Raw genomic sequence first — 57,671 nt, forward strand, 5'->3', positions numbered from 1 at the left:
TTTCCCAAAATGGCAGTTGAGATTGGGATTGGATTCTAAAAAGAGCGAAAAACCTCGCTATCAGAGCGTGAGAAACCGAGGCAGAGCTATGTCGCACAGAGAGCTACTATTTGTCGTGCGGAATGTGGGTTGTGACGCTGAATCGCCAAGATTTTATTCGATTGCACCGGGCAAACTCCGAGCATTGCGGTATTATTGTCTGTACTAACGATACCGATCGCCTGCGTATGGCAACTCGAATCGACGAAGCGATCGCAGCAGCATCTCTACAAGGTAAATTGATTCGGGTCGTGCGTCCTGCCAATTGAACGCGATCGCAAATCCCGATCTCTCGCCCAATGCACGCTTTAGGGATTTTGTCAACATCTATAAAACATCCCCGCAAATCAAGCTAAAGCCTTGATGTAGCGCTTGAAATCGGGAGTTTTTGGAGATATTAATTGAGGGGTAGGGTGCGTTAGCGTTCTTCGTAACGCACCAAATCGGACTCAATACCGCCCCAACTTCGTAGTTTTCAAGCTACAACGTCAGCGAATGCACGTCAGTTTCAATTAACTTCGCCAAATCTTGCAAGAATGAAGCCGCATCAGCCCCATAAATAATACGATGATCGGCGGTTAAATTGACCTGCATTTGTCGCTGTACCTTCATCATGCCATCCGGCGTTGCCACCACTTGCGGGCGCGAAGCTCCGATCGCGAGAATTCCGCCCTGTCCCGGCGGTAAAATAGCATCGAAACGGTCTACCCCAAACATCCCCAAATTAGACAGAGTGAAGGTTCCGCTATTGTACTCCTCCGGTTGCAACTGTTTGCTGCGGGCGCGATCGACCAACCCCTTCCAATTGCGCGAGAGCGAGTAAATATCGATTTGGTCGGCATTTTGCAGTACCGGCGTAATCAAACCGCCATCCGGCATCGCCACCGCCACGGAGATATTCACATTACTGCGATATTGAATATTGCCATCCACATAAGACGCATTCACAATCCGATGCTTCGCCAGCACCATCGCTACCGCTTTCGCCAGCAGCGCCGTCATGGTCACGCCCTTCGACTTAATTTTGCCGTACAGTTTATCCAACTCATCCGTCGCAATCGTGTAGCCGACGCGGAACACCGGAACCGTTAAACTAGCTTCCATATTCCGCGCCACTGCTTTTTGCAGCGTATTCATGGCTACCGCTTCCCCACTCGGGGCGGCAACAGCAGCAGGGGCGGGAGCCGGTTTAGCCGCCGGAGCCGGAGCAGCCGCAGCAGGGGCGGCAACAGCAACAGAAGGAGTAGGAGCTTTACCAACGGATTTTTCCACATCCGCTGCTACAATGCGTCCGTGAGGGCCGCTGCCTTGTAGCGTTTGCAGATCGACTTTTAATTCTTTAGCAAGTTTGCGCGCGCGCGGAGAAGCAACAATGCGTCCGTTGCTGTTACTCGTTGCAGGAGCGGCTGCCGGTTGTTCCGGTGCGGCGGGGGCAGTAGCTTGAGGTTTCTCTTCCGCTTTCGGCGCGGCTTGTCCGCCTTGCATCGAACCAGCTTGCTGCTTCGCTGCTTCGATTTCAGCTTCCGTCTCCGCAAGTAGGGCAATCGTCGAACCGACTGCCGCTTCATCGCCCGCCGGGACGATAATGGAGGCGAGATAGCCTTCGTAGAAGGATTCGACATCCATATCTGCCTTATCGGACTCAACCACAACCACCGTTTCGCCCTTTTCCACCTTATCTCCCGGCGACTTCACCCAGGAGACGATTTTTCCTTCGGTCATGGTGGAACTGAGAGCGGGCATGAAAATATCGTGAATCATGGGCAGTCTACCGATGTTTAGAAGCAGTGTTGAGCTATAGCATTTTAATTCAGCACGGTCGTGCCGAACAAGACCGTATTGAGTCAATCGAACCAGAACCTTCGATTTTCCGGTTACTTTTTCAACAGATTCGCGCACAAAATTCCTGAAGCTGCCACCGCCGGAACGCCAATTCCCGGAAGCGTGCTATCGCCGACGCGATACAATCCGGTAATAGGAGTGTGGCAGTTGGGAAACATCCCTTCCCCCGCTGCAATTCCAGGGCCGTAAGTCCCTTGGTAGCGTCGTAAGTAGCGGGCATGGGTGAGGGGAGTGCCGATTAACTCTAGCACGGCGCGATCGCGGATATCGGGAATGACGCGCTCTAAAGCTTGATAAAGGGGCTGGGCGCGCTCCATTTTGCGCGTTTCGTACTCCCCATCGCGCTGCCACCCAGCAAAGGGTTCTAGGGTGTAAGCATGAACGACGTGATGCCCGGACGGGGCAAGGTTGGCATCCCACACAGAGGGAATGGAAATCATGCAAGTATTGCCCGGTTCGGCGATGTCGCGCTTTGAGTCGCGCACGACAACATGATGTCCCGTCAACCCTTCCAATCCTTCCGCCCGAAAACCGAGATGGAGGTGCATGAAACTTTCAATCGCGGGGGTGGCGAGGGCTTGTTGGCGGAAAGTTTGGGGTAAGTCTTTGGGTTGCAGTAAGTGTTGGTAGGTATCCCAGAGGGTAGCGTTAGAGATAACGACAGGGGCTTTAAGGATTTCGCCTTGACGCAGCCTTACGCCCGTCACGCGCCGGGATTCAACCAAAATTTGCTCGACGTGCGCCTGCAAGCGCAACTGCCCGCCCCAACGCTGCAAACCGCGTACTAAGGCTTGAATAATTGCCTCGCTTCCTCCGAGGGGATATTCTACCCCCGCCCGCATCCGTTCGCCCAACATGAAGGCAACTTCTGGGGCGATAGTGCCTTCAGCTTTTAAACCCGATAGTAGAAAGCATTCTAAGTCGATCGCGCGCCGCAGCCAAGGATCTCTTACTGTTTGATTCAGGACATCGCCCACGGAGGCATTAACGAGGGGCAGTTGGGGGAGGAGTTTAAGCAGGGCGGGGAAATAGTTCCCTAGGAGATGGGGAATAACGCGCCAATCTGCCGACAGCGCGATCGCGGGAATTTCTTTGAGCGCGTCGTAGAGTGGTAACATCCGCTGGCAAAAAGCTTCCCATTCTCGCGCGCCTTGGGGGGTGATTTTAGCGACTTCAGCGGCGTAGCGCTGCAAATCGCAGTAAACCGGAAATACGCCTTCAGGAAAATGATAATGTCCGAGGGGGTCATACGCGATCGCCTCCACCGTTTCGCCCAATTCATCCAGCACTTGTTTGAGGGGATTCAAACTCGGTCGCTGTTGGCTCAAACCGCAGTAAAATGACGGGCCGGAGTCAAAATGAAACCCCTGCCGCGAAAAACCGTGGGCTGCACCGCCTGCAATGCTGTGACTCTCGCAAACCAGCACCCGCCAGCCCGCCTTCGCCAGCAATCCCGCCGCCGTCAAGCCACCGATACCGCTCCCGATAACAATCGCGTCGAATTGAGAATTCAAAGTTTCAAGTCCGAGAATTTTTCTGAAACCTCAATATCTTAATCCTCCTCGAAACCTAAAAATAGCGTCTAAGATTCGCCTTCCTCGTCTTCGTAAACCAACAAATCTCCCGGCTGACAGTCTAAAGCCTTACACAACGTACTTAGCGTCGCTTCATCAATGCGAGTCAGGCGGCGGCGAGTCTTGAGTCGAGAAATAGAGCGCGGGTTCATTCCCGTGAGACGAGCGAGTTCCTTGTTGCGAATATCTCGTTCTGCCATAACAACAGCTAATCTCCAGCGAATACCCATGCCCTTGCTATATAACCCTGCAACGCGATGCGTTCTCTCTTTCGCACTAAGATTCGCTCTCGTCCTCTTCGTAAACTAACAAATCTCCCGGCTGACAGTTTAAAGCCTTACACAACGCATCAAGCGTAGGTATGTCTAGTTTAAGCAGAGGGCGCTTTCTCAGCCGCGAAACCGAAGTCGGATGCAAGTCTACGAGCCGAGCTAGCTCTTTATTAGACATTTCTCGATCTGCCATGATAACGGCCAGTTTCCATCGAATTGCCACTCGACTGCTTCGTTCGTTTTGAGGGGGTTTGCATTGCCCATGCTACCACTGCTTGTTTTTTATCCTTACTAAAATAGCATCCAAAGCTAATTAATTAGCAAAAACTGTATTATCGTTATTCCCAACGCCGTTCGCACAGAACTGCTCGCTGAAGACATTTTGTAGGGTGGGCAGCGCCCACCAGCTAAGACTTTCAGTGTTTAGAAACGTACTTTCACAAGCCAGTAGCGCTATACCAGCAAGAATGAGGTTAATTGTTACATGGAATGAATTAATTAAAGTTAGTTTAAACTATTTTAAAACGAAATAACGGCAACAATTCATAGAAAAATATGAAAGTTTATTTGATTCTTTACACAAAGATCGAGCGTCGATGTATAATGGATTGCACGGACGCTTTTGGATTTTGTCAATGAAGACTCTGAACATCGAGAACTTGCCTGACGAACTCTATCGCAATCTTCAAAATCTTGCGGCTGCGCGCAAGTTAACGCTCAATGAAACCGCACTTTATCTTTTACAACAGGCATTTCAATTTCACGAGCTTCAAGATCAGCCGATGTCCGCAATTTTAGGAAAGATTCGCAGTCGCCCTAGAGTTAATCCGAACAGTTTGGGCTTGCTCGATAGTACGATGCTGATTCGTGAGGATCGCGATCGATGACAGCTTCCTTGCGATGCGTTTTAGATACCAATATTTGTATAAAGCTTTTTATTGACGATCCATTAACTCCCAAAGTCGATTTGCTTTTCGACCATTTAAACAATCCTTCGACTGAGTTTTTTGTACCCGACTTGTTCTATATTGAATGCGCCAACACCCTTTGGAAGTATGTTCGAGCGAATCTTTATACTGCCGCGCGAGTGCGAGAAGATTTAAATGATTTGAAAGCACTGCGCTTGCAAGTCACTCCTACAAAGCATTTAATGACTGAAGCCGTTCAAATTGGTTTAGACTACGGCATTACCGCTTATGATGGCTGCTATGTTGCTTTATCTGAGAGGGTTAATGCACCGCTATTGACACTAGATGAGCGGTTAGTAAATTCTCTAAAATCCAGCCGGTTTAATGTCGTTTCATTTACAACTTTTCTAGTCCCTCCATTGCCATCCTAAACTTCGTCAGAGATGCAAGCAAGAAGTTGTTGAAGTAATTTTGACCCAAGAAAGGGGGGCGATTGCTCTTCTTCTACATCATAGCAAGTAGGGTGGGCAGAGCATTTGTAAGATTGAGCGCGATGGGGATAACTTTCGAGTTGCCCTGCCCACCATTAATATTGGTGGGCATTGCTGATTCAGTAATAAGTTAGTCTGTCATAGGTAAATGTTCGGCAATGCACACCCTACTACATTGACTAGAAATATTCAGTCTATCCTCGGAAAATGTACGGAAAGTTTCTGGATAATATTCTCTGTAAGGAGATTATCCAGAAACTTTCTGTTTTTTGCACTTTGGGAATTGACTATCCAGAAAATGTCGGTACAATAAATAGTTATGTCGCTTGAGTCATGGGTATGAGTGTCACTTGATTTTTGTTTAGTGGGTGCTTCTTGTAAACAGTTCAGTGTGGACTTTTTGATGCTATGCAATTTCTAAACTATTCAGAATGTAGTTATTAATTGAAAAAATAGATTGTAGTAGAGCATTTTTAGATCAGCAGTACCGGAGGATATTGTCCATGTTGTCCCAGCATTTTCAACAAGCCCATGCAGAGATTGTCACAGTCGGCGAAAACTTACTTCAGTTTTTAAAAGAGTTTAGGCAACAACGACTCACAGAAGGTGATGATACTCAAAGCCTAGAAAATGTTGAAAGTGATATTGTCAAGGCAATCAAGGCACTCAAAGCTCAGAAATATGAGGTAGCTGTTGTCGCTCCCATGAAAGCAGGGAAAAGCACTTTCCTCAATGCGATTATTGGTGCTGACGTGCTGGCTAGCGAATCAGCCGCTTGCACAATATGTCGAACAGATGTCCAACATATATCACAGGGATCAACGCCAAGTTTGCTTGAGTACAAGCAAGATCGGACACATCCCAGTGTCGTTAGTGAAGGTAATGCTACTGAAATCCAGGAGAAATTTCTAGAGCGTACTCGTCAGATTCGCGATCGTAAGCGTCCTGACGAGAGAATTCCAGAACGCTTTAAACTGAAGCATCCAATTGAAGCGATCGGTGATTTGCCATCTTTGTCTGGTTTTACTTTAATAGATACACCAGGCCCTAATGAATGGGAGTCTGCTTCTTCTGAAGTATCTACTTTAAAGCAAGCGTCTCTGGAAGCATTGAGAACCTGTAAAGCGGTGCTGTTTGTTTTAAACTACCGATCTTATAAGGATAATGCGGTAGATGAATTATTCGCATCAATAACAAAAAATCGCCAAGAGCTTCTTCAGGAGAGCAAAGGGAGAATATATTTTATTCTAAATCAGGTCGATTTAAAATCGGAGAAAGATCCAGAGATTTCTGAGACAATTAGACAACTGAAGCAGGATTTAGATCGGTTTGGTTTTCCCGATCCGGTAGTTTTTCCAGTCAGTGCATTACAAGGACTCCTCGCTAAACTCATTCAACAAGATAGAGCAACTGAAAAGCAGGTTAAGGACTTCAAGAAATTCTTTAGCGCACAATACAGTGAAGAAAATGAAGATGGAGACATGATCATTCCTGCCCCGAAAAAGATTGCTTCTCAAGCGGTAAGAGATAGTGGCATTCTGGATGTACAGGAAGCTGTTTTTCAGACAATTGTTCAAACTGCGGGATGGAATCTCTTGAGTGATGTTTTGAGTCAGTTAGATAGATCGGCTAAATCGACTGAAACTACACTCAATGTTCAGATTGCTGGATGGCAATTGAAAGTTGATGAGTTGCGAGAAAAAGTTGATGAGTATAAAAAAAGGCGTGCTTCTGCAAGGGACAAAATAGACGTGGTAAGGGCAGCCGTAAGCGCTCAAAAAGATAGGCTAATGGAGGGCTTCGGCGCAGGTGTTGATACTTTTGCCGAAGCCGCTAAAGAAAAGATTCAAGAACAGATAGATTTAATCGCTGAAACCCGTTCTTCAGGGGGAGCTAAACAACTCCCTAATTCAGATACAAACCTTTTTGGAGGGGATGAAAACTTCTGGGGAAGATTATTTAGAGAAGGAGTTGGAATCGCTGGCGAGCTTTTAGAGTTGATTCCTCAAGCAGGAAGGCAGTTATCGAAAGCTTTCCGAGTTAGTGTCTCTCTATTTGAAAGAATGAACGGGGATGGCTTGATCCCTGGCTCTCCCAGAGAAAACTCCGATCCGTACATCATTGAATATTCTAATAAAGCTGATGCACAGAGGATTGCATTAACTATCAACGATTACTGCGCTCCGTATATTCAAAGTTGGTGGGTAGATGTTCAAGATCGATTAATTCGTCAAGGTGAAAAAACACGGGAAAACCTCGTAATCAAAATTCAGAACGATATTCAAGGCATTTCTGATGAGCTTTCTGAGTATTTAGGGGAATCACTCCAAGCTAAGATCAATATCAATCCTATCCAATTCCCTGAATTTGAGTTTCAAGGGCTTGACGAGATGATCTTTAAACAGCAGGAAATCATTCAAAAGGCAACTAAGAGGGAAAAGCGCACGAAATGTTGTAGTTCCAATGAAGTTTATTACGTTGACGTTCCGTTCGAGGAGAAAGATACTGTGTTTGCAGTTGACTTGAGAGAGACAGCAGAGAAAATTAAAGTAAAAATTAATGAACAAGTTGAGAGAAACAAAGGTCTGTTAGCTCGTGTTGTCCAGAAGCAAGTAGATGCAGATTTTGCAAATGCGGAAAAGCAGATTTCAGAGTACATGAGTAAATTTCAAATTGAGTTAGAAAGAATTCTTTCTGAAAGGGACAAGAAACAGGAAGAAGCGCCATTGATGATTGAATTGTTGAAAGGTTACAGTCAGAGGCTAGAAAGGCACTTACAAACTTTAAATCAAACAAGAGTTACTCTTGACGAGTGGAAACCTCGCTAACTTAGGTGAAGCCGAATCAACTTATCCACATCAAAAAACCGGGTTGGTTAACCCGGTTTCGATAATCTTACTTCACCTTCAATCCGGCGTTATTGGGGTCGTACTCTTGCAGTTCCACACTCACCGATTTCGCCTTCCAAATTTCCTTAGCATACTCGCGAATGGTGCGATCGCTAGAAAATTTATCCATGCGCAAGGCATTGAGAATGGACATCCGCGTCCAACCTTCTTTATCCTTGTAAGCTTCGCTGACGCGCTGCTGGCAATCGACGTAGGCTTGATAGTCTGCCAGTAGCATATATTGGTCGTTGTAGAGCAGCGAATCGACAATCGGCTTGAACAATTCGCGATCGCCGTGGGAGAAATCTCCCGCTGCAATGCGATCGAGAACGCCCCTTAACTCCGCATTATTCTTGTAGTAATCCATCGGATTGTAGCCGCGTACTTTCAAATCTTCGACTTGCTGGGCGGTTAAACCAAACAAGAAGAAGTTTTCCGCACCGACTTCCTCGCGGATCTCGATGTTTGCACCGTCTAACGTCCCAATCGTCAGCGCCCCATTCATCGCAAACTTCATATTTCCCGTTCCCGAAGCTTCCTTCCCTGCGGTGGAAATTTGCTCGGATAAATCGGCAGCGGGATAAATTTTCTCGCCCAAGGAAACGTTAAAGTTAGCTAAGAAAACGACTTTCAAGCGTCCGCGAACGTCGGGATCGCGGTTGACGACTTCAGCGACGGAATTGACCAGCTTAATAATCAGCTTCGCCATATAATATCCCGGAGCCGCTTTGCCACCAAAAATGAACGTCCGAGGGACAACTTCGATATTCGGCTTCTGTTTAATGCGGTTGTAGAGGGTAATAATATGCAGTACCGCCAACAACTGACGCTTATATTCGTGCAATCGCTTCACTTGCACGTCGAACATTGAATGGGGATCGATCTCGAGATCGTTATGCTTCCAGATATAGTTCGCCAGTTTGCGCTTGTTATCGAGCTTAATCTGTTGCCAACGCTGGCAAAATTCAGCATCGTCAACCCATTTCTCTAGCGTTCTCAAGCGATCGAGATGACTCGACCAATGATTATCGCCCAATTTCTCGGTATACAGGGCGGCGAGTTTGGGGTTGCACAATAAAATCCAACGACGCGGGGTTACGCCATTGGTTTTATTGTAAAAACGTTCCGGCCAAAGTTCGGCAAAGTCTTTGAGGGTGTCACTCTTAAGCAGTTCCGTGTGCAGTTCGGCAACCCCGTTAATCGCATGACTGCCGACGCAAGCTAAGTTCGCCATGCGGATCGATTTAACCGGCGTTTCTTCAATGATGGACATTCGCGCCAAGCGTTCTGCATCGTTGGGAAACCAAGTTCTCAAGTCTTCGAGAAAGCGATGATTGATTTCGTAGATGATTTCGATATGTCGCGGCAGCAAACTTTCAAACAAGCTGACCGGCCAACGTTCCAGCGCTTCCGGCATCAAGGTATGGTTGGTGTAGGCAAAGGTTTTTTGGGTAATGTACCACGCTTTATCCCACGAATAATGATGCTCGTCGAGTAGGAGACGCATTAACTCGGCGATCGCAACGGTTGGGTGCGTATCGTTGAGTTGGATGGCAATGTCGTCGTAGAGGTTATCTAAGTTGGGGTAAAAACTCAGATGTCTGCGAATGATATCCTGCAAGGAAGCCGAAGCAAAGAAGAATTGTTGCTCGAGGCGCAGTTGTCGTCCTTGGGGGGTATTATCGTTGGGATAGAGGACTTTCGAGATCGTTTCGGAACTCATCTTGGTAGCGACAGCACCGTCGTAATCGCCAGCATTGAAGGCTTGGAAGTCGAAATCTTCGCCAGCAACGGCTTCCCATAACCGCAGGGTATTGACGGTGTTGGTGTTATAGCCAGGAACGGGCGTATCGTAAGGAAGGGCAGTGACTGTGCGTTCGGGTATCCAAATCGAGCGACTATTGCCTTTTTGGTCGTGATAAATTTCGGTATGACCGCCGAATTTAATCTTTACGCTGTCTTCTTGGCGCTGAATTTCCCAAGGGTTGCCCAAGCGCAACCATTTATCGGGGATTTCTACTTGCCAACCGTCGGCGATGGTTTGGTGAAAGATGCCGAATTCGTACCGAATGCCGTAACCGACAGCCGGAATTTCTAGGGTGGCTAGAGAGTCGAGGAAACAAGCGGCAAGTCGTCCCAAACCGCCGTTTCCGAGGCCGGGATCGTGTTCTTGTTCGAGGAGGTGGTCGAAATCTAAACCGGCTTCCTGGAGGACTTCGCGAATGGTTTCGTCCATTCCAAGGTTGACGATATTATTGGCCAAGTGGCGGCCCATCAAAAATTCGGCAGAGAGATAGCAAACAACTTTTACGTCTTTTTGCGAGTAGCGATTGCGCGTCTGGAAAAAGCGGTGAAGGAGTCGATCGCGGACGGTATAAGCTAGAGCCATATAGTAGTCGCGATCGGTCGCCGAAGAAACATCTTTTCCTTGGGTATAGAAAAGATTATCGGCGAAGGCGCGCACGAGCGTCTCAAAGCTCATCCCGGTGCGATCGTCCTCAACTTTAATCTTGACGGTTTCTGTAGCGCGGATATTGGTTTGCACAGCTTGGATGTTCTCCTGCTTCAGGGTTGACCTTCTATTTTGTACCGACTCGGTGGATTGTGCGGGCTTTTTTAATACTCTTTTCGAGGAAAGCGGAGTTTAATTAACCTGCCACCACCCAAACGCTGGTCCGATGATGCGAATGGTAATCCAAATGACCACTAGAGCGCCAATCCCGATCCAAGTCAAGCGCGTCGTTAAATTGACAAATTGCTCGGATTGTGTCTTGGTGAAGGGAAACCAAGGGGCAATTTTGTCTTCTTTGCCGTAGCGATCGCCGAGAGCTTCTTTGCGTCGTTTTGCCTCACCCATAGTTAAAATTCAAAATTCAAAACTGGGAATTATCCATTATCTATCATCGATTATCAATTATCAATTCGATTCACATCCGCGCGGCGACCATCATACGCACGACATCGGACATTTTCGATCGCGCTTGCCAGCCTAATTGTTCGGCGGCTTTGTGGGGACTCCCCCGACTGATCGCGAGATCCGTGGGGCGCAATAAGTTCGGATCGGTAACAACCCAATCTTTCCAGTTCAAATCGACAGCGGCAAAGGCTTCAGCGACGAAATCTTCGAGTTTGCGGCTTTCTCCGGTCGCGATCGCGTAGTCGTCCGGTTCGGGGTGCTGTAGCATTAAGTACATCGCCTCCACGTATTCCGGGGCCCAGCCCCAATCGCGTTGAATATCGAGGTTGCCCAGATACAGCTTTTCGCGGCTACCTTGCGCGATCCGACAAGCACCCGCAACGATCTTTTGAGTCACGAAGCGCTCCGGGCGCAAGGGCGATTCGTGGTTAAATAAAATACCCGAACAGGCAAATAATCCGTAGGCTTCCCGATAGTTGGCGACTTCCCAAAAAGCAGTCGCTTTGGCGACAGCGTAAGGACTGCGAGGGCGAAAAGGAGTCATTTCGTCAGCGGCGCGATCGCCGATATCCCCAAAACATTCGCTCGACCCGGCGTTATAAAATCGAATCGGAGCGCCAGTAAAACGAATTGCCTCCAATAAATTTAACGTTCCGAGCGCGATACTCTCCAACGTTTCTACCGGCTGATCGAAAGAAAGTCCCACCGAACTTTGTCCGGCTAAGTTGTACACTTCGTCCGGTTCTGCTTTAATCAACACTTGCAAAACGCTGCGAAAATCGTTGTGAGCCATCGAGGTTAACTGAATGTCGTCGCGAAGCCCCAAACGCCCTAAATTGGCAAAGGATGACATTTGCGAGTCGCGCGACGTTCCCCAAACGCTATAGCCGCGCTCTAACAGTAATTTGGCTAAATACGCTCCATCTTGTCCCGATACGCCACAAATTAATGCTTTTTTCATAATGTTTGGATTTTCGCTCTAATGCCTCTCGATTTTCGCAATCTCAATACGCTTTGGGCCTCTATCTTCGTAGAAACGCTGCACCGTCTCGGATTGACGACAGCAATTCTTTGTCCGGGTTCGCGTTCTACGCCTTTAACGGTAGCCTTTGCCCGACATCCTAACATCGATGCGATCGCGCTGTTGGACGAGCGATCGGCGGCGTTCTTCGCCCTCGGAGTCGCCAAGCAATCCCGCCGCCCGGTTGCACTGGTTTGCACTTCTGGAACGGCGGCGGCGAACTTTTTCCCCGCTATTATTGAAGCGCGCTACAGTCGCATTCCCCTCCTCGTTTTTACGGCCGATCGCCCGCCAGAGTTGCGCGACTGCCACGCCGGACAAACCATCGACCAGACTAAGTTATACGGCCACTACCCCAATTGGCAAGGGGAGTTAGCCGCGCCGGAATTGGATTTAGGACGGCTGCGATATCTGCGGCAAACGCTCGTCCAGGCTTGGGCGCGATCGCAATTTCCCCTTCCCGGTGTCGTTCACCTCAACGTTCCTTTACGCGATCCCCTCGCCCCCACGCCCCAACCGGAAACTCAAGCGTTTGAATCCCAGGTGCAAGAAGAAGTTTTTTTTGCTGGGATTGAAGCGATCGATTTTGTGCCTTCTGCAAGCAGCATTCCCCAGGAATTATTACGGCAATGGCAACGCTGCGATCGCGGGATTATTATCGCCGGTTTAGCCCAACCGCCCGAACCCCAGGACTATTGCGACGCGATCGCGGCGCTTTCCCAACTCACCGGCTTTCCCGTCCTCGCCGAAGCCCTCTCCCCCCTGCGTCACTACGCCCACCTCAACCCCCATCTCATTACCACCTACGATCCCCTACTTCGCAATCCCCAACTTTCAGCAGAACTCGCGCCCGAACTCGTCCTACAAATCGGCGAACTCCCCACCAGCAAAACCTTGCGCGCTTGGCTCGAAACCACCCAACCCCACCGTTACATCCTCGATTCCGATCCCGATAACTTCGATCCTCTCCACGGTAACGCCGTTCATTTGCACGCCGCGCTCCCCGACCTCGTGCCGAAAAGCGCGGACGTTGCCTTGAAAAAGGGTTCTATTTATCTCAAACAGTGGCTTTATTATAACACAAAGGTAGACGAAAACATAATAAATTGTTTCAAAAATATAGATTGGAATTTTGAAGGTAAAGCGGCTTACCTTTTAGCAGAATTGCTACCCGAAAAGATCGCTGTTTTTGTGGCAAATAGTATGCCGACGCGGGATGTAGAATTTTTCTGGCAGCAGAGCGATCGGCAATTTCAAATCTTTTTTAATCGCGGAGCAAACGGAATCGACGGAACCCTATCAACAGCGATGGGTATTGCTCATTCTGGGGGGAGAGCGGTGTTGCTAACCGGAGATTTAGCCCTTTTGCACGATACCAATGGTTTGCTCGCCCGTAATAAAATGCGGGGACATTTAACCGTTATTTTGATTAATAACGAAGGGGGAGGGATATTCGAGAATTTAGCGATCGCGAATTTCGATCCGCCCTTTGAGGAATACTTCGCTACGCCGCAGAATATCGATTTCTCGCAACTGTGCAAAACTTATGGCGTTGAATATCACCGCGTTGGGGATTGGTTGCAATTGCAGGAATTTTTGAAGAGCGGGTACGAACGCGGAATTCGCATCTTAGAATTGAGGTGCGATCGCAAACGAGATGCTCGCCAGCGCCAAGAAATTTTAGAAAGCCTTGCTGCGAACTTGAAGGGAGAGACGGAACCAGCTTAGGAACTTACCCGAAGCTGAAACGCCTGAAACCCAACTCTAGCAATTCTCCGAGTTCGGATGACAAATCTTGAGGCTGAAACCCCTAATATATCTCGGTTTCTTCATTTTTAATTTTTAATTTTCAATTCTCCCTCAATTCTTATCTCGATCTGTCATGCTGGTAAACAGGATTGGGAGTGAAGGCCAGTGGTTTTATGCACGTCAAGATAGAGAACGATCCGACGTTGGGTTTGCAGGGTTTAAGTGGGGCAGAAGCATCGCAGCGACAAGCGGCGGGGCAAGGCAATAATGTCGAGCTATCAACCAGCCGTTCTTACAAGCAAATTTTCTCAGAAAACCTCTTCACCTTTATTAATGGCGTTTTTTTCGCGATTAGCGTGGTGATGGTCTTGCTCGGACGCTGGGGCGATGCTTTTCTCGTAGCGGTTGTCATTTTTGGCGGTGTTGTCGTGAATATTTACCAAGAAATTTGGGCAAAACAGCAGTTAGATCGCATCGCCCTGCTACATCGCCCGCGAGCGACGGTTTTGCGGGAGGGAACGCTGCAAAACCTCGATCCGCAAGAGATTGTTCTGGGTGATACTATCCTAGTTCAACCGGGCGATCGCATCGTCGTGGATGGCAAAATTTCTGGTAAGGGCAAAATCGAAGTGGATGAGGCGCTGTTGACGGGAGAATCCGATTTAATCCCGAAGGCGGCGGGAGATGAGGTTTTTTCGGGCAGCTTTTGCGTTAGCGGTACGGCGTGTTACGAGGCGACGAAGGTAGGGACAGAAACATTTGCTTATCGCCTCACTGCTGGCGCGCGAGAGTATCGGCGCATCTTAACGCCCTTGCAGCAGGAAATTAACCTCGTGATCCGCATTTTTGTGTTAATTGCCTGTTTCTTGTGGATTTTGGTGGGAATTAGTTTCCTGAGTCAGGATCGATCGCTGGCGGATTTGGTGCAAAAAGCGGCGGTGGTAGCGGGGTTAGTCCCGGCGGGGTTGCTGCTGGCGATTACGCTGGCTTACGGATTGGGGGCGGTGCGGATGGTGGGACAGGACGTACTGATTCAACAAGCCAATGCGGTGGAGTCGTTGAGTAATGTAGAAGTATTGTGTTTGGATAAAACCGGAACGCTAACCACGAACGAGATTGCGTTGCAGGAAGTCTATCCGTTGGGGTTGACCGAAGCGGAGTTGCGATCGCGCCTGGGGGACTTCGCCGCAAATACGCGCGCCGGTAACAAAACCAATGAAGCGATCGCCGCCCTTTGTCCCGGTAACGCCCGCTCGCTGGCCGCAGAAATTCCCTTTAATTCTACCCGCAAATGGAGCGCCCTAACTTTTAGCGACGATCCCGCACCCGGAACCTATGTCCTCGGCGCGCCGGAAATGCTCGCGCCCGCGATCGAATTAGAAGCAGAAACCCGCGCTTACCTCGATCGCTGCACCAATCAGGGATTGCGCGTGCTATTGTTTGCTTGGAGTGCCGAGCAACCGCCCTCCCCCGAACTCCCAACTACGCTAGAACCGCTCGGAGTTGTCTGTTTGAGCGATCGCCTGCGCCCGGAAGCCGCCCTTACCCTCGAAGGCTTTGCTAAAGCGGGAATTCAGGTGAAAATCATCTCTGGGGACAACCCGCAAACCGTCGCCGCGATCGCGCAACAAGTTGGATTAGGGCAGGATTTAAAAGTTATCTCCGGAACGGAACTCACTGCCCTCGAGCCGAGACAGTGGACTCCCATCGCGCGCAACCATCAAATTTTTGGGCGCATCTCTCCCGAACAAAAAGCGCAACTGGTGAAAGCAATGCGCGCGTCGGGACAGTATGTGGCGATGGTGGGGGATGGGGTGAACGACGTACTCTCCCTCAAACAAGCCAATCTCGCGATCGCGATGGAAAGCGGTAGCAAAGCAGCGCGCGGTGTTGCCGATATCGTCCTGCTTAAAGACTCTTTTGCCGCCTTACCCCATACCTTCCTCGAAGGACAGCGCATTCGCAACGGTATTCAGGATGTCATGAAACTATTTATGGTTCGCACCTTCTGCATTACGCTGCTGATTTTTGCAACTGCCATTGTCACCGATAGTTTTCCGTTGCAAAACAAACAAAGCGCGATCGTCGCCTTAATCGGCGTAGGGTTTCCGACGATGTGCATTCCCATTTGGGCAAAACCGGGGCTAGTCCCGCGCCGCAGTTTGATGCGATCGATGGTTCACTTTGTCGTCCCCGCCACGATGACGATTACCCTCGTCGCCCTCCTCGTCTATCTGCTTTATCTCGTCGTCGCCGTCCTCGACTTACCCCCCGGCGAAGAACTCGCGCGCGTCAATTATGCCGTTCCTCGCAGCGCCTTAGTCAGCATTTTAGTGATGTGCGAACTCCTGTTGATTCCCTTCCTGAAACCGCCGACGCGCGCTTGGGTGGGCGGCGAACCCCTCAGCGGCGACGTGCGCTATACCTGGGTAATGCTCTTGCTTTTGGGCTTATATATCCTTATTCTCGTCGTTCCACCTTTCCGTCGCTTTTTTGAGTTATATCCTTTGGAACCGGAGCATCATTTATTTATTGGTTTAGTCGCGATCGAATGGTGTTTTATTTTGCGGTTTGCTTGGCGAACTCGCTTTTTAGATCGCTTTTTAGGCGTGGATTTATCTTAAGCGGATATTCAATTGCTCTGATTGCAAAAATTGACCTTTGCTGCCTTAATCGACCTCAGTTTACGGTAGAGACGTTGTATATAACGTCTCTACTGCTAGTAAGAAAAAGTCAAGCGACTAAACTTTAACTTGCTTGCGCCGCAGCAGTGCCGAGAGAACAATAAGTCCCGCAATTGCTGAAGGTTCGGGCGTGGAAACTGGTTTTGGTGCCGTCGCATCAGGTTTGGAGGCGGCTCCCCAAATATAACCATTTAAGCCCGATATGTTCCTTAAAGCCGTTCCTGCTCCCGTATTTAAATCGAGGGCGAGTTGCACGCCATTATCGGTATAACCCAATAGCGTCCCGCGATCGTCAAAAGCTAAGCCATAAACATTTCTAAAACCAATACTCCCAATTCTCGTGGATGTGCCATCGCGCGCAATTGTTAAGAGAATATCGCCAATTGAACTCGAAGAAGTCGCCCAGAATAAATCGCGCGCTGCATCAAAAACAATGTCTCCACTACTTGCAAATGCAAAAATACTTGCCAAAGTTGAGGCTCTCCCGGTATTAAGATCGAGCGAATAAAACTTATTTCTACCCGTTCCGTATAAGCTTCCATCCGTGCTAAAACCCAACCCATTGAGAGAGTCGCCAAGCTCACCGACGTAGCGAGTTATTCCAGTATTTAAATCTACGGAATATAGCGAGTAAAAATCAATTCCCCATAGGTTTCCATTAGGATCCAGAGCAATATCTGTGAATCTTGGAGTCGAATACAGGCGAGTATATTGACCCGTTGTGTCATCAATCGTACCCAATTCCCCTCGAGCGGTTGAGACATAAAAGGTTCCTGCTTCAGCAGCGGCAGACCATCCCACTGTTGCTGAAAGTGCCAGCAGCAGACCAGAAAATATTTTCTTCATTGCGATTAAAAAACTTAAAAATCTATCTGTTTTTTTATAATTTTTATTTGTCTAAAGTAATAGATAAAATTTTCAACTTTACAAAAACTTTAATTTCATCTTGTTTTCAGTCCTCGTATCAAGCAACGACAACGTATCTAAAGTCAAGTTGTTTTTATAAAAATTAATAAGTTATTATCAAAAAATAATCTATTCTGAAAGAGAGATTACTGAAAAAAGTCTTTTTATACTCTTACGTGCGGACACCCAATGTTTTCCTTTGGAATCGAACACGAAGTAGCGTTCCTTAACGCTCGGGGGCAATTTGCAGATTTTACCTGCACTCAATTTCAAGAGTTCGATCGCATCATCGAACAACTCCCGACCTATACCGAGGACTACCCACAACTGCGGGTTGGCGATGCGGGGATCAAGAAAAAACGATGGTATATCGAGGGAATAGAGCGCTTTTCCGAAGCGGGAAAAATGGTCGCCTGCGTCCCGAAAGGGATCGAGATTCGCACAACCATTCATTCCACGATAGAAGGAGCGATCGCGGAACTCGAAGAAAGTTTTGCTCGACTGCGCGAAGTAGCGCTCCAGCACGGTTTTACCCCCGTTCTCATTAGTTTTAACCCTAATTACACGAGCTACGAACCGCAACCGCCCTTCAATCGCTACGAACAAGCTAGAAGAGAAAGCTCGCCGGAAAAACGAACCGAGTCAATCCCCATGCTTACTTACGGGCCGGATCTCAACCTTTCCATTGCCGGGATGCCGAAAGAGGGCGCGATCGATATCGCGCGCAAACTTACTTACTACAGTCCTTATATTGTCCCGTTTAGCTTCAGTTCGCCCTTTTACGACGGGCAGTTGTGGGAAGGACTGTCTGCGCGCACCTATTTGCGAACGGGCGCAAGACCAGCGGCGATGGTTTTTTTGGAATTTCCAGAAGATTTAATCAGTAGTGACCCTTCTTTAACCAAAATCGCGCGCCTTCCGGCAGAAGTGGGCAGAATTGAGTTTAAAGCATTCGATAGCTGCGACGATTTCCAACTTTATGCCGCCCTCCTCACGCTCTTAAAAGGAATTGCCCTCGATCGCAGCCTTCCCGGACGAGCGACAACCCCCGATCGCGAATTGCACCAAATCTCCGCCCTGCAAGGCTTTGCAGATGCAAAAATTTTCGACACGGCAACGCAAGTCTTGCAAGCCGCAGAACAGGCATTAGAGGGAGATTCCCAACTGTTGCAGCCCTTGCACGCCCTCCTCGAACGGCGAGAAACCCCCGCCCATAGACTCTTGCGCGCTTTCGAGCAATTTGGCAGCGTAGAACAAACGCTCAAACACACTTATCGGTAATTCAATTCCTTAAACTATGCAACGAGTTGCGATCGCGCCCCAACAGCGACAAGAGGACGCGATTTTCCTCACCCCCGAACAACAGCACTATTTATACCGCGTCTTGCGCTTAGCGGCGGGCGATCGCTTCCTAGCAATGGATGGATGCGGGAAAACTTGGATTGCTCAGTTAGAAGATACTACTGCGAAGATTATCGATCGGCTCGAGGTTAAAACCGAACTGCCCGTCGCCGTAACGCTGGGGATTGCGCTTCCTAAAGGCAATGCGTTTGACGATCTCGTTCGCTGCTGCACCGAACTGGGCGCTGCTGCGATCGTACCGCTGCTAAGCGATCGCGTCCTCCTCAATCCCAGTCCCCAAAAACTGGAACGCTGGCGGCGTATTATCCGGGAAGCGGGCGAACAGTCCGAACGTCAAATTTTACCGACGTTAAGCGCGCCGGTTCGCTTCAACCCCGATTGGTTGCAGTCTTGCGCCCCTGTCGCTGGGCGCTATCTCTGCGTTGCCCGGGGCGAATTTCCGCATTTGTTAACTTGTCTGCAAAGCTCGCTAAGATTGGGAGAGGTGGAGGAGATCGCGATCGCAACTGGCCCGGAAGGCGGTTGGACGGTAGCGGAAGTGGAAAGCGCGATCGCGGCTGGATTTCAACCCGTTTCCCTCGGCAAGCGCATTCTCCGCGCTGCAACTGCCCCGATTGTTGCCCTCTCTATTCTTGCCGCCGCGATTGAATAGGCGATCGCAGGTTAACCTAAAATCCCTTAAAACCGCGCGATCGAATTAATTTAAAAAATACTGCCCATCTTACTATCTATATCAATCAAAAATATGCTCGACGAAATTGCCCAAGCCCTTCAACTCGGAGACTATAAAACTGCCATTCGACTGCTCAAACCTTTAATCAAAACCGATCCAAACCATCCGAGGGTACAGTTTTACGCCGCACAAATTTACGAAGCCCAAGACAAACTCGACACCGCTCGAGGACTTTATCGCAAGTTGCTCGCCACAACCACTAATATCAAACTAATTTCCCAAGTTCGCCAAGGCTTACAACGGATTGAAACGATAGAAACCGAACGTCGCGCGCAAGCTATTTCTGATGCGAAAGCAGCGGTAGGAGGAACGGAACCGGGCGTATTAATTTTAGAGCCGATCGCCTCAGAACTCAAAAAAGAAGCCGCCCAAAAATTTGCGAAAATCGTTCAACTCGATCCTTATATCGCGCGCTTGCAATTGCCGAGTCGCGGTTGGCGTTTATATCGAACTGGCGCGCTTGGCGAACTGCACTATCTCGCGTTGGAGTTAAATAAGGCTCAAATTCCTTGCTTTAGCGAGTCGTTACCCGCTTTAGAAAAATTGGAAGTTTTAGAAGTTCATCATTTTATCTCTGCAAGCTCAGAAATTGTCGCGCGCTGCCAAAATCAAGCCGGACATCTTGGAACGATTTCCTTTCAAGCTTCAGAAATTAAACAGTGCGTTGAAGGGCGTTTACCTCTGTTTGAATCCGTGGTTACGGTGGATGCAAAACATCAACTCCAGCGCAAAACCCAAACTCAAGATTACGTTCATTTCTGCGATTTGCACTTATTGGAGCGAAACTGCGTGCTGAGAATGTGCGATCGCAACTACCAATTCCAGCAAGGGATTGTTTCGATTCCTGCTTCAGAACGCGATCGCTACGGAACGGTAAGTAATAGTTGGCAGCACCTCATGCAGTTTATCCGAGAGAAACTACCCCACGCAACCACTTACTCTGACTTTACACCCTTCGCCGAAACAGCCCTCGGTTTTCGGGAAACGCTCAATCGTATTTCTTCTTGTATTAACCTCAAGCGACGCAAAGAAACTCCCTGGGATGGAGCTTTTCAGCTTTATAGTACCCTAGCCTTTTTGCGAGCTAAAAAGGAACGGGGCGTTATACCAATTAAAAATTAAAAATGAATAGTGAATAATGAATGGGGAATGGTTAATAATAAACACTTAAACGACTGTTAGAATTTCTCTCTCACCCCGTCTCCTCGTCTCCCCCTCTTCATTATTCATTATTCACCCCCCCGTCACCCCGTCTCCTCGTCTCCCCCTCTTCATTATTCATCATTCATTATTCATTATTCACCCCCCCGTCACCCCGTCCCCTCGTCCCCTCGTCCCCTCGTCCCCCCGCCAGCCTTAACTTAGGTCATTCAACCGGATTTTATATTACCGCGCGCTAAGCCAACCTTTCTCAATTTTTTAATCATCCCCAACTCGAGTTGGTCGCTCTCACAGAAATCCCAGGCTAGAATAGCACTAGAATTCCCTAGAGATGCGGCAAAGTTTCCGATCAGCCTCGCTCATTTGATTCTAGTCGAGATCGACAGTCCAAAGATTGATTTATCTCTATTGACAAATTAATCTTATCTTCCTCAATCTGAGTGAGGGCTTGACGGCAAAGGCAAAGTTTAAGTTATCCCGACTGGGACAATTGATGGGGGAAGCGTACCTCCCTCGCCCGAGAACCGTCCTATTTTGCTAGCCTCAATCTACCATTGCCCTTATGACAGTACAATCCCCATTAGTTTGTCCTTATTTAAGCTTCCCCATTGCTTGTAAAGAATGCGTCAAAGTCGAAAAACAATGGAATGTTAAAAGACTTGTTGATGACTTAAATGAAGTCAAATGCCAATCCCTCACTAAAAGTGAAGTTTGTTGGTTGCGACTGTTGATTTATGGATTAAGCCCAGAAGAAATCGCTCAAAAACTTTCCCTGACAAACAGTCACATCAAGTCTGCTTTGTCCACCAGTATTTACCGCTATGTTGAAAGCTTGACCGAACGCGAACTCAAAAAATATAGCCAAGTTAGGCTATTTTTACAGGAGGAAGATAAGTACGAAAAAGTCGAGTTTGAATTAGTCATCAGTCGAAGTATCGAGCTATCGGAAGCGGAAACCGAACGATTAAAGTCTGTCATCCAAAAATTGGGTATTCAATTTCCCATTGAATTCAGAGTTGTAAAAATTGATGAGAACAAAAACAATGACTCCTAACGAGCTACACAATCTGGTTTTAAAATTTGAAGGCAGCAAAGAAGACTACGAACGCTTACTCGCTTGCTTCCAATCGGGCGAGCTTGAAAGTTTGCTCCAGCTTCCCGTTGAAGAAGTTCGGTTAGTTAGCGCGCCCTCAGAAACAACAGCACCCACAACCGCGATCGCACAATCATTGGAAACCGTCCCGCAAATCTTACAACGAATCTATAACTCTCTTGAATCTGGCTGGCAAAGTATTGAGGCGCTACTTGCCCCAGAATCCCCAACCTTAGCGGCAGGCTGGAGAAGCGCGCCCCCCCTACCGACTCAAGTTTTAGAACTGAAAGAAGCGCGAAGCTCGCTGACACCATCCGAAGGATTTATGCGATGGATTAATTTAGATTTACCCGAAATTAATCGACAAATTATTTTAATTGTTGCGCTGATGCCGGGAGAGTCCCCGCAAGAAATCGATGCTTTAATTGAAGTGCGTCCCACCCAAGAACAAGCATTTCTTCCGCCCGATTTACAGTTAATGGTCATTGATTACAGAGGCTCGGTTGTTTTATCCGCCCGCGCAGAAAAAGCCGATCCGAGAATTAGCTTTGCCCTTACCGGGACAGTTGGAGAACCTTTTGAGGTTAAAGTAAAATTGAATGACTTTAGCTATTTGCAAGAGTTTCCGCTCTGAGAGAATGAGTCCTTCCCGTTTCAGACTGCCCGGAGAAAAGACGCGATCGTGACGACAGATAAACTGGTTGAATTAACCTTATTGCACGCTCTCGATGGCGGTTTTGGAGCAACTGTAAAAATTCGAGAAGAGAACGGAACCGACTTAGGTGGAGCGGAAGGAAGGTTGTCCCCGCCTTCCTCAGAATTACTGCTTCAGTACGAACGCTGGCAGTCAATGTTACATCGTTTAGCTCTCCCCGGAACGCTGATTAAAGGGAAAGTGATTAGCAAAGGAAATGCTAGCATCGAGCAACAATTTGGCGATCGCCAGCGACAGCGATCGCGGTGGTGTAAGGATTGCGATCGCGCCGCGATCGAACTCGGAAAATTAATGAATTCCTGGCTCGAACAATCGGAATTCCGCCCGATCGCAAGTAAATTAAGCGAAACCGTTTCTCTTAGCGATCGCGTTCGGGTATTAATTTGTTCCTCTCACCCTCAAGTTAAAAAGCTCCCTTGGCATCTTTGGGAATGGCTCGAGCGCGAAGGTCGTCAAGCCGAAGCAATTTTGAGTACCACCGACAATCAACCGCAAGAAAGCGCGCGCCGCCAAAAAGTTAGAATCCTGATTATTTTAGGAAAATCGCCGGATATCTCGCCGGAAAACGACCTTAAGATTTTAACCGAGACTTTGGGCGATCGCGCCGAAATTCTGCCGCCCTTAGTCAGTCCCAATCGACAAGAAGTGAATCGTCATTTATGGGATACAAATACTGATATTCTTTTCTTCGCCGGTCATTCTCAAACTGATGAAGAAAGCGGCAAATTTTATCTCAGTGAAACCGAGTTTATTCGAGTTGAAGACTTGAAATATGCCCTGCAAGAAGCGCGTAAGAATGGCTTGAAGTTAGCGATTTTTAACTCTTGCGATGGGTTAGGCTTAGCGCGCGAACTCGAAAGCTTATATATTCCTAACTTGATTGTCATGCGCGATATCGTCCACGAACGAATCGCCCATCAATTTTTAAGCGATTTTTTAAAAGCTTTCGCGATCGAGCAAAAGCCGCTGCATTTAGCGGTATTGAAAGCGCGGCGACGGTTGCAAGGGTTAGAAGCTGAATTTCCGTGCGCGAGTTGGATGCCGGTTATTTGCCAAAATTCCTCGGCAGAAGCGCAATATTGGCAAAATTGGGCGCTTGCACCACCCCGCGCCCGTCCTCGCCCGCTTCGCTATCCCGTCCTTGTGGCTAGCGCGATTGCGACCTTTTCCATCGTGTTAGCGCGATCGCTCGGAATCCTCGAACCCCTAGAACTGAAAGCCTACGACCATCTAATGGCGATGCGCCCGCCCGAACCTCTCGACGAGCGCATTTTGGTTGTCGCCGCCGATGAAACCGATTTAAAGCGGTACGGAACGCCTTTATTGAGTGATGCAACCCTCACGCAAGCGTTGCTTCAATTAAAGCAACATCAACCCCGCGCGATCGGTTTAGATATTTTTCGTAGCGACAATTCGCCAACTCAATCGGATCTCGCCAAATTTATTACGACTGTTCAAAAAAATAAAAATTTTATTCACGTTTGCTCCCAAATAATTCCCCCCTTATCAAAATTTTCAGAGCAACAATTACAAGAACAAGTCGGTTTTGCCGACTTTTACCCCGACGAACGCGATAATATTGTCCGTCGCCAACCTCTGTGGCTTACTCCCCCTTCGACCTCCGACTGTCCTAATTCCTATTATGCCTTCAGCCTTCTCTTAGCACAGCGCTATCTAGAAGCCGAAGGAAAATTGATTAGCTTTAAAACCGGCAACTTACAATTTGGTACGACTATTTTTAACAAGTTAGCTTCTCGTACTGGCGGCTACCAGCAACTTAACGGAGAAAGTGGCGAAATACTCCTGAATTTTCGCGCGCCCGATCGCAACGGTCAAATTGCGAAAACCGTTTCCCTCCGAGACATTTTAGACGATCGCGTAGACCCCAAATTCATCAAAAATAAAGTCGTTCTGGTTGGCGTAACCGACCCAAAACTTCAAGACGATCGCGACACTCCCTACGGCGTAAAACGCGGACTTTGGATTCACGCGCAAATGGTCAGCGCCCTGCTTAGTGCGGTGGAAAATAACCGCAAACCGATCTGGGGTTTACCTCAACTTCCCCCTCAATGGGGTAGCCTTCAATGGGGCGATGCGCTGTGGATTTTCGCTTGGTCTTTCCTCTCCGGACTACTTGCCATCAAAGTGCGATCGCATTGGGTTCGTCTCTTATCCGGCTTCATTCTCCTTGGCGTTTTATATAAAATATCGCTGGTAATCTTAACAGCAGGCGGTTGGATGCCGCTAGTTCCATCGCTTCTCTCGATTATAATAACCGGATTAATCGTCAACTACACGCTCCTTCAATTAAAACAAAAATAAACTTGATAACAATGAAAAAATTATTAACAATATCTCTGGCTTTAACTCTCCCGAATTTTACAATCCTACCCGCTTTTACCCAATCTTTACCCACACCGCCTCCTGCACCGCAACCCTCTGGCAATCCCGTTCCAGGAGGAACTCATCTCAGAGAGACCGCAATCCCAATTTTGAGAGAAATTGGTTCGGATGCTGCCGTAGAAATCCTTCAGACAATATCTGGAACCCGTTCTCCTGTCAAAAAAGTTGCATTTTCTGATGGCGAATGGATAATTTCAATTACCGAGAATAAAGATGACCTTATTTACTCTGAGGTTAATCTTAAAACGCGCAGTAGCCTGACACTGAGGGGGGCAAGCATTTCAACCGACGGCTTGCACCAGCTTTATCATTGGAATAATGGCGATTATCGCTATCAAGTTACATGGCAACCGAGCGAACCACAAGTTATTCGCCTTCAAGTGTTTGATGGTAGTGGAAAAGAACTTCTTAATCGTCTTCTTAATAAAGTTATATCGGATTAATATACTGATAACCGATCGCCGCTTACGGTTCGATGCTCTAGGAGTTGCTGTTACGAACAGTACGTTTAAAATAGGACTAAATAACCCTAACATTAACTCCGCTTTTTGATAAACACACTTTCAAAAATAAAGCAATAACCATGAAAACAAAATTAACGATTGCTCTCACCTTAGCGATCGCTAACTTCACCCTCCTTCCCGCTTTTGCTCAACTCTCAGACAAGCCACCATCCGCACCTCCGCCGCGCGGCAATCCCACCCCCGGAGGAACATTTAGCGGTATATCCTGTAGCAAACCCCCTAAACCGATTAATGCCTTAATCCCTCAAAAAGACCTCGAACCGTTCCTCGTCGGTCAAGGATTAACCACCTCAGAACATCCCACTTTCTGGGTTTACAGTCCCTACTCCTCCGAAGAAACAATTACTGCAAAATTCTCGCTGCACGACCGCAGGGGACGCGCGCTTTATCGCACGACCTTTAACCTACCGAAAACCGCCGGAATTATCCGCCTTCAAGCCCCCACTGAAGCAAAATATGCTCTCGAACAAGAGCAGTTTTATCATTGGTATTTCTCCATTCAATGTACTGCTTCTGACGCTACGCTTCACGATTTAATTGTCGATGGCTGGGTGAAACGAGTTGCGGTAACGCCAGAAACCGAAGCAGAAGTTAACGCCGCCCAACCCGAACTTTGGTACGATTCCCTCACCCGACTCGCAAACCTCCGTCTCGCTTCCCCCCAAGACGAAGCCCTCAAACAGGATTGGAGTAAATTGTTAACCTCAGCGGGGTTAGAAACCCTCATAGAAGAACCATTGCTCGAACCCGTCGCCAGAAACGATTAGAACGTATCTCGGTTTTTATAGATTGGCTGAGGTTAGAGAGCGATCGCGTAACATTAACCATACCTCCCGTAGGGGCATTGCACTGCAATGCCCTCACTGCCGCTCATTTTTCTCCTCTGTAGGGACGTTGTATACAACGTCCCTACAAATCGTTATGCCAACCAGCAGCCCCAATCCCCAACGCGAGTTGGGTGACTTCCCCCCTTGCCCTCTGTTGTAATAACCATTGAAAGCAGTAAAGCAGAGGAAAAGTTAAATGAAATTCACTCGTTGTTTGTCTGTTATTGCAGTTGTTTCTTGCTTGAGTGCGAACTCAGTCGCCGCGATCGCCAAAACTCCAGAATCAGAAAATTCTTCAACTTCAGCAGCAAAAACCGAACCGATTTTCGTCGCAGGTTTTTTCGATTCTCTGCAACAGACAATTCAAACGATACAGCAAGTTGGTGGAATTATTCAACAACACAACCAGCAGCAAGAATTGGAAGAAGCCCGACGTAGAGCGAGCGAACAAGAGCGCTTAGAAGCCGAACGCCGCCAACGATATTTTGAAAGTCTTTCTCCTCAAGAACAAAAAGCTTATATGGAAGAACAACGGGCATTGCAAGCCCAACGCGATACCGCTGCATTACTCTTTATGATGACACTTTTCTCAGCAGTAAGCTCCGACGAACCCGCCCCAGCAAGTTCGCAATACGACTACGATGTTGAGTGTAAGACGGTGGACGGTTTGACTCGTTGTGATTAATACCATTTCCTACAAGTTTTGCACTAAATTTGTCGCCGTAGGGGCATAACACCGTTATGCCCTCTTAGGGATTCGTGCAAAATCAATAAGAATTGGTATAAGAAGGATTTCGCTTCTATCCTTGTTATCTGTTCTATTTGTTCCGATCGAGAATATTAATCATGAAAAAAATTCTTTGTACCGCCTCTCTCGCGATCGCGCTGAGTGTAAACCCAGGTGCTGCTTATGCTCAATCTAGCATAAGTCGATTTCTTCAAGAAATTGCAGTGCAAGTTCTGTCAGAAATGGCTACAGAAGCTGCGAAGCAAACTCTTATTAATATTACCCGACCTATCCCTCAAATTTCTACTTTTACAGATCGCGAATGGCTAGTAACCATTAAACAGAGCGGAGATGACTTAATCTACACGGGAGTCAATATAAAATCGCGTGATAGTATCATGCTAAGAGGAGTCAGAGTTTCGTCCAGTAGCGATCGTCGGGTTTTTACCTGGAATAATGGCGCTTACCGCTATCAAGTTGCTCAGCGACCTAGCGATCCGCAATTTGTTCGTCTCCAAGTGTTTGATGGGAGGGGTAAAGAATTACTAAATCGTAAGCTCGAAAAAGTTAATCGATAAGACAATGCAGTTTGATACAAAGCACGTGATACGGTGCGTTACGCTTCGCTAACGCACCCTACTAATGACTACTAAGAACTAACTCATTACGGAGATTTATCAATGTTAAATCGCACATTTTTTCAACCGCGCCTATCTAAAACTTTGTCGAGTGTTGCTGCGATTTCTGCCCTTGGGTTAACTGTCGCCACTGGGGTTCCTGCTAAGGCGAGTTCCATGACTTCAGTCAATGTTGAATTATCCTTGCTCGTCGATATTTCTCCCAGTATTAACAGTCAAGAATATGCCTTGCAGATGAGGGGCTATCAGGATGCTTTTACCAAGTTATCACCTTTGTTTGGTTCGGGTAAATTCGGTAGCGTTGCGGTTAATCTCATTCAGTGGGCTGGGGGAAATAGCCAAGAAGAATCAATCCCCTGGATGCTGATTGATAGTCAAGATAGTGCCGTTCGATTTGCTGACGCGATCGGAAGCTTGGTTAGACCTAATTGGTTCAGTACAGCACCCGGATCTGCGATTCAATTTGCGACCCCTTTATTTAGCAGTAATGAATATGAAGGGAAGCGTTGGGTGATTGATGTATCCGGTGACGGAGTAGAAAATTCTGGTGTTTCGACTAGCCAAGCGAGAGATGCTGCTTTAGCCGCAGGAGTATCAGCGATTAATGGATTGCCGATTAACCCAAATTACTTAAAGGATCGGGGTAAATCTAGTCTTGATATTTGGTATGAAAACAATGTTCAGGGTGGAGATGGTTCGTTTACCCTTCCTGCTTACGGATTTGAAGATGTTGGTCGGGCGCTCGAGCAAAAGCTACGCCGGGAGTTAACCGTTCCTCCCACCGAACCTCCAACATCAGTACCAGAACCAACCACAATTCTCGGACTTGTTTTAATGGGCGGTGGATTTGTTGGGCTTAAGCGTCGTCGCTCGGTTTAACCCGCTCGATTGTTGCTATTAAATTGAATCGCGACTCCAAGGATTGTAGGGGGCATAGCAATGCTATGCCCCCTAATTTTATTTAGAAAAATATCCCAACCTAGGTTGGTCGATCTTAACTTTTTAATTTGCTCTAATAAAAGAGTAAAAGCAAATCCAGCAATAACTATGGAACCTGTCTCTTTACTCGCAATTGGAATTCTTTCAACGATGTTTTTTACCCACAAGGAAAAGAAACCTGCTCCCCCTAAAAAAGACGAAAGCTTTGAAATCACGGGAATTTCTTTAATTGTGAAGAAGAAGGACTGAGTTTAGCTCGACGTTCTCAATGCTACGAACTCTTCTATGAATGACATATAGCAGTTTTTGATTGGATGAGATACATCGGACGGGCGCGAGTATTGCGCCCCTACTCATTTAAAGATTGAATTTGTACTTCACGACCCTGAAAACTTCTATAGAGTGAGGATTGGTTAGATGGCTGAATATAATGAACTCAAAAAACCATCGAGTTGGTTAGGATTTCATCGAGATGGATTAATCATGGTGCTTTTTCTCGATCTCCTCTGGACGATTATCGAGATAGGAACCACTGCAACTGTTGTGGGGATTCCCGCAATTCCCTTTATCGCTTTTGTCATGTTTGGGTTAACTTACTGGCTTGTTTATAAAAAGCAGCGTAAGTTGGGAAATAGCATGAAAATGGCAATGGTTAGAGCCTTCTTTTTAGGTGTTGTTGCCGGACTGCCTTTTTCAGTCACTTACTGGCTTATGGTTTTTGTGTTCGCAATACTCAACCAAGTTTTACCCAAAAGTCAAGGTGTATCTGTAAAGCTCCCTTCTAACGAACAGTTTAACTTAGGAAAGTTTGCAATTGAGTTTAAGGAAGTCGAACATTTATTGAAATTAGCGATCGAACAAGCCGGTAAAATCCCCTCTTCTAAAGTTGTTGACAACATTGAATTTTTGAGAGCGCGCCGAGAAATCCCCGTCGAACTGGCGAATTCTCTCGACCAACTCCGAGAAGTGAGAAACCACGTTACTCATGAGGTTGGGATAAATCCGAATGCTGAAAATCTACGATTGCTCAAAAAACTTCAAGATGAGTTAAGAGCGATTGTCAAGGAATAACAAGGTAAATAAAGGTGGGAATTACGCACCAATTAGGGCAGAGCAATGCTCAGCCCCTACAGCAAAAAATTTAGTGCATAAGGATTGGGAATTGGTATGAGGCGATGCACTTCAACTTTAATCGCCGCTTTTTTTTTACCCGACTCATCCCTGAATTTTGTATCAATTAATCGCCTTAAATAGCTCGATCTCCCAACTGAAGTTGGGTGACGCGAAGTTGGAAGATTTGCTTTAATTTAATTAGATCAAACACAATCTTGTTTTAACCTGTTGTAAAAACTTAAAGTTTGAGGGTTAGAGTGAGGAGGTAATATGAATAAGTTAGGTTTAGCGATCGCAACGACAACAGCGCTAGTATTTTGGTTCTTATTTTTTTCGAGACCGCCCGAAATCACGACAGTGAAATCTTCTCTAGGCGATTCAAGCGTAAGTTTTCCTGCCGCTCTCGCATCGAATGCCTATCGGGGAACGATCGCTAATACTTCTGTTCCTTAACTAAAGTTAATTTTCGCTGTAGCCAACGATTTCATCAGGAGAGCGAGGATCGAGAACGGGTAAACTTCTAATTCGATCGCAAATTCGCTCGACGTTGCCTAAGTTAACCGTCGTTTTCTGTGTTGGAGAACTTTGAGGTTCTTGCTGTAATAATTCAACTAATACTAATTTAAGATTGCGTTGCCTAGAATCAACTCTCCTAAATTATCAGGATAACGGTGCGTTACGCTTCGCTAACACACCCTACTTTTCATTCTATTTACCCAAGATTAACTTAACTTTAAAGCCAATTTCCGACTAAGGTATACGATGCCCAATTATAGAGCGAGTCGAAGTAAGTTTCAAACAGGGATTGTTGAGCGAGATGTAGCGCTCTGGCAGCACTAATATTATTATTTTTTAAGGCTTGATAGAACTGAATGACTAATTTGTTGGTGGGGTCAACTGGAGCAGTCCACAAGGTCGAAATCGTGCTGCCTGCGCCGGATTGGACGGCAAACCCTGCCAGTCCTAAAATGGCTCGATTATCGCCTTGCGCGGTTTCGCAAGCGCTCAAAACTAATAATTCGATCGCGTTACTGCTACTCTGGATTAATTCTTGCAAGTCGTTGGCTTTAATGAGTTCGTTGTAACCAGCGATATAGGTTTCTTCGGGGTTGGAACTGAATTTGCCGTGAGTCGCGAGATGAACGACGGAGAAGCTATCCTGTTGCAGGTGAGTTTGTAGGTTCTTTTTGGTAAAGTCGGTGTTTAAAATAATGTTGCTCGTTTCAACTTCTTTTTGAATCGGTTGTAGTTGTTCTTTGTCGATGTTTAAATCCGGAAAAGCAAATTTTCCGCTCGGCGGATATTTTTCAATTCCTCCGAGTAAAACGCTCATTGTTTGCGAGCGGGTTTGCGGTGCGATAAGTTGTAAGCTGGGCGCGATCGCGATACTATAGTCTTTTTGTACCAAGTATTCGTTGCCGTCGTACAAAATCGCCATCGGAATGTTGCGAAGTTCGCCATCGAGGACAAATACTAACGTTTCAGCTTTACCGTTCTTTTTCAACGATTCTTCAAGAGGTTGAAAAATCCAACGATAAACTTCGGCTGCAAGTTGGTTGAATTCATCGATATCGACTCCCTGCACGATTAATAAGCTGCGGAGTTGTTTGAGTTTCTTTTTCACCTCCTGCTGGCTAATTAAAGTTTCGCGATATTCAAGCGGTTGGTTGGGCAGTTTAAAGAGTAAGGCGAGACGATCTTCGAGAATAATGGGATAAAGAAGGGCGGCTTTATTTTGGGTAACTTGTTCGCTACGAGCGGTAATTTCTTCGAGGGCAGAAGTAGCATTGCTCGGCGCTGAATTTCCTAACCGACATCCTAAGAAGTTTTCGAGTTCGGCGAGTTGCAATTCGTCGATTTGTTTCATCGCTCGAAGGAGATCTTCTGGATTGGGTTTAGGAGTTGTTTGGCTTAAAATTAGATGCGCGAATTGCCGATAGAGCGGTTCGACATCATCGCGAAAGGAAAATTGAGCGTCTTTATTGACAGCAGTTAAGCTTTTGCGGATTTCTTTAAGCGTATTACTGGCGCTTTCATAGGCTGTTTTTGCACCTTGATAATCGGGCTGCTTTTGCTTGCTTAAAATTCGTCCGAGTTGCCATTCCCACTGATAAATAATTTCGATCGAATCAATTTCGCGCGCGAGTTGTAAGGCTTCTCGCGTGGCTTTTAAGGCTTCGGGATATTGCTCGGTTTGTTCGTATAATCGACCGAGATTTCCGATCGCGTAAGCAGCCGCTTTTTTATCGGCTGAGGCTTGCGCTTGGCGAACCGTTTGTTGTAAAATACTCTCGATATTCTGCTCGGAAAGCTGGGCAGAATCGTAACCGCGACTGGAAGCAATTAAACGCAAGCTACGGGCATAATTAATTTTAGCAGCAAGGGCTTCATGCGTCGGCGGTAATTGCTCGATCGCGTTCTGAATTTCGAGCAGCTTCAAGATTTCCGCTCGCCCTCCGGGACTGGGTAACTCTTTCTCAATTTCTACCAACAAACTGAGGCGGTTAAGGTTGGCTTGCAGGGTGGGAAGTTGCGAGGAAGCAGCGTAACAGGCGGTGGCTTGTTGGTAAAGCGCGATCGCTTGTTGGTAATAGGCGATCGCGCCATTACTTGCTACAATCTGCGGCGGAGTCGTACAATGATTAGGAGGGGGAATAACGACAGGTTTATTACCGAGGGTTTCAGTGCGATCGCGCTCTCGATTTCCCAGCACCCGCGCCACATTTCCCAAACTTAAAAGCGTGTCGCCTTGCGCCTGCGGGGAGGATAATTGTTGCGCGATCTCCCAATTTTGTAAAAAGATTTCTCGCGCGCTATCAAAATTCCCTAATGTTTGCAAAATATCGCCGAGGGTTTGCAATCCCGTATGCAGCAACAGAGAAGGTTGTTGCGACGGAATTAATAAGGAATTCGGCTTAGCATCGCAAAGCGAATCTTCGAGTTTTAAGGCTTGCGTTGCCGTCTGACAAGCGCGCCGAGAGAATCCCATCGCTGCCATCGCGCGCGCTTGGTTAATTAAGCTGCCCGTAATGCCAACTTCATCGTTATCCTGCCGGTAGAGTTCCGTTGCTTTCTCCCAGGAATTGAGGGCGCGATCGAACTCTCCCGTTTCGTAAAAAAGTCTGCCTTCTTCAATCAGTTTTGGAGCGCTAGCCGTTGGCATCGCTTGACTGATGAGGGCTGAATTTGCCTCAACTAAAGTTGGAATAAAACTTAAGCATAAACCAATAACAAAATAGATTAAAATAGACTGTAGCTTAAGGAGAAATGTAAGCCGTTTTCTTGCCATGTTGTCCTCCTTGATGAAAGGTCAAGTAGCGGAATTCCCCAATCCAAACGAGCGAATAAACTGCCCTGTTGCAGTTGCAATCCCAACCCGATCGCGGCGAGGGTGCTGCGATCGAATGTCCCCGTTCCCCCGCTAATCCAAACTTTACCCAACTCGAAAAAAGGGATGAGTTGTAACACTGTCTGGCGCGATGGCGAACGGTAAAGGGGAAACTGAACTTCCACCGAAGCAAACGCCCCATTATCGGCGAGGATCGCATCTTGGCGGTAGCCGCGAACGCTTCCCGAACCGCCCAGGGCGAACTGTTCGAGGGGTAAAAGCGGGCGATCGCTCAGTTGCAAGTTGCCGCGCAGCAGTAAGATCGTATCGGGCGCGAGAACCCGCAGCCAGCGCGCTTCCCCCTGCCAAGCGAAAAAGCGACTGTCGGGGGCGCTTTCGTTAATCGTCGCACCAAAAGCCCCCAATCCGAGGCTAAATTGCGATCGCGCGCTCAAAACTTCCTGATTATCCCGCTGCGTATATTCCTGAAAAAATCGCAGCACGGAAATTCTCGTGCGTCCCTCATTATCCGCCCCCACAGACAAGGGAAAAGGAAAACCGAGTAAAGTAGTTTCGCTTTCTCGCCTCTCCGCCGTTACCCCTACCGCCAATTCTTCGATCGATCGCGCCGAAGCCCGCTGAAAGATAGGATGGCGTAACGTTAGGTTATAGTAGCGCGCTCCCGCTTCGATATCCAAGCGATCGAACGGTTGTTCGAGAACGCGGCTCCAAGTCCGACCGTGACTTAAAATGAGAGCAGTATTGTCCGGCGCGATCGGGATGCGATACTGAGCGTCAAGGGTATGGCTGCCGTCGGTATTGGTATAAGCAGCAATCAGCCCATCCCCTAAGCCTAACAAATTCCCGTGTTCGAGTAGCAGTCGGCGTTGCATCGTCCCGGTACTGGGCGAACGATTATTATCACTCGCGATTTGCCCATTAAAAGCGCGATTCTCCTTCACTTTCACCTCAAGGCGGTTCGTTCCCGGTTCGATTCCCGCCGACAAATCCGCAGAGATGCTTTCAATTAGCGGATCGATTTGTAGCAATCGCAGGGCTTCAATTAAATCGTTACGATTGAGGGGTGCATCCGTCGCCCGTAGGAGACGACTGCGAATGTAGCCCGGATTGAGGCGTTCGGTGCCGACAATTTCGATTTCTTCCTCGCTTAAACCGTTTTCAACCACTTGAATTTGAACGACTCCCCCTTCAACTTGCACCGATTGTTCGGCAGGAATGTAGACAATCGTGCCTAAATAATCTTGGCTTGCATAGAGATCTCGAATGGCATCCCGCGCTGCTAGGATGCGATCGAAAGAAACCGTTCCCGTATAGGTGCGAGTTGCGTTCTCGAAATCTTCCGCGCTGAAAAGCGTACTGCCGATGACTTCGTAGCGATCGACTTTAATGGTTTCGGGGGCTGCATCGGGCGTGGGTGGAGGGGTTGGGGGTTCGGGTACGGGGGGCAGCGGAATTTCGGGGGGAGTGAGGGGTTGGAGGGGTTGCGAAGGAGTAGGGGATTCGGGAAAGCGATCGATTCCGCTGGGAAGGGGCGTTTGCGCGATCGCGCTGGGGCAGGCGATCGCTAAAATAATTGAGAATGCCAAAATCATCCTCATTCCCAATACTTTTCCTCCAATCTTGAGAGGATGGATCGAGTCTCGGAGTCGGTTAGCTGTGATTGAGTCATGGCGAGATTTTTCTGATTCTACAAGCCTTTTGCTGGGGGTCTATTTCGCCTGAATTTAAGATATAACTGAATTAGAGTCGTCGTACAAATTTTTCTGGAGACTAATGAATGAATAAAATTACTATAGAAGAAATTACTCAAAATTTGAACGACTATCTTCAACGGGCTAAAGCTGGAGAAAGTTTTACGATCTTTCAAGCAGACGAACCGATTGCTAAAATTATTTCTGTAAAATCGGGTGGAATCTTAGAAGCTTTTGATGCTTTTCGTTCCCAAATTATTGCAGAAGGAATCGATTTAGAGAGCGATGAAATCTTTGCTGATGTCCGCGATCGCACTCCGACTCCCGAACAACCTTGCTGGTCATGAGCGTTAAATTTCTCCTCGATACCAACATTATTTCGGAAAGTATCAAACTTCAGCCTAACGATATTTTTCTCAAACATTTTCGACAAAATCTAGAAGAAGCGGCGATCGCATCGGTGACACGGCATGAGCTTCTTTATGGATTATACCGATTGCCCGAGTCTCGGCGAAAAAAGAATTTGTCGGATTACTTAACTCAGGTCATCCAAGCAAAAATGATTATTTTGCCCTACTGTCACGCTGCCGCCGGATGGTTTGCGGCGGAACGGGCGAGACTGACTGCTTTGGGTCGAATGCCGTCATATCCGGATGGGCAGATCGCTGCCATTGCTAAGGTCAATCATTTGATTCTTGTGAGTCGTAATGTCTCAGACTTTGCCGACTTTGAAGGATTGACTCTTGAAAATTGGTTTGTTTAGAGGGGAATCAGTTCATAATTTACGCCTAATGTACATTAGAAGCCGAAAATCCCATTTTACTGTTCTTTCTCCCCTCTCCCACCGATTGGGAGAGGGGCTGGGGGTGAGGGCAGCTAATACTTTCGGATAATGCACATCAGACGTAATTTGCAATTTATGTCAAGATTTTCGCCGGGGCTAGCGCTCTAGAGAGGGCGAAAGCTATTTAACGCTCTTTGACACCCCGCGATCGCTACCAGAGAACTTGTCGGCGCGCTGCCGACGAAAACCACCGTACCGTTTGCCCCTCTCACCCAACCTTGCGCTTCGGAGATCGCAGCCGGTGCATTCTTGGGAGTAGAATCAGCAGCAGGCTCCATCGCTTCGCTCGATCGCGCATCCGACCACAACGAACTACTCCCCAACGCTTCTTGGGGATTAGGAGGCAACCCGCCGCGATCGCTCTCAATGAAACGACTGCCGCCCTGTCTGGCATTCGCTTGACAGCTTTGGGGCAAGTTGGGCGCGCCGGGACTCAAGGGCGGCGGAACTAACCCTCGGTTGGGATCGATTCCCAAGGTCAGGATATTAATCGTGCCGTTGAATCCTAACTGAGAACTGGCGGTAATGTCGCTCCGGGGCGTAAGAAAGCGTTGAATTGAAAAGCCAAAAATGCCTTGGGTAGAAATATTAATATTGCCGCCATTGCCCGCAAACGCATTCGCCGTAATGTCGCTATTCTCCCTGGGAATGGCGACGATAAAACCGGCATTAATCCCGATATTACCGCCGTTACCACCGCCACTCTGTTGCGTGCCTGCGGTGGTGGAAATTTGACTGCCGTTGCGCATTAGCAACAAGTCCTGTACCTGAATATTGCGGATGTTACCGCCATTTCCCGAAGGACTCTGGGTGGTAATCGAACCGTTGTCTAGGTAAAGGGTGCGAGCGGAGATTTGAGCGATATCGCCTGCATCGCCGGTTCCCAAGTTATTGGCACTGATAAGCCCTCGGTTAGTAATCTCGATACTCGGTGCGGCGAGAGAGATATCGCCCCCATCGCCAACGCCGCCCGGATTGACGGAAGTGGCGATCGCGCTGCCATCCCCATTTACACTCAGGCGATCGCGCGCCGCCACGATAATATTTCCCCCATTACCCTGCCCGGAACTCGAAGCCGTCACTAGAGCGCCATTGGTGAGATCGAGCGTTCCCATTGCCATGTCGATATTGCCGCCATTTCCCACCGCTCCCGAGTTAACGGAAGTTGCGATCGCGCTAGCTCCTCGACTCCCCTGCCCATCTAAAGTAACGCTATGGCTCGCACCAATCCTCACGCTTCCTGCATTTCCCCGCCCGGAAGTCTCAGCAGTCACTCGAGCGCCATTGGTGATATCGAGCGTTCCCGTCGCTATGTCGATATTGCCGCCATTGCCAACGCCGCCTGAACGGACGGAAGTTGAGATCGCGCCTCTACAACAACCTTGACCATCTAAAGTAATGCGACCCGCTCCGCGGTTCCCTTCGGGGCCGCGCGCTGCAATGGTAATATTGCCCCCATTACCCTGCCCGAAGGTCTCAGCGCTGACGAGACCGCCATTGGTAATCTTCAACGTGCCGGTCTCTAGGTCGATATTCCCCCCATTCCCCACCGCACCCAATGCCACCGAACTCGCGATCGCGCTGCTCGTGGGACCCAGAGCCACAAGGCGTTGTCCGTCCAAATTGATTTCATTACTCGCAACAACCCTCACATTTCCTGCATTTCCCCGCCCGATAGTTGAAGTCAGGATTTGAGCGCTATTGGTGATGTTCAGCGTGCCGGTCGTCAGGTCGATATTCCCCCCATTTCCTACCCCACCCAATACCCCACTATTAATCCCACTGGCTCCCATCCCATATCCATCCAAGTCAATGCGATCTTTAGCAACAACCCTCACCGTTCCTGCATTTCCCTGCCCGAAAACCGAGGTTGAAATTTGAGCGCCACCGGTCAAACTTAACGTTGGAGTTGTGACATCGAGCGTTCCGCCATTTCCTAACGCTCCCGGCGCAACCTGGCTAGCGATGCTACTCGACCCCAAACTGCCTTCTCCGGCTAAATGGATACCTTCTCTTGCCGCAACCCTCACATTTCCTGCATTACCCCGCCCCACCGTCGTAGCGCCAATTCCAGAGCCATTGGTAATATTGAGCGTCCCCGTTGTAATTTCAACATCGCCCCCATTTCCTACCGCACCCGCGATCGCTAAACTACCGATCTGACTGACGCTATAACTTCCTTCTCCATCTAAATTAATGCTATCCCTGGCTGCAACCGTTACCTTTCCCGCATTGCCCCGCCCCCCAGTCGAAGCGATAATGCCAGCGCCATTGGTAATATTCAGCGTTCCCGTTGCAATTTCAACATTTCCCCCATTTCCTACCGCCCCCGGAAGCACCGCACTCCCGATCGCGCTGGCTCCCGGGCTTCCTTCTCCATCTAAATCGATGCGCTCTCTGGCTGCAATCCGCACATTTCCTCCATTGCCCTGCCCTCGAGTCGAAGCATCAATTCCAGCGCCGCTACTCATCTCGAGCGTACCTGTTGCAATTTCGACATTTCCTGCATTTCCCCGTCCAAAAGTTGTAGCCACAATTTGAGTGCCATCGGTAAGCTTGAGACTGCCTGCCCTAATTTCGACATTGCCACCATTCCCCTCACCTCCCGGTGCGACACCACTCAGGATGATATTGCGAACGCCATTACGAGCTTGTCCGTTCGCATTGAAACTTTCGCCCACAGCGATCGCCACATTCCCAGCATTTCCCCGTCCATAATTCAACGCAAAAATCTGAGTCTCTCCCGTCACATTCAGCCGCTGCGCCGCAATCTTAATATCGCCGCCATCGCCCGTACTTTGAGGCGCAACCCCATTTAACAAATTGCTGCCTTCCAAGGTTATTTCTGTTGCATTCAGGGTAATATCTCCGGCTTTCGCGCCCGGAAACCCCCCGTTCATGATGCTGCTAACGAGCGTACTGTCTTTAATATTCAATTGACGCGCCGAAATCGCGATCTCGCCACTAGGATTTCCCCGCACCTCTAAAGTCCCTCGATTGACAATCGAAACATCGCTTTTCTCGACTCCTGACGGAAAAATCAAACTCATCAATCCGGGATTATTGGCATCTGTTGCTAAACCAATCGTTCCCGGAGCCGACAAACCGCCAATCTCAATTTTTCCGCTCGGTGCAGAGATAAAACCGTTATTCGGATCGCTGTTAATCGTACCATCGACTAAGATGCTGCCACCTCCCCCGACCAGTAAAATACTCTTACCGGAATTGACGCTTAACTGACCGCGTACTTCAATGGAGTTGGCGGGTTGCGCGACGGCGCGATCGTATTGAAAAAACGACGGTTGAATCGTTAATAAAGAAGGATCGTTCGGCACTGTCGCGTTAAAGTTTCCTCGGTTTCCAAATCCAATCGCGTTGGCGGTTGTGGCAACGAAAGAACCCCCAACAGACAACGTAGTATTAGGGCCGAAAATAATCCCATTGGGATTGATAAAAAATAAGTTGGCGTTCCCGTTTGTGAAAATAATTCCATTCAAATTAGAAGGATTGCCGCCGGTCACGCGACTGAAGATATTTGCAATATCGGAAGCGTTGTTAAAGGAGGCTATATTAGCCGCTGGCAGGGAAAACTCGCTAAAGCTGTGGAATAAATTGTTCCCCGCCCTCGTACCGCCGTTAATAATATTAATCGGCCCCAACGGAATAACGGTAGAATTATTCGGTAGCGTTGCATCGGGGATAATCTGAGCTTTCGCACTCTGCCCCCAGAAAAAACACGCCCCCAAAATGGTCAGCGCGCACTGCTTCGCACAACCCTTCAGCAGCACAACGCCACGTTCCCGCACAAGATAGCCCCTAAATCGAGTCAACATAATTCGTAATCGATCATTCGCGGTCATTGAGCTTGTCGAAATGTAGTTTGTAATGATTACCCCACAACGGAAGTCGAGGACTTGAATAGCGTTTCTGGGCATTTTATAGCGTTTTTCATCTACGTGAGTTACACTTTTTGAAAAAGTCCTTCTTAGTAATACCAATTTAAGATTACGTTGCCTAGAATAAACTCTCCTAAATTATCAGGATAGCGGTTCGTTACGCTTCGCTAACACACCCTACTTTTCATTCTATGCAGCGACCCATCAATCTGGTATAAGGGAGATTTTATGGGCGCGGATTTCGAGTAGACCTCAAAATTAAACAACGCTCCGTGGCGGCTCGCTCTGTGCCTGTTAAAATTAGTTGCGCTGTGACCTGAAATTACGAATTACGAATTACGAATTATGTCGTTTAAGCACTTGACTGAGATATTACACTGAGAAGCCATAAAATACGACCGAGTATAATATTTCTTTAATGAGTATTTATACTGTGGCTAGTTGAGAAAACCGTTGTTATGGGCGCACTTTGAATCGTAGATTTGTTCGATGAGGATAGCAGTGTCAATCCAAGATTTAACCCGTTCGATCGCATCGGCAATTCCCCCTTCTAGCGTAGGAATGCCATAAATCGGATAGGGATCTAAAGGGTGCTGGCAACGAATCCAAAGCCGCGCTTTAACAGTTTGAGCGACAATGTGCCAACCACGATAGTTAATTGTAGAGTCTAAAGGACGGTCTCGAATCACGCGATTGAATTCAGTCAACAGCAGCATCGTAATTGCACACCTCTTCAACAATATGCCACTATCCTAAACGATCTATACACTCAAGCCAGAAAATTCATGGCTTATACTCTATGTCTCTCCTTTCCCTTCCCGAAACATTGTATCAGCGCCGCCAGCGCCTAACCGAAAAGTTTTACTTTCCCGTTATTCTTTGGTCCGGTGGCGCACTTTCGCGAAACTTCCCGGCTAACCGCTTTCCTTTCCGAGCTAGCAGTCATTTCCTCTATTTTAGTGGATTTCCGTTAGAAAATGCGGCAATTCGCTTAGAAGCGGGCAAACTAGAATTGTTTGTTGACGATCCAGAACCCGGAAGCGCTCTTTGGCACGGAGAGATGCCCAATCGAGAAGAAATTGCTCGGAGTATGGGTGCGGATGCTGCCTACCCGCTAGCGGAGTTGGAGTCCAGAACTGGCGACGCTGCTACCATTGCCGTCCAGGATTTTCGGACTTGGGGGGAACAAGCGAAATTGCTACAGCGCCCGGTGTTACCCGCGCACCAACGCGATGAGGGTACTTTACCGGACAGTTGCAATCGCGATCGCGAACTCGCCAAAGCGATTGTTGCACTGCGCCTAACCCACGATGAAGGCGCACTCTCTCAGTTGCGTCTCGCTGCCGATATTGCCGTAGCAGCGCATCGAGTAGGGATGCAAACGACTCCTCGGGTTACGACTGAAGCAGAAGTACGGGGCGCAATTGAAGCCGTCTTTACGGCTCGCCAAGCCACCTGCGCCTACAATAGTATCGTTACCGTACAAGGGGAAGTTCTCCACAACGAACGCAGCGATCGCGCCCTGCAACCCGGAGACTTACTCCTCGTCGATGCAGGCGCAGAAACGCCCCTCGGTTGGGCTTCCGATATTACGCGCACCTATCCCGTCACCGGGAAATTCTCGCCGACGCAGCGCGATATTTACCAGCTTGTCCTCGCCGCGCACGATGCGTGCATTGCTAAGATGCAGCCCGGAGTGGAATACCGAGAGATTCATCTTCTCGCCGCTTCCGTCCTCGCCGAAGGTTTAGTCGAGTTGGGAATCTTGCAGGGAAACCCAACTGATTTAGTCGAACGAGACGCGCACGCTCTCTTCTTTCCCCACGGAATCGGGCATTCACTGGGGTTAGACGTTCACGATCTGGAAGATTTAGGCGATTTGGCGGGGTACGCAGAAGGACGCAAAAGGAGCGATCGCTTTGGTTTGAGTTACTTGCGCCTCGATCGCCCTTTACAAGCAGGAATGCTCGTAACCATCGAACCCGGATTTTACCAAGTTCCGGGCATCCTAAACGATCCAAAACTGCGATCGCAATATCGCAAGGATGTTAATTGGGAACGACTCGAACAGTTCGCCGATACGCGCGGTATCCGGATTGAAGATGATGTTTTAGTGACTGAATCGGGAACGGAGATCTTAACGGCGGCGCTGCCGAACGCGATCGCACAAATCGAGCAAATAATTCGTAATTCGTAATTCGTAATTCGTAATTCGTAATTCGTAATTCGTAATTAATACCAATGACGAACGATCGATATGCAAGTAGGTAGGGCTATAAAATCGGTCGTTCTAGAACTTTACTATCAATCCAGCTACGGACGAAGCGTGCAGGGAATCTGTATTTTCTGTAGCTGGAACCTTAAAATTAGTTACTCTACGCTCTGCAATTACGAATTACGAATCAATAATTAATAATTAATAATTAATAATTATAGTTGCTCTACGTTCTGCAATTACGAATTACGAATTACGAATTACGAATTAATACTTATAGAGTCACCCTGGATTACTAATTGGAAAAGAGATGGAGATGCACCAGGGTTAATCGATCTGAGTCTTTAGATAGGCGTGCTTGAGGCGAGCTTGCTCGATGTTTTTCTCTCGTTCGAGCGCGAATGGGTGCGATGCTTTACTACTGCATCAGCGAGGGAAAAATCCGGCTAGCGCACGGAATTCTGGTATTTGAAGTTTCGTTTTTTTCCGCAGGGGTATTGCTTTCAACAGTGGGTAAGCTGGCTGTTTCCGAACGATTTGCCACTTCCACTTCCCTCGAGGCGAAGGCAGTCGCTTCTTCTAAGGCTGAGGTCGAATGTACGGCATCCAGATTCTGTTCCGGCGTTGCTGAAGCTTCGGGTATAGCTTGTGCTTGACTCGTACCAAAAACAAAAATACTACTACTAACGAGGGAAAAGCATAATACGGAAAAAGCAGATTTAAACATCAAAAAAACTCCCTAGCTCAACTTTTGATGTAACTAAGTTAACTTCTCTTCTCCTTACTTTCCAATAGGAATCCTACTGAATTCCTGAATCTTTACTCTATCTTCAAATACACTTACGCATCGGCAATTTCCACGGGATGAGGTAAAGCGCGAGCTTCATGAAAAATCTAAATTTTGGTTATTGACGTGAAAATTTGGCTGCATTGAAGAGACTAGCAGGGTCAGACAATCGGAGGGGGGGGCTGCCCTGACTGCCAAAAAATTAGGGGTAACTGCGATCGGAACCTTGGTCAGTGGTAGCGGAAAACAGCGAAGGCTCGGTAGAAACGCTTTCTCACCTTCCCAAACATCGCCTAGATCGAAAATTCGCACCGAGCCATACGACTCGATGCGAATAGATTGTTAGTGCATGGGCAAGGAGAGACTCGAACTCTCATGACCGGGGCCGCCGCATTTTGAGTGCGGTGCGTCTACCAATTCCGCCACTTGCCCTTGGACGCACTTTTACCATTATAACCCATTTTTGCCAGATCGATCGCATTTTGATATTCCGGAGAACCGGCCCAGCGATCGATCTCGCGGGCGCGCAGAACGGGAACGGGATGGGTCAGTTGGGCGGTTTGAGCGGTTTTGAGCATTTCTCCGAGTTGAGTCGTGCCGATCGCGTCATAATCGCGCGCTTGGGCGATAAACGCATCGAGATTGAGTTGGGGGGCCAAAGTCGGCGAACCGCCAGCCAGCTTCATTAGCACGGACATCACGACTTTTGGATCTTGTAGGGTTAAAAGGGCAGCGCGATCGCAACTAAACTCCGCACACCGCAACCATTCCAGCATCCGAGCTTGTAACGATTGGGCGATAACCGTCCCCCACATCGGTAACAAATTCGCGCCCAAAACAATCAAATTCGCCATCGTTAAATAAACGCCGTGTTCGCACTTCAAATGTCCCAACTCGTGCGCCATCACCGCTTGAATTTCTTCGGGCGTTAGCATTTCAATCAGCGAAGTATGCAGCACCATAAAAGGCTGCCGTCCTCGCATAGCAAAAGTATAGGCATTAGGAACGGGATTTTGCTGCACGTAAAGTTGCGGCGCTTCGATATCGAGAATTTTTGCCGCTTCGAGCAGAAGGGCGTGTAAGTGGGGCAGTTGATTTTCGCCCACCCGAACGCTAGAAGCAATATTATTGAGGTAAAAAAATTGTTCGGCTACCGGCCCGAGTAAGGTGCGAATTGCCACATCCAATCCCGGTAATTGTTTGAGGGCTTGAGTGGCGGTTAAATCCAAGGGGTGGCGAAATTGGTCGGCTTTTAGACCGATAAGCGTTGTTTTTGAATACATGATTTTTTCAATTATCCAATTAACAGCGAACAGTTATTCAGTGAAGGATTATCAGTTAACAGTAAAGCGTTAATTCAGTACAGTTAACTGATAACTGTTTACTGTTCCAGCCACGTTTTAACGCGCTGGAGGCTTTTCCAGTCGGGTTTGCGCGTTAAGCCATCTTCAATATTTTCCTGAATATCGCGCCGAAGATCGGCATCGAGAGCCATAATTTGCTGAACTAAATCGATGTGTTCGCGCACGCCTTTTTTATCAGTTTCCAGCATAGCGAGGGCAAGATTAATTCGGGCTTGTGGCGCTCGATTGTCGCATTTAACCGCTTTTTGCGCGGCTTTCAGAGCAGCTTGAGGCTTATCAACTAGGAGGTATAACCAAGATAAACTCGTCCAAGCCGCAGCGTTTTTGGGGGCGCGATCGCTGATTTCTTTAAAAGTCGAAATTAGCGTTTCGGGTTCTTCTCCGGCTCTATATCGCTCAAATCCTTTATCAAAAAGCGTTTCAACAGTTTCGGTCATTCTCAATGAATCGTGAATAGTGAATAGCGAGCAGTTGTATAATCTTCATCGCCCCCTCGCCCTCTCGCCCGGTACGCTGCCTGTCCGGAGCGAAGTCGAAGGGAGCGAAGTCGGAAGCGCTCTCCTCCCTCCCTTTAGGGCTTAAACGCCGAAAGACTTACCGCAACCGCAGGTTTGATTGGCATTGGGGTTAGTGAACTGGAACCCGCCGCCGATCATGGCGTTGCTATAGTCTAGGACTAAACCGTATAAGTAGAGCATACTTTTCGGATCGCACACAATTTTGAAACCTTCGTAGTCAAAGACGCGATCGTCTTCGCGGGTTCTGCTAGGGTCTTCAAAGTCCATCATATAGGACATCCCGGAACAGCCGCCGCTGCGAACGCCGACACGCAGATACAAGTCTTTTCCTTGCTGTTGACGCAGCATTTGGATATGCTTGAGTGCTGTCTCGGTTAGGAGGATTCCTTGTTGGGGTTGAGTGGCTTGTGTCATAGATGTAGGTCAATCCTAAATTTTATGGATGGGGTTTTAACAATATGTTGCTACCGCGACCGCTGAGGTCAAGTTTACCGTTAAATGTTTGCTATTACTAAAGAGGAGAGTTCGCGCTCCGGCTGCCCTCTACTGTTGTCTATCATAACGATTTCTGTTGAAAGGGTCGCGCTAGGAAGGCGAGGCGATTTTAGGGACGGCAGTGCTTTTGCCTCGAGGTTCGAGGCGTAGTGAAACGAGAGCTTGGGTTTGTCGAGCTAAGCCGAGGTCTTTGGGTATCTTTCCGAATCTGCAATTGGGTTAATTTTTCATGAATAGTCTTCATCCATCTACGCTGCGTCGTCTCAAAAAGATTTCTCAAATTCCGAGCGTTTGGGAAGGCGATCGCCGTCCTTTAGGCGGTATGGCGCGGGAACTCGATCCCGATGCTGCTGATGAAAACGGGGATTGTATTATTTGGGTGGACGGTTCTGAGGGACTGGTACGCGCGATGGATGTGGTGTCGTTGGAGATGGGGCCCGAGGCGGTGGTTCGCACGCTACTGCGCGCGATCGAAAATCCTCACAGTCCCGCTCGTCCGGCTCGCCCGCAAAAGATTGTGGTGCGCGATCGCGAAATTCATTTTTTTCTGCGCGGAACCCTGCAAGATCTCGATATCGATATCGATTACGTTCCTGAATTGCCGCTGATCGATGAATTGTTTCGCGGCTTCGAGCAAATGGGAAACGATCGCCCGCCCCATCTCCCACCCAAGTTCGCCAAGTCTTTACAACAAGCGGCGAGCGAGCTTTGGAAGCTCGCGCCGTGGGAGTTTTTGGGCGACCATCAAATTATCTCGATTTGCCTCAATCGCTGGGATATCGAGAATCTTTATGTTTCGGTGATGGGGATGTTGGGGCAAGAGTATGGCGTACTGTTGTATCGTTCTTTAGAATCTCTCGAACGTTTCCGCGCTGCTGCGATCGCCGAACGTTCCCCCGAACGTTTAGAAAAAGCCTTCTTATCACAAGATTGTTGGTTTGTCAACTACTCGACCGATGCCGATGACTTTGACGAGAGCGAGGACGATCTCGCCGATTGGCCCTTAGAAGAAATTTACCCAATTTTCGGCAGCGTCCATCCTTACGAAGGAATGAGACCTTTTTTAGACGAAGAAGAGGCGATCGCAGTTTACGCAGCCGTTAAAGCGCTGACGAGCTTCATCCAAGCCAAACGCAAACTTTTAGCTCGCGAACCGGGTGAAACTCTCCCCACCGCCAGCAAGCGCTGTCGCATCGCACTTCCCCCCGAATGCGAAAACCCGCAGACGCTCTCGATTGAAGTTTCCACCCTGCCGGAATTATCCGCCCAATTCCTCGAAGCGATGGAACTCGAGGAGCTTAATTTTGATGAAGAAGAAGATGATGATGATGATGAAGGTTCCTCCCTCGACGTTCCCATCCAAGATGACTTAATTCCCGCAGATGCTTTGGTTTCTCTAACGATTTTACCTTGGGAAAAAGTCGAACCCATACGCGCCGATCGCCAAAAATATTATCCATCCCCCTCCGCGAAAAGCAGTGGGGAAACCGTCGGAAAAGGGCTTCCCGTCGCGATCGTGCAAACTTCTCGTCCGAAAGTCAAAAAAATTGTCGCCGTACTCGCAGCGAACGACGGATTGAAAGGAATTTGCTTGAATCCCGGAGAAGATCCGTTTACCGATACGCTTTACGAACTCGGATTGCTGCAAGCAGAGAACGGCAATATTTACCTATTTAAAGAATTTTTAGCCGAGGAGCCAGACTATCTCAAAGCGCGTCAAGAATGGGAACAAGCATTGCAAGTAACGAAAGGCTGTTGCGGTTTAATTTTAGCGATGGGCGCGAAAGGAACTTCGCGCGGCAATCCTCGCCCGAAGGATTTGCTAGCGCTTTTTGAAACGAAAGTGCTTTCTGCTGAAGAACTGGGAACGGGAGTTTTGCAGTTAATGCCGCAGTTTGGTTTTGAGTTGGATTGGTAAGGAAGGACGTGCTGGCTCCTCAGCAATTTTTTGTTACGGTTGAAAGAACGCAATCTTCTATCGCTTTAGCTCGCTCGGGAATCTATGCTACCTGTTATTTATAGCGATCGCTTCCTCGAACATCTCACCGGACGCTTGCACCCAGAACGTCCCGAACGCCTCACTGCCATTGTCGAAGCCATTAAAGCATCACCCCATCGCGATCGCGTCGATTGGCAACTCCCCACGCCCTTAGCAGAACGGGATGTAATGCCTTGGCTGGAGAAAATTCATCAGCCTCAATATATCGCCCTCGTTCGCGAAATTGCGGAAAACGGCGGTGGATACCTCGATGCGGATACGCCCGTTTCGCCTCAGAGTTACGATGTTGCCCTCCTCGCCGTCAGTGCTTGGCTCGATGGAGTCGATCGCGTCCTCGCCTCAAATAACCCCGCCTTCGTGCTGGCGCGTCCTCCCGGACACCATGCCGAACACCGATCCGGGATGGGATTTTGCCTGTTTTCCAACGCCGCGATCGCCGCCTTTTACGCCCTCGAACAGCCCGGAATTCGCCGCGTTGCTATCTTAGATTGGGACGTTCACCACGGCAACGGCACGCAATACATCACCGAAGACAGCGCCAAGATTGCCTACTGTTCCTTGCATCAATCTCCTTGCTATCCCGGAACTGGGCGCATTGAGGAGTGTGGGCGATACGACAACGTTCTCAATATCCCCATGCGTCCCGGCAGTACGATTGGGGAATATTCATTGGCTTTTGAGGAAAAAGTCAAGCCTTTCTTAACAGAATTTAACCCCGACTTGTTAATTGTCAGCGCGGGCTACGATGCCAATCGCGCCGATCGACTGGCAGGAATCGACCTGGAACCGGAGGATTTCGGCACTTTCACCGAAGTCATCTTACAGCTAACGCGACGAATTGTGTTTGGTTTGGAGGGCGGTTACGATCTCGAGGCTTTGGGGCGATCGGTTGTTGCCACAATTGAGCCAATAATTCGTAATTCGTAATTCGTAATTCGTAATTCGTAATTCGTAATTCGTAATTCGTAGTTCGTAATTCGTAATTCGTAATTCGTAATTCGTAATTCGTAATTCGTAGTTCGTAATTCGTAATTCGTAATTCGTAATTCGTAATTCACCATTCATAATTCATAATTCATAATTCATAATTCATAATTTTAGGTCGCCGTTATTTGAAGGGTGGAAACTCGGATAGCTAACAAGTAGCGCTATAACCCACAGTAATTTATCGGAATTAATCCCGTAAAAATAATAAAATCCCCCGATGAAGGGGGATTTCTTGTAGCGCCATAGATTTTAAGAATTAAACGCTAGCTAAACGGAATGCCGAGCCTAAACCAGCGGCGATTTCTTCAGGGGAAATCTTACCATCGCCATTCAGATCGAGGGCATCAAAAACCGCATCCGATCCCATCCATTCTTCGCGAGTAATTGCGCCATCGCCATCGAGATCGTAAATTGCGAAGATATCGCAAGCGGGTTGTTGTGGAGTCTCTGTTGTTTCTATGGCGGAGAGTCGTTCGGTTAAGAGTTTCTCGAGCGCTTCTAGGGCTTTTGAGAATCCGAGAATCCCTTCTTCTAGCTTTTGGGAAGCCATGCGATCTTCGGCGTGCATCTTCTCGAAAGTTTCCTTATCCATTGTCAGTTTTTCGAGATCTTCCTTCGCTGCTGTTTCGGGACAGAGTTTGCGAGGCAGTTCGTTTTCTGTCGATCGCAATTCATCGAGCAGTTTCGGCGAAATTGTCAGCAAATCGCAACCGGCTAACTCAGTAATTTCGCCAATATTGCGGAAGCTTGCGCCCATAACTTCCGTCTGGTAGCCAAATTTCTTGTAATAGTTGTAAATCTTCGTTACAGACTCTACGCCCGGATCTTCAGCCGGGGCATAATCGCGTCCGGTTTCCTGCTTGTACCAATCGAGAATGCGTCCGACAAAGGGAGAAATCAGGGTTACGCCCGCTTCCGCACAGGCGACTGCTTGGTGGAAGCCGAAAAGGAGCGTTAAATTGCAGTGAATACCTTCTTTTTCCAGGATTTCCGCCGCGCGAATTCCTTCCCAGGTCGAAGCAATTTTAATTAAGATGCGATCGCGCGAAACGCCCGCTGCTTCATATTCCGAAATTAAGTAGCGTGCCTTAGCTAGCGTCGCTTCCGTATCGTAGGACAACCGCGCGTCTACTTCCGTCGAAACGCGCCCGGGAATAATTTCGAGAATTTTCCGCCCAAAGGCGACAGCTAAGCGATCGAAGGCTAAAGTAGCGACTTCAGACGCATCCGCCCCATCCCCTAAGTCCTTTCTCGCCTGCTTGAGGGTATCATCGACAATCGCTTGATACTGAGGCATTTCCGCCGCTGCGGTAATCAAAGACGGGTTCGTCGTCGCATCTCGCGGTGTAAACGTTTCGATCGCTTGGATATCTCCGGTATCTGCGACGACAATCGTCATTTCTCGCAGTTGTTCGAGCAAGTTCCCAGCCATGTTCAACTCCTAGGGTTTAAGTCTCCGGTCGAAGGGTATTAAATCTTCAACTGCCTCAATTGTATTGCGGATCTCGTGCTGACCGTTCCGGAGAGGATGCGCTGGTTTTAATGGCTAAAAGCTTTGTAGGGAGAGGGATTGAGCGGTTGCTTTTGGGGTGTTGCTTTCTAAAGAAAGACTAAAGAAAAGAGGAACAAAATGCCAGCGCAAACTAAAAGCGCGATCGCTCCGCCTCGATCGATTCTCCATCCTCCGCGATAAACTCAGTGTATAGATTTTTTCAAAGTATTACTCTATCTCTACCACAGCAATTACTCGTCTATCGAACTCAGGTTGAACAGGTTCTCTAGCGTCGAAGCGTCGTTCATCTAACCCAAGATAGATCGGAGTCTCGCTCGAAACTCTATCTTAAGACTTTAGCGATCGCGTCCTTCTCCGAGTTAATCTTCAAATTAATCAAGTTTTTATAAATTAGAAAAAATTCGCCATTCAGGAGAAAAGCGATGCCCGGTCAAGACCCGTCCAAAATCAAAATGGGAACGATTGAAGAAGAAGAAAAAGATATATCCATGCAAGGTAAGGTGATTTTGGGCATCGATCCTGATGGCGGTCGAGTGGTATTCTTCCGAGATATTGACATTGAAACCGAAGATACAAAACTCACTGCTTATCTGGCAACCGACGGTAATTTGAACAAAAGTCTCGAACTGGGCGAGCTTAAAGCAATGAACGGCAGTTTTAACCTTCCTGTCCCCGATGGAATCGATACTGCTCCCTATAATACCGTCATCATTCGCAATCCGAAAAGTAAGAAAAAAATGGCTGTTGTCGAGCTATAAGCTTACAATTTAATCATTACTCCGAATAGACAAACAGAGCCAATCTCCATCAGTTACAAAGAAAATCAGACGGGCAATTTGTTCGTCTGAGTTTTTTTATGGCAGGGTTAATATTAACGATGAGTACATCGGTATACCGCATCGTTTAAAATTAGGAAACAAAGCTTCTCGAGGTCGTATTGCTTATGACTGTTTCCCTCGATCGCGAAATTCTCTACCCCGACAGCGACGGACAACCGATGGCCGATAATACAAAACAATATCGCTGGATTGTCTTAATTAAAGAAAATCTCGAACTTCTCCTCGCCGAAAATCCTGAAGTCTTTGTAGCAGGGGATTTGCTATGGTATGCAGTTGAAGGTTCCCCCAAAATCCGCATCGCCCCCGATGTTATGATAATCTTCGGACGACCAAAAGGCGATCGCGGTTCTTACCAACAGTGGAAAGAAGACAACATCGCCCCGCAAGTTATCTTTGAGATTCTCTCTCCGGGGAATCGTTTCAAGGAGATGGTCAAAAAGTTCAATTTCTACAATCGCTATGGGGTAGAAGAATATTACATTTACGACCCCGATACGAACGAACTCGATGGATTGCTGCGCGAAGAAGGAGACTTAACCTTTGTTGAAGAAATGGACGGGTTTACCAGTCCGAGGTTGGGGATTCGTTTTGTTTTAACTCCGGAAACGCTGTCAATTTATCGTCCCGACGGGCGAAAGTTTCTGACTACGCTCGAACTGGAAGAAAGGTTGCAACAAGCCACTCAGCGTGCAGAACAAGAAGCTCAACGGGCAGAACGATTAGCTGCTAAACTCCGAGCATTAGGAATCGACCCAGATAGTGAAAGTTAAATCGCCTACCTTGGGTTCCAACCCAAGTTAGAGCGTAAACTCACTTTCAAAAGATAGGGGCAGCTACATTGCGGCTGCCCCTACAATACCGTTAGGATTTTAACGTTACGTCAAACCAGAAACGACGACAAAGCCCAATACAGCAGCGAAAATAATCAACGCATAGAATTGCGCGCGTCCGCTTTCAAAGTATTTTAAGCCTTGACCGCCGAGGACAGTAACGAGTCCGGTGAAGTTAACAGCACCATCAACAACGCGATAGTCGATTTCCAGCATTTGCCGCGCGAGGCGACGGCTACCTTGGACGAAAAGCTTATTGTAGATGTTGTCAAAGTACCACTTGTTGAGAGAGAGTTGGTACAAGGGTTGGATTTTTTTGGCGATCGCGGCCGGGTCGATTTTCCCTTGCAAGTACATCACCGATGCCAGCGTAATCCCGATTAAGGCAATCCCAACGGAACTGCCGCCCATAATCAAAAACTCAGTCCAGTTGAAATGCGCGGAATGTTCGGCAATTTCAGCCGTCGTTTCTGCGGGGGCGTGAATAAACGCTTCAAAGGAGTTTGCCCAAGGACGACCCAACAAACCCACCAATACCGAAGGCACTGCTAGCGCGACTAAGGGGAAAGTCATCGTCCAGGGCGATTCGTGGGGTTCGTGGCTGTGGGAATGGCTGCTATGTTCCAACTCTTTCGGGTTCATTGCCCCGGGCGCGAAGGCGGGTTCGAGAACTTCTTCGCTTTCGGGTGGGGCAGCCGCAGCTTTCAATTGCTTGCGAAGGCCCATATCGTTGCCCCGGAATTTCCCTTCAAAAGTGCTGAAGTACATCCGGAACATATAAAAGGCGGTAATCCCAGCCGTCAGCCAACCCACTAACCACATTGCAGGGTTCGCTGCAAATGTCAAGCCTAAAATTTCATCCTTCGACCAGAACCCAGCGAAGGGGGGAATCCCGCAAATGGCGAGAGTGCCAACCAGGAAGGTGGTCGCGGTCACGGGCATATATTTCCGCAGGCCGCCCATCAAGCGCATATCTTGGGCTAAAACAGGGTCGTGACCGACAACGCCTTCCATGCCATGAATGACGGAACCGGAACCGAGGAAAAGCATCGCTTTGAAGTAGGCGTGGGTCATGAGGTGGAAAAGACCGGCGCTGTAAGCTCCAACGCCCATTGCCATGACCATGTAGCCTAACTGAGAGATGGTGGAGTAGGCGAGACCTTTTTTGATATCGTTTTGGGTGATGGCGATCGATGCACCGAGGAAGGCCGTAAACGTTCCCGTCCAAGCAATGGTATTCATAGCGACGGGAATATCTTCAAACACCGGATACATCCGAGCAATTAGGAAGACTCCGGCAGCGACCATCGTAGCCGCGTGGATGAGGGCGGAAATGGGCGTAGGGCCTTCCATTGCGTCCGGCAGCCAGACGTGGAGGGGGAACTGCGCGGATTTAGCGACGGGGCCGAGAAAGACGAGAATAGCTAAAAGAGCGGCTAAGCCCGACCAAATCGCGCCGGATGCGGTTAAGTCGTGCAACCGCTCTCCAATGATGCCAAATTCAAAGCTACCGGTCGCCCAATAGAGGCCGAGCATTCCCAACAGCAGACCAAAGTCGCCGACGCGGTTGGTAACGAAGGCTTTTTGGCAAGCGTCGGCGGCCGCTTTGCGATCGTACCAAAATCCGACGAGCAGGTAAGAACACATCCCGACCAATTCCCAGAAGATGTAAATCTGGACGAGGTTGGGACTGATGACCAAACCAAGCATCGAGGAGCCAAACAGGCTCAAATAAGAATAGAAGCGAACGTAGCCCGGATCGTGTGCCATGTAGCCATCGGTGTAAACCATGACCAAAAAGGCAACAGTCGTAACGATGACGAGCATTAACGAGGCGAGGGGATCGATGACATACCCCATCGTCAGATGGAAATCTCCGGCGGCAGCCCATTCAAAGCTGCGTTCGTAGGGTGCGTGACCTTGGATTTGACTCCACAGCAGGGCGAAGGAGTAACCCATCGCGATGCCCATTAAAGAGATGACCAATGCTGCGTTTGCTTGTCGGAGGCTGTTGGTCGCCTTATTAAAGGAGATAAGTCCGATACCGACGAGCATCGCTCCGGCCAAGGGCAGCACTGGGATTAACCAGGCATATTGATAGAGCGGTTCCATTAGCAATTCCTACTTTATATTTCTTCACTATTTGTAGAATACCGTGAACCATTGTGCCACAGACTGTTCTTTAAGGAAGCGATCGCACGAGGCGAGATCGATCGCGCCTTGTCCCTCAATCCGACAGCGTTACAGGCACGCTAAACTGAGAGAAAAATCGACGAATAGCAAACGGAATGGCAGAATTTAACGGGCTGACCGCTTTAGTGGGCGGCCTTCTGATTGGGACGAGCGCGACCCTGCTTTTAGCGTTTAACGGGCGCATTGCGGGGATTAGCGGGATGGTTAATGGTGCAATAAGTCTGGCTCGCTCGGAGCGCTGGCGCTGGCTATTTTTGTTGGGGATGGTGGCGGGCGGCACGCTTTACGAATACGTCCTCGCATCGCAACCTACGCCTCGTTCTACTTTTGCCCCGGCAGCGATGCTAACAGGCGGGTTGTTAGTCGGTTTCGGGACGCGCATGGGCAATGGCTGCACGAGCGGACACGGGGTATGCGGGTTGGGGCGCTTGTCGGCGCGCTCTTTAGCAGCAGTGCTGACATTCTTAGCGACGGGGTTTATAACGGTTTTTATGTCGCGCCATGCGTTTGCGGGAGCTTAAAGGAAAGAATGAAACAAAATTTAGTGGTTGTGTTATCGGGTTTATTGTTTGGTTTGGGTTTGGGTCTGTCGCAAATGATAGACCGCGATCGCGTCCTCGGTTTTCTCGATCTGGCTGGCACCTGGGATCCCACCCTCCTCTTCGTTCTTGGCGGTGCGGTCGGCGTAACCCTAATTTCCTTCCGCTTTATTCTGCGTCGCCCTCATCCATTCTTGGCTGAAAAATTCACCCTGCCGACTCGCAACGATATCGATCTACCTCTGTTGCTAGGTGCGGTGCTGTTTGGCATTGGGTGGGGAATTAGCGGTTACTGTCCGGGACCGGGGATCGTTTCGCTGATGTTGGGGGTTTGGAACCCGCTATTATTTTTAATCGCGTTGTTTGCGGGTTCTTTTGCCTACGAAGCTTACGCGCTAAATAGACGAGATTAGATAGCGCGATGCCCGATATGAACATACTGCTTCGTCCCCAGCGCAATTTAGATATTAAGGGGGCATCACTCCTCCAACAAAAAATTCTCAATTTGATGCCAATTCCGGAACATTCGGTGTGGGTTATCGACCTGATTGAGGTCAATACGATCGACCACTTCGGCTTAACGGCGTTGGTTGCCATCCGCAAAGTTGCCCGACAACATCAATGCCGTCTCTTTTTGTTAAATATGAAGCCATCGGTGCGCTCGATGTTAGAGATTACAGAACTCGATCTAGAATTTGATGAAATTGATAGCCTCGAGTACGCCTTCGATGCCAAAATTCATCTCGTTTTGTGCTAGTCGCGATCGCTAGCCGACTACTCTCTACAGAGCAAAGCCCGACTCTATTCTCTGCCGATCGCGCCGCGCAACGCTATAACGGAAACTGAGAGCTTCAAGTTGCGTCTAGTTTAACCAGTGGGAGCTAGAACTCTGCCCGTCAATTCCAACTTCTTTTTTAAAAATTTAAGCGATGTTAAACAGATCCTTAGCCTCTTTTTGGCGTTCCCAACGGCGTTGGTTCTACGGACTCCTCGCAGGTGTCACGGCGCTAAGCTTAATCGTCGGTACGCCGCAGCCGACGCAAGCGATTTCTTGGTGGGAACTCTTGATGCGCGGCGCTCAAATTTTTCAACTCTCGAATCTGTCCGACCAGCAGGAGGTTCAACTCGGACAGCAAATTAATCAACAGGTTGGCGTGCAGTTAAACCGCAAAGGTACGCCGATTTCCAATCATCGCGAAGCGACGGCCTATATAAATTCTATCGGGCAGCGTTTGGCAGCCGCGAGCGATCGCACCGATATTCCCTATACGTTTCAAGTTGTCGAAGATCCTGGAATAAACGCCTTTGCAACGATGGGCGGGTTTGTTTATATCAACGCCGGTTTGATGTACGAAGCCGAAAATGAAGCCGAACTCGCGAGTGTTATGGCCCACGAAATCGGGCATATTGTCGGACGGCACGCAGTCGGGCAAATGCGCCAGCAAGCCCTAGCTTCTGGGGCGCTTGCCGTCGCCGGACTCGACCAAAGCACGGCAGTTCAAATCGGGGTCGATCTTGCCCTTAATTTGCCTCACAGTCGCGGCGATGAATTCGATGCAGATCGCATCGGATTGGCGATGTTACGTCGTGCGGGCTATGCGCCTTCGGCAATGGTTAGCTTTATGCAAAAACTCCAACGCGGCGGTTCGCCCCCAGCTTTTTTAAGCACGCATCCTAATGTTAGCGATCGCGTCCAAACTTTGCGCCAAATGCTCCAAGAAAATCCTCCCACCGCCAGCGAAGTCAACGGTTTAGATGCTGTTTCTTATCGCAATTTACTCCGTCGTTTCGCTCAATAACGCTGACTCCGGAAACCCCCGATCGCCGTCTAGCGTCGGGGGTTTCCGGTACATCACAAAAGAGACTAAATCTCAACAGAGCAATTAACAGATCCGAACGTTATCAATTGTCCATTATCAATTATCCCTAAACCGTTGCGACAACGCCTTCGCTCTCCTCTCCAACGCGATTCACGCCGCACAGCGCATAAGTTCCTGCCGGTCGCGTCGTACTCGTCCGCGTCCCCGCCAAAATATCCACTAACTGCCAGCCGTTTGACTCCCGACGGTACAGCGTCCAAGCGCGCGTGCTGCCGTCCGTTACCGCCGTCCAACTCAACGTACCATTGTTGACCTTCAAATCTGCTGGCGGTTTTGGTGCGGGCGCTTTTAGGGAAGCTAAGGTCGGTACTAATGCAGGTTTGGGATAGATTTGCTGCTGGAACTGGGCAACTATGCCGTCGCGATCGCTCGAAAACGTCTGCATACTAAAATAAATATTGCCCAGCGCTAACTTAGAAGCCATCTGCCGCGTCAGACTCACCTGGTTCTTAAACTCATCAAACGTCCACGACGGTTGACCCAAACGCGCTAAATTATTCCCCGGGTAAACGTGCGCCCCCTTCGGGTTATTCTCCGTCCACCACTTCAACAACGTCGGATAACTCTGCTGTACTTGGTCGATGCGCCAATACAACTGCGGTGCGATATAATCCACCCAGCCTTCCGCCAACCACTTCTTCGGATCCGCATACAGCGTCTCGTACTGATCCATCCCCGTAATTCCCGGCGGTTGTCCCGGTCGATAAATTCCAAACGGCGAAATTCCGAACTTAACGTGGGGTTTAGCGGCAGTAATCCCGGTTTTCAGCCGTCTGACCATCTTATTCACATTATCCCTACGCCAATCGCTCGCGCTTAACGTTCCGCCCCCACTCCGATAAGCGTCGTAGGTTTTGCTATCGGGAAACGCTTGACCCTCCACCGGGTAAGGATAAAAATAATCGTCTAGGTGAATGCCATCGACATCATAGCGGTTCAGCACGTCCAAAATCACCGCATACGTCCTATCTTGCACCACCTGGAGTCCCGGATCCATCCAAGCTTGAGAACCATAGTTATACACGGCACTCGGTGTTTCTCGCATGATATGAGTCGCACCTAGCTGCGTACTCGCACTGGTTTTCGCACGGTAGGGATTAAACCAAGCGTGGAATTCGAGGTTGCGCTTGTGACACTCGTCAACCGCAAAGGCTAGCGGATCCCAAGCTGGGTTCGGCGCGCGTCCTTGCGTCCCCGTCAGCCAATGACTCCAAGGTTCTAAGGATGAGGGATAAAGGGCATCGCCTTCGGAGCGTACTTGTAAGATGACTGCATTGAGATTTAGATCTGCTGCCGTTTGAATGATTTTTAGGAGTTCTTGCTGTTGCTGTTGCGTCGTCAGCGATGATTGAGAAGGCCAATCGAGGTTCCATACCGTTGCCACCCAAACGGCGCGGAATTCTCGGGTGTGGGAAACTTTGACGGTGGTCGGTCCTTGGGCGGTGGGGGGCGGAACGATGTAGGGCGAGGCGATGGGACTGACTTGTCCGATGGCGACTAAGGCTTGATAAAGTATGGCGGCGACTTCAGCGCGAGTGGCGGGGCGGTTGGGCTCGAGGGCTTTGAGATTGGGGTAGTTGACGACTAAGCCTCTGCCGGTTGCAATGGCGATCGGAGTCCTCGCATAATTCTGAGTTGTTTCCCAATCTTGATATAACTTTGAGGCATCGATTCGGACGGCATCCGCATACTGAATTTCTAACCCATTAACCAGAGATACCCAAAGCTGAGCTTTAGTGAGTCCCGCTAAGGGTCGAAAGTCTAAGCTGGGATATCCAGCGAGTAAGCCCATTTCGTAGGTTCTTTTAATGGCTGGGGCTGCCCAATAATTAGGCGCAACATCTTTGAATTGAATTGCTGCACGTTTGGTTGGCAGCTTAAATGCTTGGTTTAAAACAGCGGCATACTGAGCGCGATTGACGATTTGGTTCGGTTTAAAGGTGCCATCGGGAAAGCCTGCAAGAATCCCTTTCGCGGCTAAGGCTTCGATAAATGGTCTGGCCCAATGATTGGTGATGTCTGAAAAATTTATCGCTGTCATCGGAGGATTTATCCCGTTAAGAGTAAGTCGATACGGAGGACATTTGGTCGTAAAGCGTGTTTGAATAGAACGTAGTTTAACTCTCAGCTATTCTCTTGACCAGAGCGCGATCGCTCCCTCTCACGTCTCTCTCGCCCTCTAGGCTTAACGCCAAGCCGCTTCGCT

General features: G+C 48.5%; 50 protein-coding genes and 1 tRNA gene. 30 read left to right on the forward strand and 21 right to left on the reverse strand.

Going from position 1 to position 57,671, the window contains the following annotated elements:
* Positions 1-122 precede the first annotated feature (122 nt).
* Complete coding sequence (locus H6G50_RS19770) at positions 123-308, forward strand: DUF5615 family PIN-like protein (RefSeq protein ID WP_206756584.1); 186 nt, start codon at positions 123-125, stop codon at positions 306-308.
* A 211-nt stretch (positions 309-519) separates the two neighbouring features.
* Here the strand turns inward: H6G50_RS19770 and H6G50_RS19775 are convergent, their stop codons facing one another.
* The 4 genes from H6G50_RS19775 to H6G50_RS19790 form a co-directional block, all read right to left on the reverse strand.
* The gene (locus tag H6G50_RS19775; RefSeq protein ID WP_190720212.1) at positions 520-1,800 is read right to left on the reverse strand and encodes a dihydrolipoamide acetyltransferase family protein; all 1,281 of its coding nucleotides are present in this window, start codon (positions 1,798-1,800) and stop codon (positions 520-522) included.
* A gap of 113 nt (positions 1,801-1,913) precedes the next feature.
* Complete coding sequence (locus tag H6G50_RS19780) at positions 1,914-3,395, reverse strand: NAD(P)/FAD-dependent oxidoreductase (protein WP_199303276.1); 1,482 nt, start codon at positions 3,393-3,395, stop codon at positions 1,914-1,916.
* Positions 3,396-3,463: 68 nt separating this feature from the next.
* Positions 3,464-3,685 carry a helix-turn-helix transcriptional regulator gene (locus H6G50_RS19785; RefSeq protein WP_190720215.1) on the reverse strand — a complete coding sequence of 74 codons (222 nt, stop codon included), beginning with the start codon at positions 3,683-3,685 and terminating at the stop codon, positions 3,464-3,466.
* A gap of 46 nt (positions 3,686-3,731) precedes the next feature.
* Positions 3,732-3,950: a helix-turn-helix transcriptional regulator gene (locus H6G50_RS19790; RefSeq protein ID WP_347239971.1), complete on the reverse strand. Its 219-nt coding sequence runs from the start codon at positions 3,948-3,950 to the stop codon at positions 3,732-3,734.
* Positions 3,951-4,362: 412 nt separating this feature from the next.
* On the opposite strand from H6G50_RS19790, the gene H6G50_RS19795 reads away from it, so the two are divergent.
* From H6G50_RS19795 to H6G50_RS19805, 3 genes are all read left to right on the forward strand, one after another.
* On the forward strand, positions 4,363-4,614 hold the full coding sequence (locus H6G50_RS19795) for a hypothetical protein (RefSeq protein ID WP_190720217.1): 252 nt from the start codon (positions 4,363-4,365) through the stop codon (positions 4,612-4,614).
* Positions 4,611-5,066, forward strand: coding sequence for a type II toxin-antitoxin system VapC family toxin (locus H6G50_RS19800; RefSeq protein ID WP_190720219.1), 456 nt, complete (start codon positions 4,611-4,613; stop codon positions 5,064-5,066). The genes H6G50_RS19795 and H6G50_RS19800 overlap by 4 nt, the downstream gene beginning before the upstream one ends.
* Positions 5,067-5,629: 563 nt before the next feature.
* Positions 5,630-7,954: a dynamin family protein gene (locus H6G50_RS19805; RefSeq protein WP_190720221.1), complete on the forward strand. Its 2,325-nt coding sequence runs from the start codon at positions 5,630-5,632 to the stop codon at positions 7,952-7,954.
* Positions 7,955-8,021: 67 nt separating this feature from the next.
* Here H6G50_RS19805 and H6G50_RS19810 read toward each other — a convergent pair whose 3' ends face one another.
* The 3 genes from H6G50_RS19810 to H6G50_RS19820 form a co-directional block, all read right to left on the reverse strand.
* Positions 8,022-10,559 (reverse strand): glycogen/starch/alpha-glucan phosphorylase, encoded by a 2,538-nt coding sequence (locus H6G50_RS19810; RefSeq protein ID WP_347239972.1) that lies wholly within the window; start codon positions 10,557-10,559, stop codon positions 8,022-8,024.
* 99 nt (positions 10,560-10,658) lie between these two features.
* Positions 10,659-10,871, reverse strand: a complete 213-nt coding sequence (locus H6G50_RS19815) for a DUF2839 domain-containing protein (protein ID WP_190720223.1) — start codon at positions 10,869-10,871, stop codon at positions 10,659-10,661.
* A 70-nt stretch (positions 10,872-10,941) separates the two neighbouring features.
* A complete protein-coding gene (locus H6G50_RS19820; RefSeq protein WP_199303278.1) occupies positions 10,942-11,892 on the reverse strand; it encodes a GDP-mannose 4,6-dehydratase in 951 nt (316 codons plus the stop codon).
* A gap of 21 nt (positions 11,893-11,913) precedes the next feature.
* Here H6G50_RS19820 and menD point away from each other — a divergent pair, with 21 nt between their 5' ends.
* A complete protein-coding gene (gene menD, locus H6G50_RS19825; protein ID WP_190720225.1) occupies positions 11,914-13,680 on the forward strand; it encodes a 2-succinyl-5-enolpyruvyl-6-hydroxy-3-cyclohexene-1-carboxylic-acid synthase in 1,767 nt (588 codons plus the stop codon).
* Between the two features lie 194 nt (positions 13,681-13,874).
* Positions 13,875-16,325: an HAD-IC family P-type ATPase gene (locus H6G50_RS19830; protein WP_190720227.1), complete on the forward strand. Its 2,451-nt coding sequence runs from the start codon at positions 13,875-13,877 to the stop codon at positions 16,323-16,325.
* A gap of 117 nt (positions 16,326-16,442) precedes the next feature.
* Here the strand turns inward: H6G50_RS19830 and H6G50_RS19835 are convergent, their stop codons facing one another.
* Positions 16,443-17,231, reverse strand: a complete 789-nt coding sequence (locus H6G50_RS19835) for a hypothetical protein (protein WP_190720231.1) — start codon at positions 17,229-17,231, stop codon at positions 16,443-16,445.
* A 249-nt stretch (positions 17,232-17,480) separates the two neighbouring features.
* Here H6G50_RS19835 and H6G50_RS19840 point away from each other — a divergent pair, with 249 nt between their 5' ends.
* The 11 genes from H6G50_RS19840 (at position 17,481) to H6G50_RS19890 (ending at position 28,353) form a co-directional block, all read left to right on the forward strand.
* On the forward strand, positions 17,481-18,572 hold the full coding sequence (locus H6G50_RS19840; RefSeq protein WP_190720234.1) for a glutamate-cysteine ligase family protein: 1,092 nt from the start codon (positions 17,481-17,483) through the stop codon (positions 18,570-18,572).
* Between the two features lie 16 nt (positions 18,573-18,588).
* Positions 18,589-19,305, forward strand: coding sequence for a 16S rRNA (uracil(1498)-N(3))-methyltransferase (locus H6G50_RS19845; protein ID WP_190720237.1), 717 nt, complete (start codon positions 18,589-18,591; stop codon positions 19,303-19,305).
* A gap of 93 nt (positions 19,306-19,398) precedes the next feature.
* Positions 19,399-20,508 carry a tetratricopeptide repeat protein gene (locus H6G50_RS19850; protein ID WP_190720240.1) on the forward strand — a complete coding sequence of 370 codons (1,110 nt, stop codon included), beginning with the start codon at positions 19,399-19,401 and terminating at the stop codon, positions 20,506-20,508.
* A 601-nt stretch (positions 20,509-21,109) separates the two neighbouring features.
* The gene (locus H6G50_RS19855) at positions 21,110-21,601 is read left to right on the forward strand and encodes a hypothetical protein (RefSeq protein ID WP_190720243.1); all 492 of its coding nucleotides are present in this window, start codon (positions 21,110-21,112) and stop codon (positions 21,599-21,601) included.
* Positions 21,591-22,274 (forward strand): DUF1822 family protein, encoded by a 684-nt coding sequence (locus tag H6G50_RS19860; protein WP_190720245.1) that lies wholly within the window; start codon positions 21,591-21,593, stop codon positions 22,272-22,274. Before H6G50_RS19855 ends, H6G50_RS19860 begins: the two co-directional genes overlap by 11 nt.
* 48 nt (positions 22,275-22,322) lie before the next feature.
* Positions 22,323-24,677 (forward strand): CHASE2 domain-containing protein, encoded by a 2,355-nt coding sequence (locus tag H6G50_RS19865; protein ID WP_190720247.1) that lies wholly within the window; start codon positions 22,323-22,325, stop codon positions 24,675-24,677.
* An 11-nt stretch (positions 24,678-24,688) separates the two neighbouring features.
* Positions 24,689-25,201, forward strand: coding sequence for a hypothetical protein (locus H6G50_RS19870; protein ID WP_190720249.1), 513 nt, complete (start codon positions 24,689-24,691; stop codon positions 25,199-25,201).
* A gap of 140 nt (positions 25,202-25,341) precedes the next feature.
* Complete coding sequence (locus H6G50_RS19875) at positions 25,342-26,049, forward strand: DUF928 domain-containing protein (protein WP_190720250.1); 708 nt, start codon at positions 25,342-25,344, stop codon at positions 26,047-26,049.
* A gap of 256 nt (positions 26,050-26,305) precedes the next feature.
* Positions 26,306-26,794, forward strand: a complete 489-nt coding sequence (locus H6G50_RS19880) for a hypothetical protein (protein ID WP_190720252.1) — start codon at positions 26,306-26,308, stop codon at positions 26,792-26,794.
* Between the two features lie 161 nt (positions 26,795-26,955).
* The gene (locus H6G50_RS19885) at positions 26,956-27,414 is read left to right on the forward strand and encodes a hypothetical protein (protein ID WP_190720254.1); all 459 of its coding nucleotides are present in this window, start codon (positions 26,956-26,958) and stop codon (positions 27,412-27,414) included.
* Between the two features lie 102 nt (positions 27,415-27,516).
* Positions 27,517-28,353 (forward strand): DUF1194 domain-containing protein, encoded by an 837-nt coding sequence (locus H6G50_RS19890; protein WP_190720257.1) that lies wholly within the window; start codon positions 27,517-27,519, stop codon positions 28,351-28,353.
* On the opposite strand, the gene H6G50_RS19895 is transcribed toward H6G50_RS19890, so the two are convergent.
* Positions 28,350-28,628 (reverse strand): hypothetical protein, encoded by a 279-nt coding sequence (locus H6G50_RS19895; protein WP_190720259.1) that lies wholly within the window; start codon positions 28,626-28,628, stop codon positions 28,350-28,352. The genes H6G50_RS19890 and H6G50_RS19895 overlap by 4 nt on opposite strands.
* A gap of 202 nt (positions 28,629-28,830) precedes the next feature.
* Between H6G50_RS19895 and H6G50_RS19900 the strand changes: the two genes are divergently transcribed.
* Both H6G50_RS19900 and H6G50_RS19905 read left to right on the forward strand, forming a co-directional pair.
* Positions 28,831-29,484: a hypothetical protein gene (locus tag H6G50_RS19900; RefSeq protein WP_190720262.1), complete on the forward strand. Its 654-nt coding sequence runs from the start codon at positions 28,831-28,833 to the stop codon at positions 29,482-29,484.
* A gap of 312 nt (positions 29,485-29,796) precedes the next feature.
* Positions 29,797-29,979, forward strand: coding sequence for a hypothetical protein (locus tag H6G50_RS19905; protein ID WP_190720265.1), 183 nt, complete (start codon positions 29,797-29,799; stop codon positions 29,977-29,979).
* A gap of 280 nt (positions 29,980-30,259) precedes the next feature.
* Here the strand turns inward: H6G50_RS19905 and H6G50_RS19910 are convergent, their stop codons facing one another.
* Together H6G50_RS19910 and H6G50_RS19915 are read right to left on the reverse strand one after the other, a co-directional pair.
* Positions 30,260-32,815: a CHAT domain-containing protein gene (locus H6G50_RS19910; RefSeq protein ID WP_190720268.1), complete on the reverse strand. Its 2,556-nt coding sequence runs from the start codon at positions 32,813-32,815 to the stop codon at positions 30,260-30,262.
* Positions 32,767-34,473 carry a ShlB/FhaC/HecB family hemolysin secretion/activation protein gene (locus H6G50_RS19915; protein WP_190720271.1) on the reverse strand — a complete coding sequence of 569 codons (1,707 nt, stop codon included), beginning with the start codon at positions 34,471-34,473 and terminating at the stop codon, positions 32,767-32,769. The genes H6G50_RS19910 and H6G50_RS19915 overlap by 49 nt, the downstream gene beginning before the upstream one ends.
* A gap of 179 nt (positions 34,474-34,652) precedes the next feature.
* Here H6G50_RS19915 and H6G50_RS19920 point away from each other — a divergent pair, with 179 nt between their 5' ends.
* Together H6G50_RS19920 and H6G50_RS19925 are read left to right on the forward strand one after the other, a co-directional pair.
* On the forward strand, positions 34,653-34,913 hold the full coding sequence (locus H6G50_RS19920; protein WP_190720274.1) for a prevent-host-death protein: 261 nt from the start codon (positions 34,653-34,655) through the stop codon (positions 34,911-34,913).
* Positions 34,910-35,329: a type II toxin-antitoxin system VapC family toxin gene (locus H6G50_RS19925; RefSeq protein WP_190720277.1), complete on the forward strand. Its 420-nt coding sequence runs from the start codon at positions 34,910-34,912 to the stop codon at positions 35,327-35,329. Before H6G50_RS19920 ends, H6G50_RS19925 begins: the two co-directional genes overlap by 4 nt.
* 185 nt (positions 35,330-35,514) lie before the next feature.
* Here H6G50_RS19925 and H6G50_RS19930 read toward each other — a convergent pair whose 3' ends face one another.
* Positions 35,515-39,243 (reverse strand): filamentous hemagglutinin N-terminal domain-containing protein, encoded by a 3,729-nt coding sequence (locus H6G50_RS19930; RefSeq protein WP_190720280.1) that lies wholly within the window; start codon positions 39,241-39,243, stop codon positions 35,515-35,517.
* Positions 39,244-39,743: 500 nt separating this feature from the next.
* Entirely contained in the window at positions 39,744-40,022 is a 279-nt protein-coding gene (locus H6G50_RS19935; RefSeq protein WP_190720283.1) for a hypothetical protein, read from the reverse strand.
* Positions 40,023-40,105: 83 nt separating this feature from the next.
* Here H6G50_RS19935 and H6G50_RS19940 point away from each other — a divergent pair, with 83 nt between their 5' ends.
* A complete protein-coding gene (locus H6G50_RS19940) occupies positions 40,106-41,503 on the forward strand; it encodes an aminopeptidase P family protein (protein ID WP_190720286.1) in 1,398 nt (465 codons plus the stop codon).
* 436 nt (positions 41,504-41,939) lie between these two features.
* On the opposite strand, the gene H6G50_RS19945 is transcribed toward H6G50_RS19940, so the two are convergent.
* The 5 genes from H6G50_RS19945 to H6G50_RS19965 form a co-directional block, all read right to left on the reverse strand.
* Positions 41,940-42,248, reverse strand: a complete 309-nt coding sequence (locus H6G50_RS19945; protein WP_190720289.1) for a hypothetical protein — start codon at positions 42,246-42,248, stop codon at positions 41,940-41,942.
* A gap of 410 nt (positions 42,249-42,658) precedes the next feature.
* A tRNA-Leu gene (locus H6G50_RS19950) sits at positions 42,659-42,740 on the reverse strand.
* On the reverse strand, positions 42,719-43,591 hold the full coding sequence (locus H6G50_RS19955; protein WP_190720293.1) for a M48 family metallopeptidase: 873 nt from the start codon (positions 43,589-43,591) through the stop codon (positions 42,719-42,721). The genes H6G50_RS19950 and H6G50_RS19955 overlap by 22 nt, the downstream gene beginning before the upstream one ends.
* Positions 43,592-43,689: 98 nt before the next feature.
* Positions 43,690-44,109 carry a hypothetical protein gene (locus H6G50_RS19960; protein ID WP_190720296.1) on the reverse strand — a complete coding sequence of 140 codons (420 nt, stop codon included), beginning with the start codon at positions 44,107-44,109 and terminating at the stop codon, positions 43,690-43,692.
* 141 nt (positions 44,110-44,250) lie between these two features.
* Positions 44,251-44,604 carry an iron-sulfur cluster assembly accessory protein gene (locus H6G50_RS19965; protein ID WP_190720298.1) on the reverse strand — a complete coding sequence of 118 codons (354 nt, stop codon included), beginning with the start codon at positions 44,602-44,604 and terminating at the stop codon, positions 44,251-44,253.
* 310 nt (positions 44,605-44,914) lie between these two features.
* Between H6G50_RS19965 and H6G50_RS19970 the strand changes: the two genes are divergently transcribed.
* Positions 44,915-46,603 carry a hypothetical protein gene (locus H6G50_RS19970; RefSeq protein ID WP_190720301.1) on the forward strand — a complete coding sequence of 563 codons (1,689 nt, stop codon included), beginning with the start codon at positions 44,915-44,917 and terminating at the stop codon, positions 46,601-46,603.
* An 84-nt stretch (positions 46,604-46,687) separates the two neighbouring features.
* Positions 46,688-47,611, forward strand: coding sequence for a histone deacetylase (locus H6G50_RS19975; protein WP_190720304.1), 924 nt, complete (start codon positions 46,688-46,690; stop codon positions 47,609-47,611).
* A gap of 316 nt (positions 47,612-47,927) precedes the next feature.
* On the opposite strand, the gene H6G50_RS19980 is transcribed toward H6G50_RS19975, so the two are convergent.
* On the reverse strand, positions 47,928-49,103 hold the full coding sequence (locus H6G50_RS19980) for a transaldolase (RefSeq protein WP_190720308.1): 1,176 nt from the start codon (positions 49,101-49,103) through the stop codon (positions 47,928-47,930).
* A 503-nt stretch (positions 49,104-49,606) separates the two neighbouring features.
* Here H6G50_RS19980 and H6G50_RS19985 point away from each other — a divergent pair.
* On the forward strand, positions 49,607-49,942 hold the full coding sequence (locus H6G50_RS19985; RefSeq protein WP_190720311.1) for a hypothetical protein: 336 nt from the start codon (positions 49,607-49,609) through the stop codon (positions 49,940-49,942).
* A 185-nt stretch (positions 49,943-50,127) separates the two neighbouring features.
* A complete protein-coding gene (locus H6G50_RS19990; protein ID WP_190720314.1) occupies positions 50,128-50,793 on the forward strand; it encodes a Uma2 family endonuclease in 666 nt (221 codons plus the stop codon).
* 105 nt (positions 50,794-50,898) lie between these two features.
* Here H6G50_RS19990 and H6G50_RS19995 read toward each other — a convergent pair whose 3' ends face one another.
* Positions 50,899-52,965, reverse strand: a complete 2,067-nt coding sequence (locus H6G50_RS19995; protein WP_190720317.1) for an NAD(P)H-quinone oxidoreductase subunit 5 — start codon at positions 52,963-52,965, stop codon at positions 50,899-50,901.
* A gap of 176 nt (positions 52,966-53,141) precedes the next feature.
* Between H6G50_RS19995 and H6G50_RS20000 the strand changes: the two genes are divergently transcribed.
* From H6G50_RS20000 to H6G50_RS20015, 4 genes are all read left to right on the forward strand, one after another.
* Entirely contained in the window at positions 53,142-53,567 is a 426-nt protein-coding gene (locus H6G50_RS20000; RefSeq protein WP_190720320.1) for a YeeE/YedE thiosulfate transporter family protein, read from the forward strand.
* A gap of 8 nt (positions 53,568-53,575) precedes the next feature.
* Positions 53,576-53,998, forward strand: coding sequence for a DUF6691 family protein (locus H6G50_RS20005; protein WP_190720323.1), 423 nt, complete (start codon positions 53,576-53,578; stop codon positions 53,996-53,998).
* 17 nt (positions 53,999-54,015) lie between these two features.
* Positions 54,016-54,342 carry an STAS domain-containing protein gene (locus H6G50_RS20010; RefSeq protein WP_190720414.1) on the forward strand — a complete coding sequence of 109 codons (327 nt, stop codon included), beginning with the start codon at positions 54,016-54,018 and terminating at the stop codon, positions 54,340-54,342.
* A 172-nt stretch (positions 54,343-54,514) separates the two neighbouring features.
* Positions 54,515-55,384, forward strand: coding sequence for a M48 family metallopeptidase (locus H6G50_RS20015; protein WP_190720326.1), 870 nt, complete (start codon positions 54,515-54,517; stop codon positions 55,382-55,384).
* Positions 55,385-55,511: 127 nt separating this feature from the next.
* On the opposite strand, the gene H6G50_RS20020 is transcribed toward H6G50_RS20015, so the two are convergent.
* Positions 55,512-57,506, reverse strand: coding sequence for a family 10 glycosylhydrolase (locus tag H6G50_RS20020; protein WP_190720330.1), 1,995 nt, complete (start codon positions 57,504-57,506; stop codon positions 55,512-55,514).
* Positions 57,507-57,671 lie beyond the last annotated feature (165 nt).

Source organism: Oscillatoria sp. FACHB-1406 (genome assembly GCF_014698145.1).
GTDB lineage: Bacteria > Cyanobacteriota > Cyanobacteriia > Cyanobacteriales > Spirulinaceae > FACHB-1406.

Excerpts from the sequence above, each read along its gene's own strand:
- H6G50_RS19905 (WP_190720265.1), top strand. The coding sequence starts at position 29,797 with ATGAATAAGTTAGGTTTAGCGATCGCAACGACAACAGCGCTAGTATTT.
- H6G50_RS19815 (WP_190720223.1), bottom strand. The coding sequence starts at position 10,871 with ATGGGTGAGGCAAAACGACGCAAAGAAGCTCTCGGCGATCGCTACGGC.
- H6G50_RS19945 (WP_190720289.1), bottom strand. The coding sequence starts at position 42,248 with ATGTTTAAATCTGCTTTTTCCGTATTATGCTTTTCCCTCGTTAGTAGT.
- H6G50_RS19985 (WP_190720311.1), top strand. The coding sequence starts at position 49,607 with ATGCCCGGTCAAGACCCGTCCAAAATCAAAATGGGAACGATTGAAGAA.
- H6G50_RS19940 (WP_190720286.1), top strand. The coding sequence starts at position 40,106 with ATGTCTCTCCTTTCCCTTCCCGAAACATTGTATCAGCGCCGCCAGCGC.
- H6G50_RS19900 (WP_190720262.1), top strand. The coding sequence starts at position 28,831 with ATGGCTGAATATAATGAACTCAAAAAACCATCGAGTTGGTTAGGATTT.
- H6G50_RS19935 (WP_190720283.1), bottom strand. The coding sequence starts at position 40,022 with ATGCTGCTGTTGACTGAATTCAATCGCGTGATTCGAGACCGTCCTTTA.
- H6G50_RS19820 (WP_199303278.1), bottom strand. The coding sequence starts at position 11,892 with ATGAAAAAAGCATTAATTTGTGGCGTATCGGGACAAGATGGAGCGTAT.
- H6G50_RS19980 (WP_190720308.1), bottom strand. The coding sequence starts at position 49,103 with ATGGCTGGGAACTTGCTCGAACAACTGCGAGAAATGACGATTGTCGTC.
- H6G50_RS19960 (WP_190720296.1), bottom strand. The coding sequence starts at position 44,109 with ATGACCGAAACTGTTGAAACGCTTTTTGATAAAGGATTTGAGCGATAT.
- H6G50_RS19995 (WP_190720317.1), bottom strand. The coding sequence starts at position 52,965 with ATGGAACCGCTCTATCAATATGCCTGGTTAATCCCAGTGCTGCCCTTG.
- H6G50_RS19910 (WP_190720268.1), bottom strand. The coding sequence starts at position 32,815 with ATGGCAAGAAAACGGCTTACATTTCTCCTTAAGCTACAGTCTATTTTA.
- H6G50_RS20020 (WP_190720330.1), bottom strand. The coding sequence starts at position 57,506 with ATGACAGCGATAAATTTTTCAGACATCACCAATCATTGGGCCAGACCA.
- H6G50_RS19990 (WP_190720314.1), top strand. The coding sequence starts at position 50,128 with ATGACTGTTTCCCTCGATCGCGAAATTCTCTACCCCGACAGCGACGGA.
- H6G50_RS19885 (WP_190720254.1), top strand. The coding sequence starts at position 26,956 with ATGAAAAAAATTCTTTGTACCGCCTCTCTCGCGATCGCGCTGAGTGTA.
- H6G50_RS19880 (WP_190720252.1), top strand. The coding sequence starts at position 26,306 with ATGAAATTCACTCGTTGTTTGTCTGTTATTGCAGTTGTTTCTTGCTTG.
- H6G50_RS19955 (WP_190720293.1), bottom strand. The coding sequence starts at position 43,591 with ATGTATTCAAAAACAACGCTTATCGGTCTAAAAGCCGACCAATTTCGC.
- H6G50_RS19840 (WP_190720234.1), top strand. The coding sequence starts at position 17,481 with ATGTTTTCCTTTGGAATCGAACACGAAGTAGCGTTCCTTAACGCTCGG.
- H6G50_RS19830 (WP_190720227.1), top strand. The coding sequence starts at position 13,875 with ATGCACGTCAAGATAGAGAACGATCCGACGTTGGGTTTGCAGGGTTTA.
- H6G50_RS20000 (WP_190720320.1), top strand. The coding sequence starts at position 53,142 with ATGGCAGAATTTAACGGGCTGACCGCTTTAGTGGGCGGCCTTCTGATT.
- H6G50_RS19860 (WP_190720245.1), top strand. The coding sequence starts at position 21,591 with ATGACTCCTAACGAGCTACACAATCTGGTTTTAAAATTTGAAGGCAGC.
- H6G50_RS19855 (WP_190720243.1), top strand. The coding sequence starts at position 21,110 with ATGACAGTACAATCCCCATTAGTTTGTCCTTATTTAAGCTTCCCCATT.
- H6G50_RS20005 (WP_190720323.1), top strand. The coding sequence starts at position 53,576 with ATGAAACAAAATTTAGTGGTTGTGTTATCGGGTTTATTGTTTGGTTTG.
- H6G50_RS19875 (WP_190720250.1), top strand. The coding sequence starts at position 25,342 with ATGAAAACAAAATTAACGATTGCTCTCACCTTAGCGATCGCTAACTTC.
- H6G50_RS19770 (WP_206756584.1), top strand. The coding sequence starts at position 123 with ATGTGGGTTGTGACGCTGAATCGCCAAGATTTTATTCGATTGCACCGG.
- H6G50_RS20015 (WP_190720326.1), top strand. The coding sequence starts at position 54,515 with ATGTTAAACAGATCCTTAGCCTCTTTTTGGCGTTCCCAACGGCGTTGG.
- H6G50_RS19965 (WP_190720298.1), bottom strand. The coding sequence starts at position 44,604 with ATGACACAAGCCACTCAACCCCAACAAGGAATCCTCCTAACCGAGACA.
- H6G50_RS19845 (WP_190720237.1), top strand. The coding sequence starts at position 18,589 with ATGCAACGAGTTGCGATCGCGCCCCAACAGCGACAAGAGGACGCGATT.
- H6G50_RS19785 (WP_190720215.1), bottom strand. The coding sequence starts at position 3,685 with ATGGGTATTCGCTGGAGATTAGCTGTTGTTATGGCAGAACGAGATATT.
- H6G50_RS19915 (WP_190720271.1), bottom strand. The coding sequence starts at position 34,473 with ATGAGGATGATTTTGGCATTCTCAATTATTTTAGCGATCGCCTGCCCC.
- H6G50_RS19925 (WP_190720277.1), top strand. The coding sequence starts at position 34,910 with ATGAGCGTTAAATTTCTCCTCGATACCAACATTATTTCGGAAAGTATC.
- H6G50_RS19975 (WP_190720304.1), top strand. The coding sequence starts at position 46,688 with ATGCTACCTGTTATTTATAGCGATCGCTTCCTCGAACATCTCACCGGA.
- H6G50_RS19805 (WP_190720221.1), top strand. The coding sequence starts at position 5,630 with ATGTTGTCCCAGCATTTTCAACAAGCCCATGCAGAGATTGTCACAGTC.
- H6G50_RS19930 (WP_190720280.1), bottom strand. The coding sequence starts at position 39,243 with ATGTTGACTCGATTTAGGGGCTATCTTGTGCGGGAACGTGGCGTTGTG.
- H6G50_RS19800 (WP_190720219.1), top strand. The coding sequence starts at position 4,611 with ATGACAGCTTCCTTGCGATGCGTTTTAGATACCAATATTTGTATAAAG.
- H6G50_RS19890 (WP_190720257.1), top strand. The coding sequence starts at position 27,517 with ATGTTAAATCGCACATTTTTTCAACCGCGCCTATCTAAAACTTTGTCG.
- H6G50_RS19920 (WP_190720274.1), top strand. The coding sequence starts at position 34,653 with ATGAATAAAATTACTATAGAAGAAATTACTCAAAATTTGAACGACTAT.
- menD (WP_190720225.1), top strand. The coding sequence starts at position 11,914 with ATGCCTCTCGATTTTCGCAATCTCAATACGCTTTGGGCCTCTATCTTC.
- H6G50_RS19850 (WP_190720240.1), top strand. The coding sequence starts at position 19,399 with ATGCTCGACGAAATTGCCCAAGCCCTTCAACTCGGAGACTATAAAACT.
- H6G50_RS19835 (WP_190720231.1), bottom strand. The coding sequence starts at position 17,231 with ATGAAGAAAATATTTTCTGGTCTGCTGCTGGCACTTTCAGCAACAGTG.
- H6G50_RS19775 (WP_190720212.1), bottom strand. The coding sequence starts at position 1,800 with ATGATTCACGATATTTTCATGCCCGCTCTCAGTTCCACCATGACCGAA.
- H6G50_RS19795 (WP_190720217.1), top strand. The coding sequence starts at position 4,363 with ATGAAGACTCTGAACATCGAGAACTTGCCTGACGAACTCTATCGCAAT.
- H6G50_RS20010 (WP_190720414.1), top strand. The coding sequence starts at position 54,016 with ATGAACATACTGCTTCGTCCCCAGCGCAATTTAGATATTAAGGGGGCA.
- H6G50_RS19870 (WP_190720249.1), top strand. The coding sequence starts at position 24,689 with ATGAAAAAATTATTAACAATATCTCTGGCTTTAACTCTCCCGAATTTT.
- H6G50_RS19970 (WP_190720301.1), top strand. The coding sequence starts at position 44,915 with ATGAATAGTCTTCATCCATCTACGCTGCGTCGTCTCAAAAAGATTTCT.